Genomic DNA, 57,671 nt, shown 5'->3' with positions numbered 1-57,671 from the left:
CGAGCTCGTGGACGAGCGGGGCCGGGCGACCGGCTCGTGCCCGGTGGCGCAGGCGCATACCTCGCCCGGACAGCTGCACCGGGCGTTCTCGGTGCTGCTGTTCGACGCGGCGGGGCGCCTGCTGTTGCAGCAGCGAGCCGCGGTCAAGACCCGCTTCCCGCTGCTGTGGACGAACACCTGCTGCGGGCATCCCGCGCCCGGTGAGCCGGTCACCCGTGCCGCAGCGGTCCGGCTCGGCGAGGAACTCGGTATCGCGGCCGAGCTGACCGAGGTCGGGGTGTTCCACTATGAGGCGGACGATCCGGCAACCGGCCGGGTCGAGCACGAATGGGATCATGTCCTGGTGGGCCGCTTCGACGGCGCTCCCCCGGATCCCGACCCCGCGGAGATCGCCGATCACACCTGGTTGTACCCGGCCGATCTGCGCACCGCACTCGAGTCCGAACCCGCCCGCTTCACGCCGTGGTTGTCGGGGGTCCTCGCGATCACCCATCCCCCTGTCGGCAGTCTGCACGGCTGATACCGGGCGGGGCTTTCGGAGTAACGAACCACATCGGAATACGCGGGAGAGGCGGCTCCCGCGATTCCGTCATCGTTGGTCCGACGCCGGATATGTTGTCCGACAATATCTTCCGATCCGGTCTCGACAGCGGAAGCGAGTCATCGGGCACATCCGGACCCGCATCGCCACGACGCGGGTGAACCGGACGCATGCCCCCGGCCGGGTGGAAAGTCGTTCCGCAGCCGGCGGGGGCATCGTCTGGCAGCATGGCCGCCATGGACCGGATCGGGCTGGATAGGATCGAGGCGGCGGCGAAGCTGGTGGGACCTGCGGTGCGGCGGACGCCGTTGATCGCCTCGCGAGTGCTGGCAGAGCGTGCGGATGTCGAGGTGCGGCTCAAATGTGAGAACCTGCAGCGCACCGGATCATTCAAACCGCGGGGCGCGTACAACCGGATCGCCAATCTGTCCGAGATCGAGCGCGGCCGCGGAGTCGTCGCGGCCAGTGCGGGTAACCATGCTCAGGGCGTGGCCTGGGCGGCATCGACCCTGGGCATCGACTCGACGGTCTTCATGCCGATCGGCGCCTCGTTGCCGAAGCTGGCCGCCACCCGCGCCTACGGCGCGACCGTTCATCAGGCGGGTGAGACCGTCGACCAATCCCTGCTGGCGGCAAGGGAATTCGCCGAGCAGACCGGTGCGACGCTGATCCACCCCTTCGATCATCCCGACATCGTGGCCGGCCAGGCGACCGTCGGAATCGAACTGCTCGAGCAGATGCCCGAAGTGGAGACGGTGATCGTGCCCACCGGCGGTGGCGGTCTGCTCGCGGGCGTGGCCGTGGCACTCGAGCATATGGCTCCGCACGTGCGGGTGCTGGGCGTGCAAGCGGCGCGGGCCGCGGCCTGGCCCGCCTCGCTCGCGGCCGGGAAACCGGTGGCGTTGGACGGGATGTCGACCATGGCCGACGGCATCGCGGTCGGGCGTCCCGGTGACGTGCCCTTCGTCCATGTGGCCGAACGTGTTTCGCGAATCGTCACGGTGGACGAAGACGCGATCTCCCGGGCGATGCTGCTGTGTATGGAACGCGCCAAACTGATCGTCGAACCCGCCGGCGCGGCGGCGGTCGCGGCGCTGATGACCTATCCTCCAGCCGAACTCGACATCACGGGCCCGGTCTGCGCAATCCTGTCCGGCGGAAATGTCGATCCGTTGTTGCTGACCCGGTTGATCGGGCACGGCCTCGGTGCGGCGGGTCGCTATCTGGTTCTGCGCGTGACGATTTCGGATCGTCCGGGCAGTCTCGGACGACTGCTGGCCGCGATCGGCGGGACCGGCGCGAGCGTCTTCGAGATCACCCACTCGCGAGCCGGGGCCTGGCTGGCGGTGGACGAGGCGGAGGTTTCACTCACCCTGGAAACCCGTGGCCCCGCCCATCGCGACGAGGTGATAGATGCACTCACTGCCACCGGATATGCTGTGCGCGTGCAGGATTGAGATCCGTTCGGATCAGCACTTGCTCTTGTAGAAGTACTTCGAGTTCGCGTCCATATCGGCCTGGGTGATGGAGACCATGTCGGTCCGGATGTGCCGGGTGACCGGTTTGCCTTCGAGGGCAGCGGCGGCCTGGTCCACGCCGTCGACACCGATCGTGGCCGGGTCCTGGGCAATCAAGGCCTGGATCGTGCCGTTACGCAGGTCCTGCACCTGCTGTGGGCTGGCGTCGAAGCCGACTATCTTCACCTGCCCCAGTTTGCCCGCATTGCGCAGGCCGGTAGCCGCGCCCTCGGCCGAACTCAGGTTGGTGGCGAAGATGCCCGCCAGATCCGGATGCGCGGCCAAGGTGGCGGTGACGATCGAGGCGGCCTGGGCGGCGTCGTTGTTGTTGTACTGCACGCCCAGTGAGCTCATCCCGGGATGGTTCTTCAGCTCGTCGGCGAAACCCTGCGCGCGTTGATCGGTCGTGGAGGTGCCCGCCTTGGTGTTGATCACCAGCGTGGATCCCTTGTCCCCCACCAGTTTCGCGAGCGTCTGCGCGGCCAGCTGACCGCCCTTGACATTGTCCGAGGAGATCGAGGAGACCGCGACCGACGTGTCTTCCAGGGCGGTGTCCACCTCGACGATCTTGATTCCGGCGTTCTTCGCCTGCTCGATCGGAGCGGCCATCGCGGTGGCGTGGGTAGGGGCGATCAGGACCGCGCCGGGTTTGGTGGCGATGACGCCGGTGACGATCGGCGTCTGCAACGAGGCGTCGAATTGCGTGGGCGCCTGGGTGTTCAGCGAATATCCCAGCTTCTTCGCCTCGGCCTGCGCGCCGCACTGCATCGAGATGTAGAACGGCTCGTTGGCCACGCCCGGAATGAGCACGAGTTTCTTGGCATCGGCGCCGCCGGAGTCACCGACCTTGCCGCCGCATCCGGCCAGCACCGCCGCGGCCGTCACCATCACGCCTGCCAGTACGGCGGCCCGTCGCACGGTTCTCATCTCCGCCCTCACCTTCATTCATTCCGTGTTACTTGCGATCCCGCGCCTTCCGACGCAATTGGTCGAACCAGACGGCGGCCACCAGGACGATGCTCACGGCGATCGGCTGCCAGAACACCGGCACTCCCGCGATGACGAATCCCTTGCGCAGCACCGACGGAATGAAAACGCCGATCACGGTGCCGACTATCGTTCCGGTCCCGCCGAACAGGCTGGTGCCGCCGATGACGACACCGGCGATGGCGTCCAGATTGTCGGTGCCGTGACCGGCGATGGTGGTGGTGCCGAAGTAGGCGAGATTCATGAATCCGGCCAGCCCGGACAGCAACCCGGTCATCAGGTACACCAGGATCAGATGCCGGGTGACGCCGATGCCCGAACGCCGCGCGGCCTCGGCATTGGAGCCGATCGCGTAGGTGTAGCGGCCGAATCGGGTGGTGTGCAGCAACCACGCGCCGAACAGCGTGACCACGAGCGCGACCAGCACCAGATCCGGCACGCCGCCGAGCAGGGTGCCGAAACCCAGTGAGTCGCGCAGATTCTCGGGCACGGTGCGGGTGTCCACGCCGCCGGTGATGAGCTGGGCAGCACCGAGGGCCGCACCGAAAGAGCCGAGGGTGACGATGAGTGGCGGAATCTTGGCCCGCGCCACCAGTACCCCGTTGATCAGACCCCAGAGTGCGCCCCCGGCAAGGGAGGTCACGAATCCGGCCGCGATGATTTCCCATCCGGCATGGCTCGCGTCCTGGCCCGGACTGAGCCACTCCATCGTCTTCGATCCGATGACCCCGGAGAAGATCAGCACCATGCCGACCGAGAGGTCGATGCCCGCGGTGATGATCACGAAGGTCATCCCGATCGAGAGCACGAGCAGCACCGACGTCTCGATCAGCAGGGTCTGCAAGGTGAACCGGGTGGGGAAAGCATCGGGCCGCGCGATGCTGAATGCCAGGTACAGCACGATCAGCACCAGACCGATCCACACCGTGCTGATCCCCGAAATACGCTGCCACAGTGTGTGTTCGGGAGGCTCGAAGGTCTCCGGCACCGAACCGGCGGTGCCCGCCGGCCGCTCGCCGTGCTCGCTCATGCCGCGTCCTCGGTGGTCAACGCCCCGGTCATCGCACCGACCAATTGCCCGAGAGTGGCCTCGGAGTCGAAGCGCGCCACGCGGCGGCCGAGCCGCAACACCTCGATCCGGTCGGCAACCGAGAGCACCTCGGGCATGTTGTGACTGATCAGCACGACCGCGATGCCCTGGTCACGCACCCGGCCGATGACCTCGAGCACGCGCTCACGCTGCACAACGCCCAGCGCGGCGGTCGGCTCGTCCATGAACACGACCTTGCTGGCCCACATCACCGCCCGCGCCACCGCGACGGTCTGCCGCTGACCTCCCGACAGCGCACCGATCGGCACATCGTCTCGGGGAAGTGTCACGCCGAGACGCCGAAAGTGCTCGGCGGCCTGCGTTTTCATGGCCTTACGATCGAGCATCCCGATCCGCCCGCGAATTCCGCGACGGAACAGTTCGCGCCCCAGGAACAGATTCGCCGCCGGATCCAGATCGGGAGCGACGGCGAGATCCTGATAGACGGTCTCCACCCCCAACCTGCGCGCCTCGACCGGCGATCCCATCCGCACCGGCTCGCCGTCGAGCAGGATGCGCCCGCCGTCGGGCTGCTCCGCACCCGAAAGACATTTCACCAGAGTGGATTTCCCCGCCCCATTGTCGCCGATCAGTGCGACGACCTCCCCCGCACGCACCTGAAAGCTGGCCCCCCGCAACGCCTCCACGCTCCCGTAGCGTTTGACCACATCCTCGGCTTCGAGAACCACGGAAGGCATGGCGATCACCTCGTCGACATCGACCGACCGGCCACCCGGCCCGTCCGCCCGATGTTAACGCTCACCACCCCCACCCACGCCCGAATCACGAAAGATTGCGCCGCGCAAGCGACCGGAACCTACCCGGCCTCCCGCAACGGCCGAAACTCGACACTCAACCGCACCCCCAACGCCTCGGCAATCCGTTCCAGCACAGGAATTGTCGGCATCGTGTCTCCGGCCTCCAGTCGCGCCACCGCCGGTTGCTTCGAACCGGCACGATCGGCGAGCTCAACCTGAGTCAGCCCCGTCTTCTCACGCAGGCCGCGTACTGCGGCGCCGAGTTCGAACCTGATCCGCGCCGCCTCGTAGGCGGCACCGGCACCCGGTCGTGCCATGACCTCCGCACGCATCTCCGACCAGCTACTGCGTTCATCCATGGGACCTATTCCTCCTCCACGGCATGAGCCTCAGCGATGCAGCGCATCATCGCACGCACGATCTCGGCAGTCTCCCGCATCCGATGTTTGCGGAACACCGTCAGCAGGACGATGCGTCGCCCCGAAGCAATCCAAAGGGCAGCCGCTCACATCGCACACGCCGACTTGATCCGTGCTCGCTGAGTGTCTCCTGCGATCAGCCGCGCGGGGTCAGTTGGCGCGGCCCAGTTCCAGGGCCAGGACGCCGAGGATTACCAGGGCTATTCCGCCCAGCTGGATCAGACTCAGGGTTTCGCGGAGGAACATTGCGCCGATTGCGGCTACTGCCGCGACGCCGATGGCGGACCAGATGCCGTAGGCGACGGCGATGGACATGCCGCGTTTCAGGGCCTGGGAGAGGAAGAAGAAGGCGGCCAGGTATCCGATGACGACGACGATCGAGGGCACCAGGCGGGTGAAGCCCTCGGAGAGTTTGAGCGATACCGTCGCCGAGACCTCGGACACGATCGCGAGCGCGAGCAGCAGAAACGTCACTGGCGGAGGATATCGGGGATCATCGGCGAGTGAATTTCGACCGCTTCGGATCCGCGCCTCACGTGCCGGTTCCGGCCGCCGGGTCGGAGCGGGTCGGGCGGACGACCGGGCCGGTGTGCCGCGGGGCGGAGCGGTGGGTGGCCGAGGCTGCGCGCAGGGGGGACGAATACTGTTGCGGGGATTGCTGATCGGACACGGTAGCCGAGGCGCGGGGTGCGGCCGTCGGGCGGTTCCGGTCGCGGCACCGGTCGACCTCGATATCGCGTTCCAGGGTGACCACGAGGTTGCGTTCGGCGCGGTCCTCCGGCCAGTCGTGATCCTTGCTGTGGATCACCTGACGCTCGATATTGCCGTCGGTGATCCAATCATCGATGACGAGCCGAATATTCGACCGCCACGAGCCGTCGACCCAGTGCTGCAGCAGTAACTCCCAGTTCTCCTCATCGATCCCGCAGGACGCACCCGGCGTGCCCGGAAGAACGGCCGCGTAGGTGTGGCTCTGGCTGCCGATGCGAACCGCCACCCGTTGCGGCCACAGGGCCTCGACCGAGGTGACGGTGATCCGGCAGGGGCCGTGGTAATCAGGCATGAAGAACCCTCATTCGCGGGTGAATTCGGGCTGATGCAGATCGCGGACCCGAGTGTGCCGCCCCAGCAGGGCCACCTCGCGGAACTGGTAGAGGATCGCACCGGTGGGGGCGTGGATCCTCATCCGCTCGCGCAGGGGCATATTCAGCAGCCGCACCCCGGCCGGAGTCGTCGTCCAGCCCGGCAGATCATCGCCGACCAGACGTTCCAGGGTGACCTCGTGAACCGAATCGACCTCGTCGGGGTTGGGGTGCAACCGCGCGGGCGCAGCGGTCAGGGCGATGAACGGGGTCATCACGAATCCGGAGTCGGTGACGAAATCGTCCAGCACACCCAGTACATCGGATTCGGCGAGGTCCAGGCCGATCTCCTCTTGGACCTCCCGCAGCCCGGCCGCCACCGCGCGCTCGCCGGGCTCGATCTTGCCGCCGGGAAATGCCCACTGACCACTGTTCATCCCGCGGTACGCCCGCCGGATCAGCAGGACGTGCGGCTCGCCGGGATCGTCCACGACGCAGATCACCACGGCCGCGGCGCGACCACCCGTGGCGGCGATCCGGGTGAATCCGGCTATATTGCCGCGAATACGCTCGGCGACAGCAGAATTCGTCATATCCGGGCGCCCCGGCCGCCACACAGCTCGACAACCACAGCTGCTCCCTTCGTCGCAGCCACAGTACGACGACCACTGCCTGCCGCGACTTCCAGCCTCGCTGACCGAACCCTCGTCGAGGAAAGGTCCCGTCCCCGCGACGGCGCGATCCGACCAGTGGAATCTCGACTCGCGACAACCGCTGGCGGTGGTACGGCCCGTCTCCCGGCGACCGCGAACCAACTCGGTTTCGGCGAGACACGCCGAACTCCGGGCCGCTGAGACAAGCGATCCGGCTCGGCGGTGATCAGACCAGCCAGGCGCGACACTCGGCGGCGGACTCGCGGACCTCGTCGAGCTGCTCGGCGACCCGGACTCCGGCGGTGCCGCCGCGGGCGTTGCGGGAGGCGATCGAGCCCTCGACGGTGAGCACCTCGCGGACCCGCGGCGTCAGTGCCGGGTCCACGGCGGCGAATTCGGCGTCGGTGAGCTCGTCCAAGCCCACGACGCGAGACTCCGCGACCCGGACGCAGGCGCCGGCCGCCTCGTGCGCGACACGGAACGGAACACCCTGGCGGACAAGCCATTCGGCGATATCGGTGGCGAGGGTGTAACCGGCGGGGGCCAATTCGGCCATCCGGTCGGTGTGGAAGGTCGAGGTGGACACCAGGCCGGCGATGGCGGGCAGCAGCAGTTCGAGCTGGGCCACCGAATCGAACAGGGGTTCCTTGTCCTCCTGCAGATCTCGGTTGTACGCCAGCGGTTGAGCCTTGAGCGTGGCGAGCAGGCCGGTCAGATTGCCGATCAGCCGGCCCGCCTTACCCCTGGTCAGCTCGGAGACGTCCGGGTTCTTCTTCTGCGGCATGATCGACGATCCGGTGGACCAGGCGTCGGCCAGAGTGATGTAGCCGAATTCCGGTGTGCTCCACAGGATGATCTCCTCGGCCATCCGGGACAGATCCACCGCGGTCATGGCCAGCACGAAGGCTGCCTCGGCGGCGAAATCACGCGAGGAGGTGGCATCGATCGAATTCGCCGCGGCCGCACTGAAATCCAGGTCGGCGGCGATCGCCTCGGGATCCAGCCCCAGTGAGGAACCGGCCAGCGCGCCCGAACCGTACGGGGAGATCGCGGCACGCTTGTCGAAATCGCGCAGCCGATCGATATCGCGCAGCAGCGGATGGGCGTGCGCGAGCAGATGATGAGCCAGCAGTACCGGCTGCGCGGCCTGCAGATGAGTCTTACCGGGCATGACCGCCTCCGGATGCGCGGCGGCCTGCGCGACCAGCGCGTCGACCACGTCCAGCACCCCGGCCGCGACGCGACGGACCGCATCGCGCAACCACATCCGGAACAGCGTGGCCACCTGATCGTTGCGGGAGCGTCCCGCGCGCAGGCGACCGCCGAGTTCGGCGCCGACCCGTTCGATGAGCCCGCGTTCGAGCGCGCCGTGCACATCCTCATCGGCCTCGGCAGGGATGAACGCGCCCGAATCGACATCCGCGGCAAGGCGTTCCAGGCCGTTCAACATCGCAGCCAAATCGTCGGCGGACAGCAGACCAGCCTTGTGCAGCACGCGCGCATGCGCTTTCGACGCGCGGGTGTCGTAAGGGGCCAGCACCCAGTCGAAATGGGTCGACTTGCTCAGCGCCGCCATCGCCGCGGCGGGGCCGGACGCGAAACGTCCGCCCCACAGGGCCCCTTCGTTGGTGCTGCCGCCATCGGTCATCGGTCGTGCTCTCCTCACCCGCGTATCGCGGTCGTCGGTGCCGTGGCGCTCAGGGGCGCACAGCTGTCATCAGAATGTGGTTGCGCAATCCCTCGCGCACTGTGTCCGGTACCTCGCGCCCGTGTTCGGTCAGCACCGTGACCGGGTCGGCTGCGGTGACCTTCCAGCCGTGCTCGGCGAACCAGTCGCGGGGGTCGGTGCGGTCGTCCGTCGAGTACCAGAGGTTCTCCACGTCGATCCGGATCCCGGCCTGCGCCATCATCTTCTCCCGCTCGGCACGGATCTCGGAATTCCGCAGCGGCCGCCCCTGGCCCATGTTCAGGGCGATGGTGCTGCCCGGGACGCTGAGGTCGGCGATGTTGTCGAACAGCCGGTCCTGCGCCTCGCCCGGCAGGTAACGCAACAGTCCCTCGGCCAACCAGGCGGTGGGCAGCGTCGGATCGAAGCCGTTGTCGCGCAATGCCTTCGGCCAGTCCTGACGCAGATCTATCGCCACCTCGCGACGATCAGCAGTGGGCTCGTCCCCCGCGAGCGCGGTTGCCTTGAACTCCAACACCTTCGGCTGATCCAGCTCGAAAAGTACTGTGCCCGAAGGCCACTCGATCCGATATGCCCGCGCGTCCAGCCCTGCCGCCAGGATGACGACCTGCCGGATCCCGGCTGCACCCACCGCGTCGAAATATTCGTCGATGTACACCGTGCGAGCGGTCATCATGGCGTTCAGCGGACCGTACAACCGGCTGCGTTCGGGATCGGTACCCACCTGACCACGCAGGATCTTGTCCCACCCGGATCCCACGGCCTCGACCAGCTTGGCGGCATAGGGATCCTGGAACAGCGCGTCGGTACGCGAGGTCTCCCTGGCACGCATCGCCGCGACGCCCACGGCGGTCGCGCCCACGCTCTCGGTGATATCCCAGCTGTCGTCGTCGGTACGCATCGGATCCTCCTGTCGGCCAATCCCTTTCGCGCGATAACGCTGCGCGATCACGACACCCGGCAACGAGCACACGGCTGTGGCCGGTCACCGTCGCGACGCACGATTTCCGCTTCGCACGACCGCCGGGTGAGATCACCCGGCGGCTCGCAGGCTACTCCTGCTACCTGTGCGAGCAGCCGACGGTCGAGCCTCGCGGGTCCGCTGCGTCGCCACAGCGGACCCGCGTCCCGGCGCACGCCCGGCAACGACACCGCGTCACCGGGTCGAGTCGTTACTTCTTGAACAGATCCCGGCGCGCGGCGACCTTGGAGGACAGGCCGTGGATCTGCACGAAACCCTTGGCCAGCGACTGGTCGAAGGAATCGCCCTCGTCGTAGGTGGCCAGGTTGAAGTCGTACAGCGACTCCTCGCTGCGGCGACCGTTCACCACGACGTTGCCACCGTGCAGCACCATGCGGATATCGCCGGTGACGTGCTCCTGGGTGTCGCGCACGAACGCGTCCAGGGCGCGCTTGAGCGGGGAGTACCACAGGCCGTCGTAGGCCAGCTCGCCCCAGCGCTGCTCGACCTGTCGCTTGTACCGGCCCAGTTCACGCTCCAGGGTGACGTTCTCCAGCGCCTGATGCGCGGTGATCAGCGCGATCGCGCCCGGAGCCTCGTAGATCTCGCGACTCTTGATACCGACCAACCGGTCCTCGACCATGTCCAACCGGCCCACGCCCTGACGCCCCGCGCGCCGGTTCAGCTCCACGATCGCCTCGAGTACGGTGACCTGGCGGCCGTCGATGGCCACCGGCACACCCTTGTCGAAGCTGACGACCAACTCGTCGGGCGCCTCGAAGTTGATGGTCGGATCGACGGTGTAGTCGTAGACGTCCTTGGTCGGCGCGTTCCACAGATCCTCGAGGAAGCCGGTCTCGACCGCGCGACCCCAGACGTTCTGGTCGATGGAGAACGGCGACTTCTTGGTGACGTTGATCGGGAGCTTGTTCTCCTCGGCGAAGGCGATGGCCTTCTCCCGGGTCCAGGCGTAGTCGCGGACCGGGGCGATGACGTTCAGGTCGGGGGCCAGGGCGCCGATGCCGACCTCGAAGCGGACCTGGTCGTTGCCCTTACCGGTGCAGCCGTGCGCGACGGTGCTCGCACCGTGGAACTTCGCGGCCTCCACCAGGTGCTTGACGATCAGCGGACGGCTGATCGCCGAGACCAGCGGGTACTGGCCCTGATAGAGGGCGTTGGCCTGCACGGTCGGCAGGCAGTAGTCGTCGGCGAACTCGTCACGCGCGTCGACCACGACCGCCTCGACAGCGCCGCAGTCCAGCGCGCGCTGGCGCACGACGTTCATATCCTCGCCACCCTGGCCCAGGTCGATCGCGACCGCGACCACCTCGGCCCCGGTCTCCTTGCCGATCCAGCTGATGGCGACGGAGGTGTCCAGCCCGCCGGAGTAGGCGAGTACGACGCGATCGGCCATGTCTGTAACTCCTCGAGTAATTTCGTGCGTATCCAAGTCTGTGCGCCCGCCTCGCCGGGCCTGCGGCGCTGCCCACCCCGCTCCCCCGGCGGCCCGTACCACGCACAAATGATTATGCATGACGATGCAATCCCATTCATAACCGGGGGGCTGGATTTTCTGCCTCCGCTCTGCTCCGGCAGGGTTTTCTGAGCCTTTCGCTTCGCGGGTGATTCCCAGCGGAACAGAGACGATCCCCCGCTGGGCACGTCGGGCTTCGTCTCGCTTCGCTTCGGTGGGTAAGTGAGGCCAGCGCCGAAATCGCGTCGCATCGCGTCGGGGCGGCGAGTGGCCGACACAGGCGGCGACACTCGGGGCAATACGGACAATCGGCCCCAGATCTCCATGCGTCCCAACGAGATTGCCACGCTCGGGGCGATGCGTGTGCGAGCCTGGGTGGACCAGTGGTCCGGGCGGCAGAAGGGCGGTCGGAGATGTTTTCGGGAATCGGGAGTCTATTCGAGTTGATCGGTCAGGACGTGCTGTCCCTGGGACAGTCCGTCGTGCAGATCATCAGCGACCTGTTGAACGCGGGCACGGGCGGCGGTGGCGGCGGCGTTCCGCCGGGGCAGTACCCGCTCGCCTAGCGCTCGGTGTGGCCCGGCAGGAGCATTCTCGCCACCGGGCCGCCACAGATCCGATCAGGTCAGCGCTTTCGGGCCCGGTAGGCCGCGGAGATGATCGCCACGACTCCGACGATGATGAGGACCACGCCCAGGTACGTCCACTGGGAGTGGCCGGTCATCGGCGAGCCGTGCACATTACCCGTGCCCTGCCCGACCCACAGTGCCCCGACCAGGCACAAAACCACACCCACCACCACACTGATCACACGCCGCACTGTTGCCTCCTGCGTTTTCGGCGTCCGCTCCGCTACGGCGTGCTCGCGGCTCCCTGGAGGTCTCACCGCTCGACCCCGTGTCGGGCACTGGTTACTCGCACCCGCCATGCGTGCAACCGGCGAGACGGGCCGCGAACTCGAGGTCGGTGTCGCCCGAGATGCCGGAACGAGCTCGGCGAGTACCCGCTAATGCTCCCGGGCGAATGTCTCCGAAGGCAACTGCGAGGCGTAGATGGTCTGGTGGATCGGCGTGGCGACGCCCGCGGCCCGGCCGAACCGGACAACCGCGCCGCTCTGGTAGTGCAGTTCCGACGGGCGGCCCGCGGCCAGGTCACGCTGCATCGATGCGGTGGTCTCCGGACCGAAGCCCGCGTAGATCTTCATCATCTGGTCGACGTCGTGCTCGTCCAGCGCGATGCCCCGGGCGCGGGCCACCTCGAGCACCTCGACCATCGCCGCTCGAACCAGGGCGACCGTCTCGGGTTCGGTGGATACGATCCCGACCGGCCGACGGGCCAGCGCGCCGACCCCGCCGTAGGAGGAGATCAGCATCAGCTTGCGCCACAGGGTGGCTTCGATGTCGTTCGTGCGGGTCACCGTGATGCCGGCGGGAGTCAGCGCCTCCTCCACCGATTCGACCCGCTCGGCCGAATCCGGTGTCAGCGCGCCGATTTCCACCGCGGCGTGCGCGCCGAGGCAGCGCACGGACCAAGGCCCGACGCGTTCGGCGATCACCACGCAGGTACAGCCGAGTACCCGCTCGGCGCCCAGTACCGCGGCCAGATCACTCGCCGCCTCGACACCGTTCTGCAACGGCAGGATCGTGGTCTCCGGGCCTACGACCGGTTCCAGCGCCTCGGCGACATCGCGAACCTGCCACGCCTTCACCGCGACGATCACCAGATCGGCCGGGTCGCCACCGGGGCGCAGTTCGGTGACCACCTGCACGTCGGGTATCGAACTCTCTTCTCCCGCACGCGAAACCAGCAGCGGTCCGGCCGCCGCGGCCTCGACGGTCTCCTCCCGCCCGACCACCGTCACCTGGTGACCGGCACGCGCCAGCATCCCGGCGAAGTACAGTCCGATTCCACCCGCCCCGAATACCGTAATGCGCACGAGTCAGGGCCTCCACATCGTCGACAACCGCACGTGATCCATGCGTCCGCATACAGTATCGCCGACCGGCCGAGCATTCAATTGGTACCGCAGGTAACGGATTTCACGTTCACGAGACCGCCGAAGCGGGCACGCGACGAGTCCCGGGCGTAACGGCTCGTCCGGAGTCCTGCGGAAGCAGTACGCCTCCGGTTAGTGTGTGAGCGATCACATCACCGCGGCGGGCCGCGGTACGGCAGCACCTGGAAACGAGTTACACCGTGACGATCGACGACGATCCCGCACCGGCCACCTCCCGCAACGCCTCGGCACCCCCGTTGACCTCGGCGCAACGCCGCGCGTTCTGGGGTTCATTCGGCGGCTGGGCGATGGACGGTTTCAACTGGACCGTCTTCGGACTGGTGCTCGCGCCCACGATGACCGAACTCCTGCCGCGCGCCGGCATCGCCGCGACGTCCGCGAATATCGGCTGGTATGGCCAGATCAGCGCGGCGCTGTTCCTACTCGGCTGGGGTTGTTCGGCGATCTGGGGACCGGTGGCCGATCGCTTCGGCCGGATGCCCGCGATGACGGCCTCCATCGCGATGTACGGCGTGTTCACCGCGTTGGCCGGCCTGGCCACCGAACTGTGGGAGTGGAACGCCTTCCGATTCCTGGCGGCCGTTGGCGTCGGGGGCGAATGGGCCATGGCGGGAACACTTCTGGCCGAGGTACTACCCGAGCGGGTACGCGCCCGATTCGGCGGCCTCATGCATTCGGCCGCGTACATCGGCGTGCTGATCGTCTCGGCGCTGTACCTCGCGGCCGGGCCGCAGCTGGGCTGGCGGGGGATGTTCCTGATCGGCGGGATTCCCGCGTTGGCGGTCTTCATCATTCGCCGTACCACCCCCGAACCCGAACGCTGGCAACATGATTCAGCCGTGCAGGAGCGAAAATCCTTCTGGCAGCCGGTCATCGACGTGCTGGCCCCGCCCTATCGGGCCCGCACCCTCGGTAACCTCGCACTGCTGGTGGTCTGCGTGATCGGGCTGTGGGCCGGATCGACCTATGTGCCCACCGCCGTCACCGACCTGGCACACCACGCGGGATACGGCTCGTCCGCGACGGTACGGCTGGCCGGTATCTCCTCGATGACGGTGGCCGCGTTCACGATCGTCGGCTGTGTGGTGATTCCGCGCCTGGCGGACCGATTCGGGCGGCGCACGACTCTGGCCGGACTGTTCGTGCTGATGACCGTCGGCGCGGTCGGGGTCTACGGGATCGCGTATCCGGCGCACTCGATCGCGCTGACCTTCGTATTCCTGCCGGTGCTCGGCCTCGGCGGGGCCAATTTCGCGATCTTCACCATCTGGCTGCCCGAGCAGTACCCGACCCGGATGCGCGCCACCGCGTTCGCGTTCACCACCACGCTCTCGCGCTGGTTCGCGGCCGCGGGCACATTCCTCATCGGATACGGCATCCACGCGAGCGGGTCCCTGGCCATCCCGCTCAGCGCGACCGCGGTCGTATTCCTGATCGGCATCGGCATGGTCGGGCTCGCCCCGGAAACCCGCGGGCAGGCGCTGCCGGACTGATTGCGGCGAACAACCCACCGGCCCAACCGGTTCAGTGGTTCAGGCCCACTGCTCGATCTTCGCGGCCAGTTCCGCGCCGGTGAGCGGTTCGCGGGCGATCACCGCGATGGTGTCGTCCCCGGCGATGGTGCCGACGATCTCCGGCAGCGAGGCGCGATCGAGCGCACTCGCCAGGAAGTGCGCCGCGCCCGGTGGCGTGCGCAGAACCGCGATATTGCCGCTGTGATCGGTGGAAACCAGCAGGTCGCCGAGTAGTTTCGACAAGCGGTCGGTGCCGCCGGTGACCCCGCGCACCGGACTGCCGTCCTCGGGCACCACATAGACGCCCGCACCGCCGTCCGCGGCGCGCAGCTTCACCGCGCCGAGTTCGTCCAGATCCCGCGACAGCGTCGCCTGGGTGGTCTCGATACCGTCCTCGGCCAGCAGTGCGGCCAGTTCGGTCTGGCTGCGCACCGCATGCCCGGACAGGATCTCCACGATGCGCTGCTGCCGACCGGCACGCGTGCGAGCGGTCGCCGGGCCGGATCTGTTCGGCTCGACGCCCGCTCGGTCCGTGGTACTCACGAACGTCTTCCAATCACGCTCGTCGCTCCTGCTCGCTCTTGCCCAGCAACCACACCAGCAGCGCCTTCTGCGCGTGCAGCCGGTTCTCCGCCTCGTCCCAGACGACGCTGTGCGGGCCGTCGATCACCTCGTCGGTGATCTCCTCCCCGCGGTGCGCCGGAAGACAGTGCAGCACAACGGCGTCCGCGGCCGCATGAGACAGCAGCCCGGAGTTGACCTGGAAGGGACGGAACGGACCGACCCGATCCAGCCCGTCGTTCTCCTGACCCATGGAGGTCCAGGCGTCGGTCACCAGTGCGTCCGCGCCGGTGGCCGCGGCGATCGGGTCACCGGTGACCGCGACGCTCGCCCCGGTTTCCGCGGCGCGCTTGCGGGCGGCCTCGAGCACCCAGTCCGCGGGTTCGAAACCCGAAGGCGCGGCGATGACCACGTTCAGGCCCGCGGTCACGCCGCCCAGCAGCAGCGAATGCGCCATATTGTTCGCGCCGTCGCCGAAGTAGGCGAGGGTGCGACCGGTCAGATCGCCCTTGCGCTCGGTGAGGGTCAGCAGATCGGCCAGCACCTGACAGGGATGAAATTCGTTGGACAGCGCGTTCACCACGGGAACCGTTGCGGTGGAGGCCATCTCGTCCAGCCGGACTTGTTCGAAGGTCCGCCACACGATCGCGTCGACGTAGCGCGAGAGCACCCGGCCGGTGTCCGCGAGGGTCTCCTCGCGGCCGAGCTGAGTGGTCCGGCCGTCGACCACCACCGCGTGCCCGCCGATCTGGGCGATCCCCATCTCGAAGGAGAACCGGGTGCGGGTGGAGTTCTTCTCGAAGATCACCCCGACCCCGCGCGGACCCTCCAGCGGCCGCCGCGAAAACGGCGCGGCCTTCAGTTCCGCTGCCAGCGAGAGGATTTCGGCCTGTTCGGCCGGGCTGACGTCGTCGTCACGTAGGAAGTGGCGGATGCTCACTTGTCCCCCTTCTCCAGGGTGGTGTGCTGCTCCAGGGCGGTGTCCAGGATGCCGGGCAGATCCGACAGCAGGCTCCCGGCTTGAGTCTCGGTCAAGATCAGTGGCGGCGCCAGTCGGATGACGTCGGGTTTGGCCGGATTCACCAGATAGCCCTGCGCGCGGGCGGCCGATTCCACCTGCGCGGCGGCCGGCCGATTCAGCTGGATGCCGATCAGCAGGCCCGCGCCGCGCACATGATCGATCAGCGGGTGTCCGAGTTCGTCGATGCCGTCGATCAGTTTCTTGCCGACCGTCTCCACGTTGTGCAACAGATCGTCCCGATCGATGGTGCGCAGCACGGCCAACGCCGCCGCGGCGCAGACCGGGTTACCACCGAAGGTGGTCCCGTGCAGGCCCGGCGTGAGCAGTTCCGCCGCACGGCCCTGCGCGAGCACCGCGCCGATCGGCAGGCCGCCGCCCAGCCCCTTGGCCAGGGTGATCACGTCGGGCACCAGTCCCGCGGCCTGATGCGCGTAGAAATGGCCGGTGCGGCCGATGCCGGTCTGCACCTCGTCCAGGATGAGCAGTGCGCCGTGTTCGGCGGTGATCGCGCGGGCCGCGGCCAGATAGTCCGGTGGCGGCACCACGACCCCGCTCTCGCCCATCATCGGCTCCAGGAATACCGCGGCGGTATCCGAATCGACCACGGCGGCAAGGGCTTCCACGTCACCGTAGGGGATGTGCAGCACGCCCGGCGGCATCGGCTCGAACGGCGCGCGCTTGGACGGCTGGCCGGTCAGCGCGAGCGCGCCCATGGTGCGGCCGTGGAACGCCTCCTCACAGGCGACGATCTTGGGCCGACCGGTCAACCGCGCGATCTTGAACGCCGCCTCGTTCGCCTCGGTGCCCGAGTTGCAGAAGAACGCCCGCCCCGCGCCGTCACCGAAATGCGCCAGCAGCCGCTCGGCGAGTTCCAGCACCGGTTCGCTGGCGTAGAGATTCGAGACGTGCCCCAGCGTGTTCAGCTGCGTGGTCACCGCCTCGATGATCGCCGGATGGGCGTGCCCGAGGCTGTTCACCGCGATGCCGCCGAGGAAATCGAGGTAGCGCTTGCCCTCGGCGTCGTAGAGTTCCGCGCCCGAACCGCGCACCAGCGCGATCGCGGGCGTGCCGTAGTTGTTCATCAGCGACGCGGACCACCGCTGCCGAATGTCCTGAGTACTCATAGGCTTTCCGTGCCCTCCTGCGGCGCGGTGGCCGGCGGTGGGGTCGAGGGGGAGATCATCGTGCCGATCCCCTCCCCGGTGAACAGTTCCAACAAGACCGCGTGCGGCACCCGCCCGTCGATGACGTGCGCGGTCGGCACACCGCCGCACACCGCACGCAGGCAGGCCTCCATCTTGGGCACCATGCCCGAATCCAGCGAGGGCAGCAGCTTCGCCAGCGCGTCGGTATCGATATGCGTGGTCAGCGAGGACCGGTCGGGCCAATTCGTATACAGCCCTTCGACATCGGTCAGCACGACCAGCTTCTCCGCGCCCACCGCGGCGGCCAGCGCTCCCGCGGCGGTATCGGCGTTGACGTTGTGCACCACGCCGTCCACGTCGGGGGCCAGCGTCGAGACCACCGGGATCCGGCCCGCCCGGACGATGTCCTGCACCGCATCCGGATTCACCGCGGTGACATCGCCGACCAGGCCGATATCGGTTGCCTCGCCGTTGATTTCGAGAGTGCGGCGGGTCGCGGTGAACAGGCGCGCGTCCTCACCGGAGATGCCGACCCCGTACGGGCCGTGCGCGTTGATCAGGCCGACCAGTTCCCGGCCGACCTGACCGAACAACACCATGCGTGCGACGTCCAGCACCTCGGGTGTGGTCACCCGCAGGCCGCCGCGGAATTCGCCCTCCAGGCCGAGGCGCTTCAGCATGGCGCTGATCTGCGGGCCGCCGCCGTGTACCACGATCGGATGTACGCCCACGGTGCGCAGGAAGACCATATCGGCGGCGAAGGCGCGCTTGAGATCCTCGTCGATCATGGCGTTGCCGCCGTATTTCACCACCACGACGGTGTCCCGGAATTTCTGCAGCCAGGGCAGCGCGTCGGCGAGCACATGCGCCTTGTCCAGTGCGGACAGTCCGGCCAGGGCAGCGGGAATCGATTGCTTCACAGTGGCATTCGCCTCGATCTCGGTCATGAGCTGTACGCCGAATTCTCTTCCACATACCCGTGCGAGAGGTCCGTGGTACGGATGGTGGCCTCGCCCTCGCCCAGAGCCAGATCGATCACGACGTGGATGTCCGCGCCGGACAGATCGACCTCCCGCGCACCCGGCGCGCCCGTTCCGCCGACGCACACCGGACTCCCGTTGAACGACACCGAGATTCGATCGGGATCCAGATCGATCGGTGCGATGCCGATCGCGGCGAGCACCCGGCCCCAGTTCGGGTCCGATCCGAAAATCGCGGTCTTGACCAGTGAGTCGCGCGCGACCGCGCGGGCGCCGATCAGCGCCTGATCCTCGTCCACCGCACCGCGCACGGTGACCAGCACCCGCTTGGTGACGCCCTCCGCATCGGCCATCAGCTGCGCGGCCAGATCGTCGCAGACGGCCAGGACCGCCGCGTCCAGATCCTGCTGCGCGGGCGTGACCTCGCTCGCCCCGCTGGCCAGTAGCAGCACGGTGTCGTTGGTGGAGCACGAGCCGTCGACGTCGAGACGGTCGAAGGTGCGCGAGGTCGCCTTGCGCAGAGCCGAATCCAGCTGTTCGGGCGTCGCCACGGCGTCGGTGGTCAACACCACGAGCATGGTGGCCAGCGAGGGCGCCAGCATGCCCGCGCCCTTGGCCATCCCGCCGACGTTCCACTTGTCGTGATGGTGGTACGCCGCCTCCTTCGGCACCGTGTCGGTGGTCATGATGGCGTGTGCCGCATCGGTTCCGCCGGATATCCCACCGGCCATCTCGTGCACGATCTCGGTAACGCCCGGAATCACCTTGTCCATCGGCAGCCGGTCCCCGATCAAACCGGTCGAGCAGACCGCGATCTCGCCCGCGCCGGTCTCGGTTCCCCAGTTGCTCAACGCCTTCGCCAATTCCTCGGCCGTGGCGTGGGTGTCCTGGAAGCCGCCCGGGCCGGTGCAGGCGTTCGCGCCGCCGGAGTTCAGGATCACCGCGCGCAACCGGCCGCCGGTCAGCACCTGCTGCGACCACAGCACGGGCGCGGCCTTGACCTTGTTACGGGTGAAGACCCCGGCCGCCGCGCACTCCGGACCCTCGTTGACGACCAGGGCCAGATCCGGTTTGCCGCTCGCCTTGATTCCGGCGGCGATTCCGGCCGCGCGGAACCCCAGCGGTGCGGTCACCCCCTGGGTCCGGACCAATTTGTCGCTCGATGTCACGGTGCCACTCCTACGGTGGGAAGTCCGGCGGTCTCCTCGTAGCCGACCGCCAGATTCATCGATTGCACCGCGGCGCCCGCGGTGCCCTTGGTCAGGTTGTCGATCGCGCCGATCACGACCAGCAGGCCGGCGTCCTCGTCCACGGCGACCTGCAGGGTCACCGCGTTGGAGCCGAGCACCGAACCGGTCTGCGGCAGTTGTCCTTCGGGCAGCAGATGGACGAAAGGTTCATCGGCGTAGGCCTTCTCGTAGACCGCGCGGGCCTGCGCGAGGTCCACTCGCGTGGGCGCGGTGCAGGTTGCCAGGATGCCGCGCGGCATCGGCGCGAGCACCGGGGTGAACGAGACAGCGATATCGGCTCCGGCGCAATCGAATTCGCGCCCCTCGGCGGCACTCGCGGCCACCGCCTTCAGATTCTGCGCGATCTCCGGGGTGTGCCGGTGCGCACCGGCGATGCCGTAGGCACGCACGGAACCCATCACCTCCGAACCCAGCAGTGCCACATCGGGTTTGCGGCCCGCACCGGAGGATCCACTCACCGCGACGATATGCACGGTCGGCTCGACGATTCCGGCGGCGACCGCCGGCGCCAGCGCCAGGCTGGACACCGTGGGATAGCAGCCCGGCACCGCGATGCGGGTCGCGCCGCGCAACCGCTCACGCGCGCCCGGCAGTTCGGGCAGACCGTAAGGCCAACTGCCCGCGTACGGTGTCTTGTAGTACCGCTCCCATACTTCCGCGTCGGTGAGCCGGAAATCCGCGCCGCAGTCGATGATCACCGTGGACTCGGGCAGTGCGGTGGCGATCGCCGCCGACTGACCGTGCGGCAGGCCGAGGAAGACGATGTCGTGCCCGGCCAGGATCTCCGGGGTCGTCTCGCTCAGGACCCGGTCGGCCAGGGGCAGCAGATGCGGCTGCGTCTCCCCCAGCAGCGTGCCCGCGTTGGATCCGGCGGTCAGCGCCCCGATCTGGAGGCGCCCACTTCGGTACGCCGGATGCCCCAGCAGCAATCGCAGGACCTCACCGCCCGCGTATCCGCTCGCACCAGCCACCGCGACCCGCAGCACGGGCCCACTCGAGGTATCCGCCATGTGATGATTATGCACGATCATGCAATCCCATTCATAGCGGGGTGTCCGGAATAATATTTGTTTCACGCGAGCAAATAATTTACTCTTGTTTCATGCAAGCAAATAAAGCCCAGATCAGCGAACTGGTTCGGACCGTCTCCCAGTTCGCCGAGGCCAACCGGCAGGGACAGGCGCGCATGTTCGACGCGGTCCGATTGGGCGTCCTGCAGTTGGCCGTGGAGCACGGCCCGCTGCGCGCGGGCGAGGTCGCCGAGCGATTGGACGCCCTGCCCTCCTCCATCACCCGGCACATCCGAGCGTTGGCCGAGGCCGAACTGGTGACCACCGAGCCCGACCCGGCGGATCGCCGCGCGGTCCTGCTGCTGGCCACCGACGCCGGCCGGGCGGAATTGCGGCAGTTCCTCGACGTCGGCGAACAGGTCTTCGGCGCCGTGATCGCCGAGTGGTCCGCGCAGGACGTGGTCACCCTGACCCGGTTGCTCACCCGGCTGACCGAGGACTGGGCGCGGCACGGGGCCGAGCAGCAGCAGGCGGCCCGCAAGCGGCACCGGCCGTTCGGCTGGAGCCAGGGCTGAGCTGCTCCGAAAACCCTTCTCCCTATTGATAATCGAACAAGAATGGAAGTGGATATCATGTCCGCCAATACATCTGTGCAGGTGATCATCGCCGGAGGCGGGATCGGCGGTCTCGCCCTCGCGCACGGGCTCCGCAAGGCCGGTGTGGACGTCGCGGTATACGAACGCGATCGGCACCGCACCGACCGGCTGCAAGGCTTCCGCATCCACATCAGCCCACGCGGGAGCCGGGCCCTGTACGAACTGCTACCCGAGCATCTCTACCGCGCGTTCGTCGCCCATTCCAACGCGGTCGAGTCCGAGATCGGATTCGGTTTCGCCACCGAGCAGATGAGCACCCTGCTCGAACTCGATCGCGAGACCATCGAGGGCAACCCGGCCGATGACGTCGACCGCAACTTCGGGGTCAGCCGCATCACCCTGCGCCAGATCCTACTGTCCGACCTGGACGACGTGGTGCACTACGACAAGGCCGTCACCGGATACACGCAGCTGCCCGATGGCCGTGTCGAGGCCCGGTTCGCAGATGGCACAACGGCATTCGGCGACGTCCTGGTCGGCGCGGACGGCGGCACCTCGCGCGTGCGCGCCCAGCTGCTCCCGCACGCCCAGCGCATCGACACCGGAATCGTCGCCATCGGCGGCAAATACATGCTGACCGAGCAGAACCGGCGCCGCCTCGCACCCCGGCTGCAGCTCGCCCCGGTCAGCATCATTCCGCCCAGGAGCTGTGGCATGTTCGTCGCACCGCACGAATTCGGTTCCGCCGATGCGGATTCCGGAACGATCGGCGGCAACGACGGCGCCGCGAAACTGTATCCCGGCGCGCTGTTCGACAACACCCGGCCCTACGTGCTCTGGAGTTACGCCGCGAAACGCGGCGATTATCCGGCCGATCTGGAAACGTTGGGGCCCAGGGAACTTCAGGACCTCGCCGATCGGCTCACCGCAGACTGGTCGCCGCAACTGCGCGAGCTGATCACCGGCTGCGACACCGATACCGTCACCCTGCTGCCGATTCGCACCTCGGTTCCCGTCGAGCCCTGGGAGACGACCAACGTCACGCTGCTGGGCGATGCCATCCACAGTATGACCCCGTTCCGCGGTATCGGGGCCAATGTCGCGCTGCGCGACGCCCAGGTGCTGACCGGCGCACTCATCGCGGCGGCACGCGGTGACCGCCCATTGCTCGACGCCCTGCACGAGTACGAGGCGCAGATGATCGGCTACGGTTTCGCCGCCGTGCGCGCCTCGCTGCAGGCCGCCGAGCAGTCCGTCACGGGCAGCCGCGTCTCGCGCACCATGGCCCGCACGGTCTTCCGAGTGACCGGTGCGCTGCCTCCGCTGAAGCGAAAGATGTTCGGCGGCATCGGCAGCGAACCGGAACCGGAACCGGCGAAGGCGTAGTTCGGAGCGGTCAGCTCACCAGGGCGAACAATATCGCCGCCACCGCGAAACTCACCACCGACAACACGGTTTCGAGCACACTCCAGGTCTGCAGGGTCTGTTTCACCGACAGATTGAAGAATTTCGAGATCATCCAGAAGCCGCCGTCGTTGACGTGGCTCAGAATGATCGACCCCGCGGCGATCGCCATGGCGATCAGCGCCAGTGAGATCTGCGAATAGCCGTGCCCGGCGACCAGCGGGCCGACGATGCCGCCGGTGGTGACGATCGCAACGGTGGCCGAGCCCTGAGCGATGCGCAGACCGCAGCTGATGATGTAGGCGAGCACGATCACCGGCAGACCGGCCTCGGACATGGTGTGCGCGAGAACCTTTCCGATGCCGGTGGCCGAGATGACCGCGCCGAAGAAGGCGCCCGCGCCGATGACGAGCAGCAGCATGCCCACGGGCCGTAGCGATTCCGCGGTCAGTACGCTGAGCTGCTGCACCGTCGAGCCGCGGCGCAGGCCCAGGATGTAGAAGGCGACCAGCACCGCGATCAGCAGTGCGACCGCCGGATTGCCGAGAAATGTCAGCACCTCGAGCAGCGCGGACTTCGTCTTCAGCAACTGGCTGCCGAAGGTCGCGCCCAGAATCAGCACCAACGGAATCGTGATGATCGCACCGATCAGCGCCACCGACGGGGGCCGAATCCCTTCGACTTCGACCGATGTACTACCTTGTGCCACAGCGTTATTCGTGCCCCGCTTCGGCTCGGCGCCATTGCCCGCGGGTCGCACCAGGAATTCCGCCGGAACATGCACCGTGATCCGTTTGCCGATAAAACTGCCCCAGACCAGACCCGCCGCGATGAATCCCGGCAAGCCGCACACCAGACCCATGATGATCAGCCAGCCCAAGCTCACCCCCATCAGCCCGCCCAGCGCCACAGGGCCCGGATGCGGGGGAAGGAATGCGTGTGTCATGGACAGGCCCGCCACCATCGGCATCGCGTACAGCACCAGCGAACCGCCGCCTCGTTTGGCGGCCACGTAGATCAGCGGCGCGAGAACGAAGATGCCGATATCGAAGAACACCGGGACACCGAAGATGAGACCGACCAACCCCATGGCGACAGGAGCGCCTTTGGGCCCGAACAGATTCTGCAACTTCTCGGCCAATACATCGGCGCCGCCGGAACGTTCCAGGATCGCACCGAGCACCGTGCCCAGGCCGATGATCACCGAGATATGTCCCAGAATGCCGCCGAATCCGGTCTCCAGCAGTGAATCCGAGGATTTCAGTGGGGTGCCCACGATCTTGGCGACCGGTAGTCCGGCCACGAGCGCCAATATCAGACCGGTCAGTAGCAGCGCGATGAACGGCTCGAGTTTGAACCGGATGATCGCCACGAGCAGCACGACGATCGCCAGACCGCACAGTATCAGCAGTCCCGGTGTGGTGGTCCGCAGCCAGTCGACGGTGGCGGCCATACTTACCTCACTTCATGGATGAAACGAAAAATGCCGCCCGCGAGGCGATTTCGGACCATCGGCCCGCGGCGACATCGCCCGGTGCGACGACGTCGGTACCGGCCGTGACCGCCACCGCGCCATGCGCCAGGAATTCGGCGGCGTTGCCGGCGTTGACACCGCCGGACGGAATGAACGCCGCATCGGGGAGGGGCCCCCGCAGATCCTTCAGATAGCCGGGTCCGAGCGCGCGAGCGGGGAAGATCTTCACCGCCGCCGCACCCAGATCCAGCGCCACCATCACCTCGCTCGGAGTGAAGGCGCCCATCACGACCGGAATGCCTTGTCGTGCGGCCACTTCCGCGACGATCGGGCGCAGCCCCGGGGTCACCAGGAACCGGGCCCCGCTGTCGATGGCCCGCTCGGCCTGTTCGCCGGTGAGCACCGTGCCCGCGCCGACCACCGTGTCCGGCACGGCCGAAGCGGCGGCCAGTGCATCCAGCACGCCCGGTGTCGTGAAAGTCAATTCGACCGTGCGTATTCCGGCACCCGACAACGTCTCGGCCAAGGCGGCCGGATCGGGGATCGCCTGGGCGCGCACGACGACGAGCACGCGGTCGGCGCTGATCACTTGCATGGCCGTGCTCGATTGCGCCGCCTCCGGAACGACATTCATTTGTTCTGTTCGCCTTTCACATCGGTGCCGCCCGACGTCATGCGCAGCGCGCGCCCGGCGAGTGTTCCGGTGGGCATGCCGCCGTCGATCGCGAATTCACCGTTCACCAGCACGTGCGTGATCCCGCTGGCCTGCTGCTTGGGCTGCTCGAATGTCGCGGTGTCACACACTGTCTCGGGATCGAACAGCACCAGATCCGCGGCGTACCCGGGGCGGATCAGGCCACGTTCACGCAGTCGCAGCCGCCGTGCGGGGCGTCCGGTCAGATGGTGTACGCACTCCTCCAGCCCGAGCACGCCCAGTTCGCGCACGTAACGGCCGAGATATCGCGGGAACGCACCCCAGGCCCGTGGATGCGGCCGATCCCCGACGAGCAACGCGTCACTGCCGCCCATGTGCCGGGCATGGCGCATGATGGCGCGCACGTTCTCCTCGTGCCCGACATGTTGCAGGATCGTGGTGGCCAGTTCGTCCCGAAGCAGTAGATCGAAGAAGACATTCACCGGAGAAACAGCTTGTGCCGCAGCGATATCGGCGATCGTCCGACCGACGTACCGGCTCAGGTCCGGATCCGCGACACCGCTGATCTGGATGGTCTCCCAATCGACGGTGACCCCGTGACAGCCATCCGAACCGTGCACGGTGACATCGGCGGTGATCCGCGACCGATCCCCCGGATCGGTCAGGCGGGCCAGCGTCGCGTCCGGCCCGCCCGAGGAGGCCCAGCTCGGCAGCAGCGCCGACAGGGTGGTCGATCCGGGTAGGTACGGGTAGGTGTCGAGACTGATATCGCAACCTCGGTCCAGCGCGTCGTCGATCATGGCGAGCAATTCCGGTGCGCGCCCGCGGTTCACGCCGAAATTCATCGTGGCGTGCGTCAGATGGACCGCACAGCCGGTGACGCGGGCCAGATCGATCATCTCGGCATAGGCGTCGAGCGCTCCCGCGCCATAGGAGCGGGTGTGCGGGGCGTAGAAGCCGTCCGCCGCCGAGACGACCTCACACAGCGCCGTCAATTCCGCTGTGTCGGCGTACATTCCGGGGGTGTAGGTCAGACCGCTGGACATTCCGGCCGCCCCCTGCGCGAGCCCCTCGGCCAGGAGCGCGCACATCCGGTCGACCTCCCGCGCGGTCGCCCGACGTTGTTCGGGGCCGACGACGAGCAGCCGTAACGTACCCTGCGGCACCAGATAGACCGCATTGGGCGTGATCCCCGCATCGAGCCGATCCAGATAGTCCCCGACGGTGCGCCAGGAGAAGTCCAGATCGGCGGGATTGCCGTTCCACCCGGCGATCTGGCGACGAAGCACCACCAGGGCGGCCGCGTCGACCGGTGCGTAGGACAGCCCGTCCTGCCCGATCACCTCGGTGGTGATGCCCTGGCTGATCTTCGGGAAATGTCCCGGATCGGTGAGCAGATGCAGGTCCGAATGCGCGTGCATATCGATGAAACCCGGTGCCAGCGCCAGATTCTCACCGTCGACGGCGCGCTCGGCCCCGGCGAGCGCGCCGGGGCCCGCGAGTTCGGTGATACGTCCACCCGCCACCGCGATATCGCCGCGGAAACGGGGCGCGCCCGTCCCGTCGATGATGTCGACTCCGCGAATCAGCAAGCTGCCCAACATGTTCGCTGCCTCAGAAGAAGGTGTGCAGCAGGTCGACGACGCGCGGCCGAGCCGCGGCGGCGTCGTCGATCACCGGGATCAGCCGCCACTTGTCGAAGGCGGTGCACGGATGCGAGAGCCCGAGCCGCACGACGCTGCCGATCGGTACCGTCCCATCGGCGGGCAGGCGCAGGAAGGCGTGCTGATCGTTGAGCGCCGACACGTGCGCGCCACAGGGCAGATCCTCCTGCCCCAGCCCGCGCGAAACCCGCTGCGGTACCGGCAATCCCTCATCGAACGGCAGGTCCCGTTTACCGGCGTCCAGCAGGGCCAGCCCCGGCTCCGGCCGTGACACCGTGCGCGCCCAGCCGTGCATGGCCGAGCGCAGCGGGCGCTCGGCGCGCTCGGCGCCCAGCGGCGATATGCCGGAGTAGAAACCGTCGTCGTGGATGATGTACGCGCCCGACCGCAGCACGACGCTGGTCGCCGGGCCCCGCGCGCCGTGTTCGTCGGCCGATTCGGCGAGCCGATCGACCACCAGATCCTGGTAGGCGCTGCCCCCGGCAGTGAGGATCGCGGGACGCTCGTAGAGCTCCGCGAGCTCGCGGTGCAGACGGACCAGATTGTCGAGATAGCCACGCACCGCGGCGACGGCCCGGTTCTCGCGGTCGTGCGCGAACGCGCCCTCGTATCCGCCGACACCCGCCAGCTCGAGCCGCGCGGAGCGCCGCACCGCCGCCGCGACGGCCAGCGCCTCGCGCACATCGCGCGCACCGGTGCGTCCGCCCGGTCCACCCAATTCGACCAGCACGGCCACACGCAGGCCCTCGGGAGCATCGGCCAGATGCCGGTCCATCGTCTCGACCGTCGCCACACTGTCCACCCAGCTGCGGAATTCGAAATCCGGGTCGCGGCCGAGTTCGGCTGCGAGCCAGCGTAATCCGACGGGATCGACCAGTGCGTTGGCCAGCAGGATCCGGGCCACGCCGAACGAGCGCGCCACCTGTACCTGCCAGCCGGTAGCCAGGGTGATACCCCAGGCCCCGGCCGTGAGCTGTTCGCTCCACAGCTGCGGGGCCATGGTCGTCTTGCCGTGCGGGGCCAGCCGCATGCCCGCCGAGGCGGCCCAGTCGGCCATCAGTCGCGTGTTCGAATCCAATGCGGCGCGGTCCATGGTCAGCACCGGCGTCTGCAGGTCATCGAGATGTGGTGCGCTGGCGAGGAATTCGCGGGTGGTACGGCCCCATGCGGACGGCGGCAGCGATTTGTGTTCGGGACCCAGAACCCGCTCGTGCAGGGTCGCGATCCTCGCGGTGTCGATGGGCGGTGCGCCGACGTTCGCCACGACACTCCTCCGATCAGGTTCATAACTTTCAGCTATTGCACAATATGCAACGCTGATTGCATATTGTGTTAGCCCTGGTTATTCTGCACAGAATGTCCGATGTCCGCAAGCGCTCGAAGGAGATGAGTGTGATACGGCCTACGCCGACCCGAATACGGGCGACCACCGTGGGCGAGGGACTGGCCGTGCTCGTCGCGCGCCCCGGCCCGCTCGAGGACTCCCCCGACTTCGAGCGCACCGCGGGCGGGGCCGAGGTGAACGTCGCGACCGTCCTGGCGCAACTGGGGATCGGCACGGCATGGATATCCCGCGTCGGTCGAGATGGATTCGGCCGCTATCTGATTCGTCATCTGAGCGAGCGTGGGGTCGACACCTCCGCGGTCCACGTCGATCCCGCCCGGCCCACGGGCCTGTACGTCAAGGAGCGCGGCGGCGGTTCGGCGCTGCCCGCCGACCTGGCCGCGGGAGCGAGCCGGATGCTGTACTACCGCAACGGATCTGCCGCCAGCGCCCTGTCTCCCGGGGATCTCACTGCCGCCGCCGGAGTACTCGCGCACTGCGAACTGATCCATTTCACCGGCGTGACCACCGCACTGTCCCCGTCGGCGACCGAACTCACCGATGCGATTCTCGCGCTGCCCAGGCATGATCGGTTGATCAGCTTCGACCTGAATTACCGTCCGGGACTGTGGATCCGGCGAGGCGAGGAGCCAGCGGAAATCCTGGCCCGGCAGGTGCGCGCCGCCGATGTGGCGTTCCTCGGGGCCGACGAGGCACAGGAGGTCTTCGGCACCGGCGATCCCGCCCGGCTGCGCGAGATGTTCCCGCAGCCGAGACATCTGGTGGTGAAGAACAGCGAACATTCGGTTACCGGATTTCTCGGTGACGATCGGTGCGAAGCCCCGGCCCTGCACCTGCGGGTGACCGAGGCGATCGGCGCGGGCGACGCCTTCGCCGGCGGCTATCTGGCCGCGCTGCTGCAGGGCCGCCCGCACGAACAGCTGTTACGTTACGGCCACCTGTGCGCGGCCGCCGCCCTCACCGGCACGGGCGACGTCGCCGAGCTCCCACCTGCGGACGCCATCGAAACATGGGCTACCGCAACGGATTCCGCATGGGCCGCGCTGCGGTATGCCCCGAGCGTCGGCCTGGAAGTGTCATGAGTCGGAGTCTGCAACGCGCGCTGACCATCCTGGTCGAACTCGGCGAGGATCCCAAAACGCTGGACCAGTTGGCCGCCAGGCTGGAGGTGCACAAGTCGACAGTTCTGCGGCTGCTGCAGACCATGGAGGCGGACCGATTCGTCACGCACGACACCGGCCACCGCTACACGCTCGGCTCACGGCTGTTCGAACTGGCCAATCACGCACTCGAACGCCGTGACGTGCGCACCCTGGGCCGTCCTCACCTGGAAGCGCTCAACGCCGACACCGGTCAGACGGTGCATCTGGCGACCTACGAGTCCGGCGAGGCGATCTACATCGACAAACTCGACGCCACCCAGAGCGTGCGAATGTATTCGCGCGTCGGCCGCCCGGCGCCGCTGCACTGCACCGCCGTCGGCAAGGTGCTGGTCGCCGCCCACCCGCGGGCACAGTGGCGGGCCATCGCCGAAGGACTGGACTACCATCCGTTCACCGACCGCACCATCCGCACCCCCGAGCGATATCTCGCCGAGTTGGAACACGTTGCGGCCCAAGGATTCGCCGAGGATCACGAAGAACACGAGAGTTTCGTCAACTGCGTCGCGGCCCCGGTGCGCGATGGCACCGGCGCGGTCGTGGCCGCGCTCTCGGTCTCGGTACCCGATGTGCTGCTGGACCATGAGCAGGTGCTCGGCCTGCTGCCACGGGTCCGGGCCACGGCCGAGGCCATCTCCGCCGAACTCGGCTGGAACCCGCGAACCGATACCCGGCCGTCCGACCATTCGAAAGGCACACCGTGAGCGAGAAAACCGCCGTCCGAACCACCGAGGCTCCCGCACCGGCGCACACCTTCTCCCAGGGGGTGCGCACGGGCCCGTTCGTCCAGGTTTCCGGTCAGGGCCCGGTCGACCCGGCCACCGGCGAATATCTGCATCCGGGCGACGTGGCCGCCCAGACGACGCGCACCCTGCAGAACGTGCGGGCGATCGTGGAAGCGTCCGGAGCCACCTTCGACGATGTGGTGATGCTCCGGGTCTACCTCACCGAGCAGCAGAACTTCGCCGCCATGAACGAGGCATACGGCGAATTCGTCCGCGAACACACTCCCAGCGGCATTCTGCCCTGCCGCACAACGGTTTTCACCGGTCTGCCGCGGACGGAGATGCTGGTGGAGATCGACGCGTTCGCGATCGCCGGCGAGTAGCGCGAGACTCAGGCGGTGATCTCGCCGAGAATCCCCAGCACCGCGTCGGAGGTGTAGAACGGCGCGAGGCGTTCGCGGATAAGACCGGCCAGGACGCCGTTCTCCTTGGCGGCCTCGACCACCCCGGGGCCGTAGCGCAGGATCTCGGTGCGGATGTCCTCCTCGGACAGTCCCAGCTCCGGCAGCAGACCCGCCAGGGTGTGATCACCGTATTTGGTGAAGAACACCTCCACGCATTCGTCCAGAAGCAGGCCGAAGTAGTCCTTCTTCCGTGTGGTGAGTGCGATCCGGTGCACGATCAGCGCGAGTTCACGCACGTCCTGCTGGCTCAGATACTCGCGCAGGCCACTGACCGGTTCGCCCGCGTGCAGATCCCAGAACTCCATCGCCGCACTGTGTACCGGCGCATCGCGCAACATCTCGCGAATCGCGTTGTTGGTCCGCTTGAGCGCGAAAAGCGCTCCCTTACCGGCCATCTCACCGATGAAAGTGCCGTCCGCGGCCTTCTCGGCGGCCTTGCGGGCCGATTTGGCGGCCGAGGTGCCGAACGAAACCAGCGATCCCACCCCCGGAATCTTCGAGGCCATCTGCCGATTGGACTCCATGAAGTCATCGATCAGCCGGTCGACGAATTTGGACGCGACGGTGGCGACCAACGGGCTCTCGGTGAGTCGCTCGAGCAGACGCTCCTGTGCCTGATGCATGCCGAAGATCTTCTCCAGCAACGCTTCCACCGGTTCGCGATCGACCACGTCACCGAGGGTGTAGTCCGCGTTGCGGGCGATGTCGTCGTAGATCGCGTCGGCGAACACCCCCACCGAATCCCCGATCGCCGGACCGCCGCCGATCCGGTCCACGACCACCCGCAGCGTCCGCTTGGCATCCTCGACGGTGACCACGTCGCGGAAGACGATGGTGTCGGCCACCTCGAGCACCGTGGCCACATCCCGCACGACCACCTCGGTGAACCGATCGCCGGTCACCTCCGCGAGAATGAAGTCGACTTGCGCGTCGAGCAGTCGCTCGGCGATCTCTCGCGGCTGGGCCATCGATACCCCTAGTTCGTTCGCTGGCCCGCCCGATCAGCCGGGATCGTTGCGGTGCAACGACTTCCGGATCTCGTCCAGGCGCTCTCGCGCGGATTTCGACCGCGCCTGCCACTGTTCCTGCACGCTACGGCCCGCCGGGGTCTGCCGATCGAGTTCGCCCATGCCCTGCGCGTTGCCGAAGCGTCGCTCGACCTTATCGCGAACTGACTCGAAAGTAGGGACACCGGATTCGGAATATCCGCCGATATCGGGCGCCGACGTCGGCAGCACCGGTACGACGGGCGCCGAACCCTGCTGGTCGCATGCGGTCGGCGCGACGGGCACACTCGACGGCGCGACGGAATCAGTGGGCGAATTCACATCCGGATCCCAGGTCATATGACCGCTCTCGGCGGACAGTTCGGCCGCCGCCAGATGTAGCTGTTCGAGGCCGGGCCGCCCGGCGGTCGCGGCGAGCACCACGCTGAGCATGTCCTCGTCCGACAGTGCCGCGAGCAGCATCGCCAGATCATCCACCGGATCGGTCACGACTCCCACCTCACAGACGCTCGGCACGACATATCCCCAGGTTACGTACTTCCGACCGGCGCGGCACTCGCGAAAACGCTCAGACGGAGGGCGGATCGGCCACGACCGGCCGGGCAAAGACCGACCGCACCCAGTCCGCTATGGTCCGCGCCCAGCCGGGAATCACGATCAGATCGTTGTGCCCGGCTCCGGGATAGATGTGCAGCCGTTTGGGCTCCGGGGCGGCCGCGAAGAGTTCGTGGCCCATCCGCACGGGCAACAGTTCGTCCTGATCGCCGTGCATGATCAGCACCGGCGCGCGCAACGTGCGGATCCGCCGCAGACTCGGAAAGGCATCGGGGACAAGCGGTCTCGGGATGTACGGATAGACCGCACCGGCGGCGTCGCGCAGGCTGGTGAAGGTGGACATGAGGACCAGTGCGGCGGGTGGATACCGGGTCGCAAGTTCTGTCATCACCCCGCCGCCGAGCGATTTGCCCAGGTAAACAACATGATTCGGGTCCACCCCGGGCCGGGCGAACAGTGCGTCACGCGCGGCGCGAGCGTCCAGATACATCCCGCGCTCACCGGGATGCCCCGCGCTGCGGCCGAATCCGCGATAGTCGAACACCAGCACGTCGAATCCCGCGGCGGCCAGCAATGCCAGCACCGGCGACCGATCGCCGATGTTGCCCGCGTTGCCGTGGGCGAACAGGATGTGCCCCAGCGGATTCGCCGCCCGCACGAACCATCCGTTGATCAGCGTGCCGTCCGCGGCGGTGAAGTACAGATCCTCGTACTCGAGCCCGAACCGCTCGGGCGTCACCGTGATCTCCCGCACCGGCAGGAAGGTCAGGGCGTTGAGGAACGGCGTCGCCGGATGTCGCATACTTCCCTCCTGTCCGTATCGGTGACCGACAATTCAACGGTAGCCGATGGTGATGGCCGGACGGCGGCTCGGATCGAGCCATTTCAGCAGCGCAACCACCGCGTTGCGCGGCGTCTCCACACACCCCTGCGACGGGATTCCGGCGTCCACGTGGACGAAGAAGGCCGATCCCGCGCCCGGCCGCACCGGTGCGGTGTTGTAGCCGATCACGATCGCATAGTCGTAGCTCGTGCCGACCCGGCCCAGATTCTCCCCGGCCTTCTCGTCGAACGGGCAGGTGCCGGGCGCGCAGTGCTGGTAGGTGTTGTACTGCGGACTGTTCGGATCGCTGACCCACCAGTCGCTGTCGCCGATCTGCCGATAGGGCATTCGCGTCCCCGGATTCACCTGCCGCCCGAATGCCGAGGGCAGCCCGAACGTGCCGATCGGCGTGCGATTCATCCCCTCGTGCGTCTGCCCGATCCCCTGGGTGCCGACCCGAACCGTCACGGGCGCGAGGGCACTGGTCCACCCGCCGCCCGAGCGCTGCCAGGCCTGCAACGTCCCCGTCGTGCCACCGGGTCCCGCCACCGACACCGTCACCAGCTGATCGGTCCCGGCGGGCGGCGCGGGCACCCCCGCCGGAAGTCCGGCATTCCCGCCGTCGTAGTTCACCGGCTGCTCGGCGGCCCGGGTCGGCGACACCGCGCTGGGCACCGGAGCCACACTCGTGGCCGACGGAGCCGGACCCGCCGTCCGCGCCTGCTGTCCGCAACCGGCCGCTACCAGCACGAACGCGGCGGCCAGCACACCACGACGCACGAGATCCCGGGACACACTCATCGGCCGAGCTTAACCGCCGGCAATCCCAATCCTCATGTCACGACGGAATTGCCCGTGTTCACCGGAACGTCCGAGCGCGGCGAGCCCACCCGCCGCTTGCACGGCCCGGATCGCCCGCACCCGGCGCACGGATATCTGCCCGAGCGGGACAACTCGCAGTCGAATCACCCGGCACGGAGTCGGACGACACCGCTGCGCGAGCCTCGCACCCGGCCTCGAGTCAGGCGCGCAGGACAGCCCCGAGCGACGCCGCGGCCGCCTCGACCGCCGCATCGCGAGCCGCGCTGGCCTCGTCCTCGGTGAGAGTGCGGTCCGGGGCGCGGAAGCGCAGGGCGTAGGTGAGCGATTTGCGGCCCTCACCGGCCTGCGCGCCCTCGTAGACGTCGAACAGGGCGATGTCCTCGAGCAGATCGCCCGCACCGGAGCGCAGTGCCGATTCGAGGGCGTCGGCGGGGATCGAACGTTCGACGCTCACCGACACGTCCTGCAGCACCGCCGGGAACGGGGAAATCCGCGGGGCGGGACGGGTTTCGCGCAGCGGAAGGGCATCGAGGTCCAATTCCAGCGCGCAGGTTCGCGGCGGCAGGCTCGCGCGCTCGAGCACCGCGGGATGCAATTCGCCCGCATGGCCGACGATCTGGCCGTCCACGACCAACTCGGCGCAACGGCCCGGATGGAACGGCAGATGGGCCGCGGCCCGGCGCTCGATCCGCACTCCGGCGGCATCGGCGACCGCGTCGGCGAGCGCGAAGGCATCGGCCGCCTCCACGGCCCGGCCCGCACCCCACGGACCACGCGGTTCGCGACGTCCGGTGAGCACCGCGGCGACATGCACCGGCTGCGCGGGCAACGATTCGATCAACTCGGCGATCTGCTCGTCGGTGGGCCGCCGATCCACCGGAAGTTCGGCGACCGGGCGGGTCTTGGGTCCGGGCAGCACCACCTGTTCGATGCCGTAGATCGACAGATCGCGCTCGCCGCGGGAGATGTTGCGCGCGGCCACCTCCAGCAGTCCGGGCAGCAGGGTCGTGGCCAACTCGGCGCGTTCGACGTCCAGCGGATTGAGCACCCGCATGGTCGCGCGGCGAACGTCCTCGGCGTCCAGACCCCAGACGTCGAACGTCCCGGCCTGCAGGAAGATCGATACGGGTACCTCGACGCAGCCGGCGAAGGCCAGGGCGCGGCTGACCGCGCGGCGGCGGCGCTGCGCGGGCGTGAATCCCCGGCCCGCGGGCGCGGTCGGCAGCACCGAGGGGATCTGCTCCAGCCCCTCGAGCCGCAGCACCTCCTCGACCAGATCGGCGGGCTGTACCAGATCGGGACGCCAGCTCGGCGGGGTCACGACGAGCTGGCCGTGCCCGCTCTCGCTGACATCGACGTCGACCGCGCAACCGATCTGCGCCAGCCGGCGCGCGGCCGTTCCGGTCGGGTAGCTCACCCCCGCGGTGCGGTCGGGCAGGTCCAGATCCATCCGGATCGGCGTCACCTCCGGTACCGGCAGGCGCACGTCGGTCAACGCGGATTCGACTGTGCCACCTGCGATCTCGGCCAGTAGCGAGGCCGCGCGATCGAGTGCGGCGACATTCACCTCGGGGTCGACCACCCGCTCGTAGCGGCGGCCCGCCTCGGACACCACCTTGTGCCGCCGCGCGGTGCGGTAGACCGCGAGCGGGTTCCAGGTGGCGGCCTCGAGCAGAATGTCGGTCGAGGCCGAACTCACCTCGGTCGACGCGCCGCCCATGATCCCGGCCAGCGACACCACTCCCGAATCGTCGGCGATGACGGTGTCCGCACCGTCCAGCACCCGCTCGGTCTCATCGAGGGTGCGCAGCGTCTCCCCCTTGTTGGCGCGCCGGATCACCAGCGGCCCGGCGACTTTCGCGGCATCGAAGGCGTGCAGCGGCTGGCCGAGTTCGAGCATCACGTAGTTGGTGACGTCGACCGCGGGCGAGATGGGCCGCACGCCGGCCAGCAGCAGCCGCCGCTGCAACCACCACGGGCTCACCGCGGACGGATCGATGCCGGTGACCCGGCGCGCCGCGAAACGGGTACAGCCGGAATCGGGTTCGACCCGCACCGACCACGCCTCGGCCTCATCGTCGGGCAGGGTGCGCACCGCCGGATCGGCATAGTCCAGATCGAAGCCGCAGGCGAGTTCGCGGGCCAGGCCGCGCACCGAGAAGCAGTAGCCGCGGTCGGGGGTGATGTTGAGTTCGATCACCGTATCGTCCAGGCCCAGCAGCGCGTTCGCATCGGCGCCCGGCTCGGCGCTACCCGGCTCGAGTACCAGGATGCCCGAATGATCCTTGCCGATACCGAGTTCGGCGACCGAGCAGATCATGCCGTTGGACACGTGCCCGTAGGTCTTGCGCGAGCTGATCGCGAAGCCGCCGGGCAGCACACCGCCGGGCAGCACCACGACGACCAGATCGCCGACCGCGAAATTCCGTGCACCGCAGACGATCTCCTGCAGCTCCGGCTTGCCCACCTCGACCTTGCAGAACCGGATCGGCTTCTTGAACTCGGTCAGTTCGGTGATCTCGGCGACGCGGCCGACCACCAGCGGATGTTCCAGGTCACCGGTGACCGGCTCGAGCTCGTCGAGCTCCTCGACCTCCAGGCCGACCCGGACGAAGCCCGCATCGAGCTCCTCCGGCGTCACCGACCATTCCGGGGTGGTGCGCTGCAGGATTTCCGTCAGCCAGGACTGCGCTACTCGCACTGGACTTTTCGCTTTCTCGTGTGCCCGTCTCTCGCGGGTTCGTATGGTGTGCGGGGTGGTGCGGCCTTCGGACTCAGGACTGGATGCCGAAGGGCAGGGTGAACCGCACGTCGCCCTCGACGATGTCGCGCATATCGGGAATCCCGTTGCGGAACTGCAGGGTTCGCTCGAGGCCCATACCGAAGGCGAAGCCGCTGTACACCTCGGGGTCGATTCCGCTGGCGATCAGCACCTTCGGATTGACCATGCCGCAGCCGCCCCACTCGACCCAGCCGGCCCCGCCCTTCTTGTCCGGGAACCACACGTCGACCTCGGCGGAAGGTTCGGTGAACGGGAAGTAATTGGGCCGCATCCGAGTTCGCGTCTCGGGGCCGAACAGCGCCCGCGCGAACGCGTCCAGCGTGCCGCGCAGGTGGGCCATGGTCAGACCCTTGTCCACGGCCAGGCCCTCGACCTGGGAGAACACCGGAGTGTGCGTGGCGTCGAGCTCATCGGTGCGGAAGGTGCGACCCGGGCATACCACGTAGATCGGCAGCTCACGCGAGAGCAGCGAACGCACCTGCACCGGCGAGGTGTGCGTGCGCAGGACCTGGCGCGAACCCTCCGCGTCCGAGGCGTCGGGGCCGGAGGCGGTAGCGGAGGATGACCCCGCGGGCCCAGCCTCGGGCGCCCAGGTGAACCGCGCGACGTGGAACGTGTCCTGCATGGTGCGGGCGGGGTGATCGGGCAGGAAGTTCAGCGCGTCGAAGTTGAAGTGCTCGGTCTCCACCTCGGGCCCCTCGGCGATTTCCCAGCCCATACCGACGAAGACGTCGGCGACCTGCTCGGAGATGACCGTGATCGGGTGCCGGGCGCCGGCCGGGTCACGACGGGCCGGGAGCGTCACGTCGATGGCCTCGGCGACCAGGACCGCCGCATCGCGCTCGGCGAGCAGCTCGGCCCGGCGCGCCTCGAACGCCTCGCTCACCCGCGTGCGCGCGACGTTGACGCGCTTACCCGCGTCGGCCTTGTCCTGTTTGGGCAGGCTGCCCAGTGATCGCTGAGCCAGCGAGATCGGCGACTTACCGCTCATGTGCTCGGTCTTCGCGGCCGCGAGCGAGTCCAGATCCGCGGCCGCGGCGAATGCCTTCTCCGCCGCTTCTGCCGCGGCGCTCAGCGATTCCTCGCTCAGTCCCGCCTGCGGTGCCGGATCCTGGTCGGCTCGTGCCTGCGCCTCGCCGGCGCTCGGCTCCGGCACGACCGCGCGGCCCTGTGTCGATTGCTCGCTCGCTGCGCTCGCTCGGGCGTTGTCCTCGGCCACGATGGTTCGTCTCTCCCCTTGGTTCGGGTCTGTACTCACATGGGTCTGCACTGACATTGTTGCTGGTCGAATCGTAAGCGATGCGATCGGCCCGGTTCACGGCCTTTTCCCGGCCTCGCGGGGACCGTGGATCCGGCTCGTTGGCGTGCGATGTCCCCGGCCCGGCACACTGGTCGGCGATGGAATTGCCCGAACTTCCCGATCTGCCCGTCCGCGAGGCCCTCGGCCGCATCGTCGAGACGCTGGCGCAGCGCGAGACCGCCGTCCTGGTCGCCCCGCCGGGTACGGGAAAGACGACGCTGGTTCCGCTCGCTCTGGCCGCCGGAACGACCGGCCGGGTACTGGTGGCCGAGCCGCGGCGACTGGCCGCACGGGCCGCGGCCGCGCGGATGGCCGCACTGCTGGGCGAACCGATCGGCCGGACGGTCGGCTATTCGGTGCGCGGCGATCGCCGGGTCGGTGCGGACACCCGCATCGAGGTGGTCACCTCCGGGTTGCTGGTGCGGCGGTTGCAGAACGATCCCGAACTCGCCGGAGTGGACGTGGTCGTCCTGGACGAATGCCACGAACGTCATCTGGACGCGGATCTGCTGCTGGCCCTGCTGCTCGACGCGCGAGCGGGGCTGCTGCCGGATCTGCGGGTGCTGGCCACCTCGGCCACCGTGGCCGCGGACCGGCTCGCGGCGCTGCTCGGCGGCGCTGGACCCGCACCGGTTCTCGAGGTGCGGGCGCGGACCTATCCGGTGGATATCGCGTATCTCCCCGCTCTGCCGCGCGAGCGAACCGAAGCCCAGGTGGCCCGTGCCACTCGTGCCGCGCTCGACGGGACGTCCGGTGACGTACTGGTCTTCCTCCCCGGTGCGGCCGAGATCCGCCGGACCACCCAGCTGCTGTCCGATCTGCACGATGTCGACGTGCTCGCCCTGCACGGCAGACTCTCGGCCGCGGGACAGGACGCCGCGCTGCGTGCCGGGCCGCGGCGCCGCGTGGTGTTGTCCACGGCGGTGGCCGAATCCAGTCTGACGGTGCCGGGCGTGCGGGCGGTGGTGGACTCCGGACTCGCCCGAGTGCCGCGGATCGATCGCGGCCGCGGGCTGTCCGGTCTTGCGACGGTCCGCGTTTCGGCGGCGGTCGCCGAACAGCGTGCCGGGCGCGCCGGGCGGCAGGGGCCGGGCCGCGCGTGGCGATGCTGGCCCGAAAACGAGCACTCCACCCTGCCCGCCTATCCCGAACCGGAGATCCGCACGGCGGATCTGACTCGTCTGGCGCTCGAACTCGCCTGCTGGGGCACCCCGGACGGCCGCGGCCTCGCCTGGTGGGACGATCCGCCACCCGGCGGGCTGGCCGCAGGCCGAGAACTGTTGCGCACATTGGGTGCGGTGGACGAGAGCGGCACGGTGACCGGACGCGGGCGGCGGCTGGCCCGGGTAGGCCTGCATCCGCGGCTCGCTCGTGCGCTACTGGACGGCACGGCAGAGGTCGGCGCACGGACGGCCGCCGAAGTGGTCTCCCTGCTGGACGACGAAACATTAACGGCTGCAATAGATCTCGCCGCAGGACTGCGCGATGTGCGCCGGGAGCGGCCAGACCGCTGGCGGCGTGAGGTCGAGCGGCTGACGCGGCTCGCGACCGAGATCGAGATGCCCGCCGAACGCGGTTTGCCATCCCGAAGCACCGGGCCCGCCGTGCCGAACTCGCGGGTCCGGCCGGCGGGCGCCGTGCCGGATGACAGCGAAGGTGCGCAGCGCAGCGGGCAGCGCCGCAGTCGGGGTGCCGGCCGGGACGTCACGATCGGCAGCACCGGCGGCTCCCGTTCCAGCGAGACCGACCAGCGAAACCTGGCAGACGACGGGTCGCACCAGGGTGCGACCGGCCTGGGCGGGACCGATGCTCCGGCACTCGTCGTTGCGCTCGCCTACCCCGAACGTCTCGCCCGGCGGCGCGGCGCGGGTTCGTCCAGCTACCTGATGGCGAGCGGCACCGCGGTGACGTTGCCGCCCGGTTCCGGGCTCGGCGACGCGGAATGGCTCGCGGTCGCGGTGGCGACCCGGGATCCGGGCCGGGCCGAGGGGCGGATCCGCTCGGCCGCCGTCGCCGATGAGCAACTCGCCCGCGAGGCCGCGCCGAATCTGCGCACCGTCGAGGACGAGGTGGACTGGATCGACGGCGAGGTCGTCGCCCGCCGCGTCGAGCGGATCGGTGCGATCACGGTGTCGGAGCGACCACTTCGCGACCCCGATCCACGGATGCTCACCGCGGCAGTACGTGCCGGACTACGATCAGCCGGACTCTCTCTGCTGCACTGGAATTCGGAGTCGATCGGCCTGCGGAACCGTCTGGGCTTCCTGTATCGGACCCTCGGCGCTCCGTGGCCCGCTGTCGACGACGATGCGCTGCTCGCCGACGTCGACACGTGGCTCGGCCCAGAACTGGCCGCCGCCCGCCGCCGCGCCGATCTCGAACGCATCGATGCCGGGCAGGCCCTTCGCCGCCTCTTGCCCTGGCCCGAGGCGGCCAGGCTGGACGAACTCGCACCCGACCGCATCCGGGTGCCCTCCGGCAGCATGCCACGCCTGGACTACGCGGCAGATCCGCCGGTCCTGGCGGTGAAGGTGCAGGAGGTCTTCGGCTGGACCGACACGCCCCGCCTCGCCGACGGGCGGGTACCGATCCTGCTGCACCTGCTCTCACCGGCCCAGCGGCCGGTCGCGGTCACCGCCGACCTGGCGTCTTTCTGGCATACCGGCTGGCCGCAGGTCCGCTCCGACCTGCGCGGCCGCTATCCCAAGCATTCCTGGCCCGAGGACCCCGGCACCGTCACAGCGCATCGCGGTACCGCCCGCAATGCGGGGCGCGCCTGAACCGCGGACGACTCGATCGCGCTGCTCCGCCCCATCGTCAGCTCCTCGAATTATCCGGCAACACCGCCGATCTCCCCGAGCAACGCGGTCAACGCGGACACCAGGGCGGTCACGCCCGTATGCGGTTCGCCGCCCGGCTCGACCATGTAGATGTCACGTCGGATCTCCACCATCAGCGCGGACACCTCCGGGCTCCGGCCGTAATACCGCAGCGGAACATAGGTTCCCGAGAACGGCGAGTTCACCTCGATCTCGAAGTCGGCGAACGCATTCCGCGCGGCCGCGAGCAGCCGAGCCGGAGTGTGGAAGGGGTCCGTACCCAGGCAGACCTGCGGGCGCGGTCCCATACCGTGCAGCTCGTACGGCAGTGCCAGGCTCGGATAGGAATGCAGGTCCAGGATTATCGCCCGGCCGACGGCCGACACCCGGTTCTCGACGGCCCGGCTCATCGCCGCGGCGTAGGGCTCGTAATATCTTGCGAGCAAAGCCTTTTCGTGTCCCGTGTCATCCCACCGAAGTCGAGTTCCGTGGGACGTCCGGGCGTACACGGCCCCCATGCCGACCGAGCGCATCTCCTCCCGTTCATCCGGGAACCGTTCGGGATCCACCACCAGGCGGGACAGTTCGTTGACCAATATCCACGGCCGCAATTCGGCTCGCGCGGCCGACCGTTCCGCCAGCATCGCGGTATGCGCGTCGGTCATCCGGGACAGTTCGGCCGACAATTCGATGTCGTCCAGCGTGATGTGCGTGCGCACCTCCGCCGGAATCACCCGCGAACCGTGCGGAACATGAATCAGCACGGGCGAGTTCACCGCGCCGGGAGTCACTGTGTAATTCATCAGGGGAGTGTCGCTCGGACCACCGGATACACCCGCTTCCGAGCCGCCGCCACGGGGCGCGGAGTCGTTTCGATCATCTTCCTGCCGTTACCGTTTCGAGCACCTGCAATGCCTCGGTGACGAATTCGGCCAGCTCTCGGTCATTCGCCTGGATCCAGCGGGCGAAGGCGACCCGGAATGCCGCGAGCCCCGCTTCGGCGGCAAGGCTGGCGGCGGGCTCGGTGACGCCTCGATCGCGTAGCGCACGCGCGGCGGTTGCGGCGAGTGAGGTGAGTTTGATCAGCTCGCGCTCCTGGAGCGAGGCATTGGCGTCGATCACGATCTGACGCTGCCGGGCGAAGTCCCGGCGCTGCGCGAGCACTTCGGCGAACGCCGCCAGCGCCGCGCTCATCGCCGCCATCGGCGCAGCCGAATCAGGTTGTGTTGCGATGACTTCCGAGATGAGTTCGTGCAGGGCCTCCTGCCCGCCGAACAGCACCTCGCGCTTGTCGCCGTAGTGCCGGAAGAAGGTGCGCTCGGTGAGTCCGGCCCGTTCGGCGATCTCCGCCACCGTCGCCTGATCGAATCCACGCTCCAGATACAGCTCCAGCGCCGCCTGCGCCAGGCGGCCGCGCGCATCCGGTTCCCATCGAGCCATCCGCCCATGATAAGTGATGCCATCCACTGACATCATTTGATGACAGTAACTGACATTGCTGCTAGGCTGATGTCATCAACTGACATCAGTACCCGAAGGGCATAGGGTATGCCCGGACGGTCTCAACAGAGGTGGTCATCTCATGCGTCTCTTCGTGACCGGTGGATCCGGTTTCGTCGGATCCGCCGTGGTTCCCGAACTCATCAGCGCAGGTCACGAGATCATCGGACTGGCGCGTTCGGATGCCTCGGCCGCGGCGCTCACCGCCGCGGGCGTCCAGGTGCGGCGCGGCGACCTGCACGATCGGGACAGCCTGCGCGCGGGTGCGGCCGACGCCGACGGCGTCATCCATCTGGCATTCATCCACGATTTCTCGCGATTCGAGGAGAACCAGCGCATCGATCGCGGCGTGGTGGATCTGTTCGGTGACGTCCTCGAGGGCTCGGACCGGCCGCTGGTCATCGCATCGGGGCTGGTTCCGCTGGACACCGGCAAACCCGGTTCCACCAACGGCCCGATGATCCGCCACGCCACCGCCGCCGCGGCGATACAGCTGGCCGACCGGGGCGTGCGCTCCGTGGTGCTCGGGCTGCCGACGACCGTGCACGGCGAGGGCGACCACGGCTTCATCCGGCGTCTCGTCGAAACAGCCAGGGAGAAAGGCGTTTCCGGCTACATCGATGACGGCGCGCACACCTGGCCCGCGACCCATCGCCTGGACGCCGCGCACCTGGCCCGCCTCGCGGTCGAGAAGGCCCCCGCCGGAACCGTCGTACACGCACTCGCCGAACCAGGCATCGCGACCCGCGAGATCGCCGAGGCCATCGCCCGCAAACTCGACATCCCCGCGGTCTCGATCCCACGCGAGAACGCCGCCGACCACTTCGGCTGGCTGGCCGCCATGTGGGGCACGAGCATCACCGGCGACAGCGGCCCCACCCGCGAACTACTCGGCTGGGAGCCGACCCACCCCACCCTCCTCGAGGATCTCGCCCAGCCCTACTACTTCGAGAACTGACCCGCACCCCGCGTCGAGCCGTTCGGCCCGTGCGTGATCGCGCACGGGCCGAACGGATTTCGCGTTTTCCGGAATCCCCGCCGGCGCGAACCGGAGCGACACCCGCTTACGGAATATCGGTGTGCGCATCCGAATCGGTTGCCCCACAGTCGACCGACGATGACCGGTCAGCGGTGCTGGACCCGTGCGCCTGCGTAGAGGCAGATCGCTGCCGCGGCAGCGAGGTTCAGGCTTTCGGCGCGGCCGTGGATGGGGATGCGGATGCGGTGGTCCGCGCGGGCGGCTACGGCGGGGTCCAGACCGTGAGCCTCGTTGCCGAAGAGCCAGGCGACCGGGCCGGACAGGATCTCATCGGCATCATCCAGATCCACCTCGCCGCGGGCCGTCGTCGCCAGGACCCTGATTCCGGAGGCGGTGAGAGCGGTCAGAACCGAATCGATATCGCGCTCGCGGGCGATCGGGACGTGGAAAAGACTTCCCGCGCAGGCACGAACACATTTTCCGTTGTGCGGGTCGATCGAATCTCCCGCCAGGACAACACCATTCGCACCGACCGCATCGGCCACGCGGATCAGTGTGCCGGCGTTACCCGGATCGGAGATGCCCACCGGAATCGCGAGCATCAGCGGCTGCCTCGCGCCGGTGCGGCCGTCGGCGGCTCGCGGCGCACTCCCGCCTACTGCCTCCCGAGCGCCTGATGTTCCCTCGGCGCCGCCCGCCTCTCGCGATACTGCCTCGGCCCGGTTCGTCCCCCCGCCGGACGCTCCGTCCGGCGCAACCGGAACCGGCAACGAAAGCACCTGCGCCAGCGGCACATCCACCTGGCGGCAGACCGCGACCAGGCCGGGCGGGGTGACCGTCTCACCGAGCAGTTCGGCGGCGCGCTCACTCACCAATGTGGTGCGCACACCCGTGGCGGCGGCGCCGGCCACCAGCTCGTGTTCCCGCGTCGCGGCCCGGGACGAGAAGAACAATTCCTCGATCCGACCGGTATCCAACGCTGCCGCAACGGAATTCGCACCCTCGGCGAGGAAAAGCCCGGTCTTGCGGCGTGATGCGCCGCGATGCAGCTTGACAGCGGAAACGACCCGCGGATTGCGCTCGGAGAGCGCGTCCACGGGTCGTTCTCGATGCTGAGTGGTCAAGTGCCGGATGCCGAATCAGGCGGCCGGAGCGTTGACATCCTCGGGCAGCGCGGCCTTGGCCACCGCGACCAGGCCCGCGAAGGCCTCGGCGTCGGAGACGGCCAGCTCGGCCAGGATCTTGCGATCGACCTCGACACCGGCGGCCTTCAGGCCCTGGATGAAGCGGTTGTAGGTGATGTCGTTCAGCCGTGCCGCAGCGTTGATGCGCGCGATCCACAGCTTGCGGAAGTCACCCTTGCGCGCGCGGCGGTCGCGGTAGGCGTAGGTGAGCGAGTGCAGCTGCTGTTCCTTGGCCTTGCGGTACAGCCGCGAACGCTGCCCGCGATAACCCTTGGAAGCCTCGAGAACGGAACGGCGCTTCTTCTGAGCGTTGACGGCCCTTTTGACGCGTGCCACTGGTCAGTCCTTGTTAGATAGTGGGGCGCTCGCGGCGCCCGGAGGTGGTCGGTTGTTGGCGTCCGAAAAACGGATCGCGAGGCTGACTCAGATGCCGAGCAGCTTCTTGACGCGACGGACGTCGGCGGGCGCGACGGCCTCCGTGCCATCCAGACGACGAGTCCGGCGGCTGGACTTGTGCTCGAGCAGGTGGCGCCGGTTGGCCTGCTGGCGCAGCAGCTTGCCGCGACCGGACACCTTGAATCGCTTCGAGGCGCCGCTGTGGCTCTTCATCTTCGGCATGGATTCCTCAGTTCTGTCTCGTGCCGGTGGCAGCCTGCACTGGCGCTGCCACCGGAGCTGAATCGGTTCTACTGCGGGTTCGCCGCTTGCGCCTCGGGCGCGTTCGCCGCGGTCTCCGCTGCTGCCGCACGCTGCTGCTGAGCGTTCGACTGCTGGGAAACCGTCTGCTGCGCCTTGGCCCGCGTCTTCGCACCCTTGTGCGGCGCGAGGACCATCGTCATATTCCGGCCGTCCTGCTTGGCCGACGTCTCCACGAAGCCCAGATCGGCGACGTCGGCAGCCAGGCGCTGCAACAGCCGGAACCCGAGCTCGGGCCGCGACTGCTCGCGACCACGGAACATGATGGTGACCTTGACCTTCGACCCGGCTTCGAGGAAGCGCATCACGTGGCCGCGCTTGGTCGCGTAATCGTGGTCGTCGATCTTCGGTCGGAGCTTCTGCTCCTTGATCACGGTCTGGACCTGGTTCTTCCGGGACTCGCGCGCCTTCTGCGCGGTCTCGTACTTGAACTTGCCGTAGTCCATGATCTTGCACACCGGCGGACGCGCGTCCGGCGCGACCTCGACCAGGTCGAGGTCTGCCTCCATGGCGACGCGCAGTGCATCTTCAACACGCACGATCCCAACCTGTTCGCCACCGGGCCCGATGAGGCGGACCTCGGGTACGCGGATGCGATCGTTGATGCGGGTCTCAGTGCTGATGGGGCCTCCTAGGTCAAGCGGTGTCGTCCAACGACCGCGCTGTAATGGCAACCCCGTATCCAACACGAAAGCCCCGTCCCGGTATTTCACCGTTACGGGGCCCGATGTCGACCGGCCATCGATGGGCACACTGACCACATCGGCCGTGGACTGGGAGAAACCAGTACACGGAAACTCATCCATCACGATGAGTGACCGGACCGCTTCACCTGACGTGTCGGCCGGCAAGCGGTGGGAGTCGGGCTCCACTTACTGCCCCGTCGCAGTATGATCCAGCGATTCTGCCGAAAGCACACAGGTCGGGACGGTCGTTGCCGACAACCATAGCATCACCGGATGACGAACTCACAATCGACGTCCCCGTGACCTGCGACGCCGTGGAAAATGCGATGCTACCGGACATGAACGACGCCACCCCGATCGATCCGGATGTGCGCGACCTGGCCGACATCCCCGCCGTCGAGGTGATCAGCCGGGCCGCGGTCATGCTGATGAGCTCGGCCGCCGAGAAGCTCGGCCTGGCCGACCCGGATCCGGACACCAGCCCCCGCCGCGACCTGGATGAGGCACGCCGGGTGATCACCGCCCTGGCCGGACTGATCACCTCCTCGGTGGAATATCTGGGCCCGCACGCCGGGCCCCTGCGGGAAGGACTGCAATCGCTGCAGCGCGCATTCCGCGAATCCTCCGCACACCCCGACGAGCCGGGTATGGGCCCCGGCGAGAAGTACACCGGGCCGGTCTACTGACCTACACAGTGATCACTATCACGCCGGGCGAGATCATTTCCGGCGACGAAAGTGATTGGTACTCCTATGATTCGTGTGCGCGCACGTGGGGTAATCCCGGGCCCAACGCGTAAATCAGGAGAATGATGAGTGCCAGAACCGATCTCGCGACGGAATTGGACGGCCATGTCGCGGCATTAGATGTGTTGTCCGAGCAGGAGGCGGCGGACCTGCTGGGCCTGTTTCGCAACGCACGCCAGGCCGAGACGGCCGCACTGAACTCGGCCATCGACGACATGGTCGGCGTGCTGCCCAGGCCGTTCCGCGGTGTGACCAAACGAATCATGTTCGGAGACGTCACCGGACAATGACCAGCCTGGTAACCCGCGCTCAGATAGTTCTACTGGCACGCACCCTGCACGTGCCGCCGGAGCGACTCGCGCACCTGGAACGGCTCGGCCCCGACCGGCTGCACGAACTCCAGGAGCACATGTCCCGCGTCATCTTCGACGACCACTCCGAAACCTTCCGCCGCATCAGCCGCCTCGTACCGTTCATCCCACTGAGTGTCTCGATGCCGCTGATCCAACGCATCGTGCCGCCCGCCATGACCGGCCGCGCCGCAGGCGCCGTAGGCGCCGACCACCCGAAGAAGGCGGCTGAGACGGTCGCCCTGTTGGGCACGTCGTACGCCACGGACTGTGTGCCCTACATCGATCCGGTTACCGTCGGGCATCTCGCGGACGGGGTGCCGCCCGAGCCGCTGGTCCAGGTCATCAACGAGATTCTGAGCCGCGGCGACTACATCACGGTCGGGCCGTTCCTGGACTATGCGACTCCGACGTTGATCGAGGCGCTCGAACTCGGTGCGCGCGATGACGAGGGCCTGATCCAGGCGGCTGCTTACGCCTACTCCTCCGAAGCCGTCAACGCCATTGTGCGGCAATTGCTTTCCGGTCAGTCGCAACGGATTCCGCGCCTGGTCCGCACGGTTCTCGCCGGATCGCCCGAACTGCAGCGAGCGGGGCTGTCGATATTCGCGCGATGTGAGCCCGAGATCATTCGCGCCGTGGGCGAGGTGTTGTTCTCGATCGGATCGCCACCCGCCATCGGGAATCTCATAACCAATGCGATCCGGATCGGTTCGGTGCCGGACATGCTGACCTTCACCGGTAATCTGAGCCGGCAGGCGCTGGGCCGGATGGCCGGTAATCCGGTATTCGGCGATCAGGGCGTGATGGCCGCGATCGTCGCCTCGCTCAGCGGCCGCATCGACCCGAACTATTGGCGCGGCTTCTTCGCGCTCGCGGCACGAACCAGTACCGAGGTCCAGCAGCGGACGGTGCGACTCCTGGCCGAACTGCCGGAGGCGAACGTGGTGGATCTGCCGATGCGGGCCACCGAGTCCGACGGCTGGCCGATGCTGCTGCAACTCATCGCGATCGCCGATCCGGCCGTGCAGCAACGGTTCGGCGCGGCCTGGGCTGCCCTATCGGCCGAACGGCGCGCCGGACTCCAGTGGCACATCCACGAACACCACCTCGACGCCCGGCTCGCCGCGATCACGCAGGCCGCGCCGACCATGTCGGTGGAGGAAGTGTTCTTCAAGCGACGCCAGGCACGGCGGCATCTGGGCGCCGCCGGGACCGGGACCAGCGACACCTGGAATCCCTGGTAGGAATTCACGCTCGCGGCGGCCTGTATCAGGCCGCCGCCGCGGGGACTCGACCGCTCAGCGCAACGCGGCGGCCTTGCGCCGAGCCGCGGCCGCCTTCTTCGCATCCTTCTCCGCGGGCTTCTTCGCCGAGACCGACGACTTCTTGGCTGCGGCAGGCTTTTTCGACACCGCCTTGCGCGTCGGCGCCGCCGGGGGGATGGCGAGCGCCTCCTTCAGGAATTGGCCGGTGTAGCTCTCGGTGAAGGTCGCGACCTCTTCCGGGGTGCCCTGGGCGACGACGGTGCCGCCGCCCGAACCGCCCTCGGGGCCCATATCGATCACCCAGTCGGAGGTCTTGATGACATCCAGGTTGTGTTCGATGACGATGACGGTATTGCCCTTGTCGACCAGGCCGTTGATCACCTTCAACAGCTTGCGGATGTCCTCGAAGTGCAGACCCGTGGTCGGCTCGTCCAGGATGTAGACCGTGCGGCCGGTGGAACGCTTCTGCAATTCGGCGGACAGCTTTACGCGCTGTGCCTCACCACCGGACAGCGTCGGGGCGCTCTGGCCCAGACGGACGTAACCCAACCCGACATCGACCAGCGTCTTCAGATACCGGTGGATCGAGGTGACCGGCTCGAAGAATTCCGCGGCCTCCTCGATCGGCATATCGAGCACCTCGGCGATGGTCTTGCCCTTGTAGTGCACCTCGAGCGTCTCGCGGTTGTAGCGCGCGCCATGGCACACCTCGCACGGGACGTAGACATCGGGCAGGAAGTTCATCTCGATCTTCAGGGTGCCATCACCCGAACACGCCTCGCAGCGCCCGCCCTTGACGTTGAACGAGAACCGGCCCGGCTGATAGCCGCGCACCTTGGCCTCGGTGGTCGCGGCGAAAAGCGTGCGGATCTTGTCGAAGACGCCCGTATAGGTCGCCGGATTCGAGCGCGGTGTGCGACCGATCGGTGACTGGTCGACCTGGACCAGCTTGTCCAGATGATCCAGCCCGTTGACGCGGGTGTGCCTGCCCGGCACCTGGCGAGCGCCGTTGAGCTTGTTGGCCAGGACCGTCGCCAGGATGTCGTTCACCAGGGTGGATTTACCGGATCCGGAGACACCCGTGACCGAGGTCAGCACGCCCAGCGGAAAGTCCACATCGATGCCGCGCAGGTTGTGCTCGGTCGCGCCGACCACGGTGAGCTGCTTCTTCTTGTTCACCGGACGACGCACCAGCGGCACATCGATCTGCTCCCGGCCCGACAGATAAGCGCCGGTGAGGGAGTTCGAGTCGCTCAGCAGGCCGGAATAGGGGCCGCTGTACACCACCTGACCGCCGTGCTCACCGGCCAGCGGACCGATGTCGACCACCCAGTCCGAGGCGTGGATGGTGTCCTCGTCGTGTTCGACCACGATCAGCGTGTTGCCCAGATCCCGCAACCGGGTGAGGGTTTCGATCAGGCGGCGGTTGTCACGCTGATGCAGGCCGATCGAGGGCTCGTCCAGAACGTACAGCACGCCGACCAGTCCCGAGCCGATCTGGGTGGCCAGCCGGATGCGTTGCGCCTCACCTCCGGACAGCGTCGCCGCGGCACGCGAGAGCGTCAGATATTCCAGGCCGACGTCCAGCAGGAAGCCGAGCCGCGCCTGGATCTCCTTGAGCACCTGCCCGGCGATCGCGGCCTCGCGCTCTCCCAGCCGCAGGCCGTTGAGGAATTTCGCACAGTCCCGGATGGACAGATCGGAGACCTCTGCGATGGATCGACGCCCCTCGCCGGAATCCATTGTGACAGCGAGGATTTCGGGCCGCAGCCGGGCTCCGTTGCACACCGGGCAGGGCACGTCGCGCATATAGCCGTCGTAGTGTTCCTTCATCTGCTCGGACTCGGTGTTCCCGAGCCGGCGCTGCAGGAACGGCATCACGCCCTCGAAATCGGCGTAGTACGAACGCTTGCGGCCGTAGCGGTTGGTGTAGGAGACGTGGACCTGATCGGAACTGCCCTCCAGCACCGCCTTGCGCGCCCGCACCGGCAGCTGCCGCCACGGGATGTCCATGGAGAAGCCGATGGCCTCGGCCAGGCCGGACAGCAGGCGGGCGAAGTATTCGGCGGTCTGCCCGCGGGACCAGGGCGCGATCGCGCCGTCGTTCAGGCTGAGCTCCGGATCCGGCACGACCAGATCCGGATCGACCTCCTTGCGGATGCCCAGACCGGTGCAGTCCGGACAGGCGCCGTAGGGCGAGTTGAACGAGAACGAGCGCGGTTCGAGATCCTCGATGTCCAGCGGATGCGCGTTGGGGCAGGCGAGCTTCTCGGAGAAGCGGCGTTCGCGATCGTGCGCATGCTCCTCGCGATCGACGAAGTCGAGTACCACGATGCCGTCGGCCAGGCGCAGCGCCGTCTCGATCGAATCGGTAAGGCGCTGTTTGGAACTCGGCTTCACCGCCAGGCGGTCGATGACCACCTCGATATCGTGCTTCTCCTGCTTCTTCAGCTTGGGCGGCTCGGTGAGCGGATGCACCACCCCGTCCACGCGGACGCGTGAATAACCCTGGGAATTCAACTGGTCGAACAGGTCGACGAACTCGCCCTTGCGGGTGCGCACCACCGGGGCGAGCACCTGGAACCGGATGCCCTCCTCCATGGCCAGCACCTGATCCACGATCTGCTGCGGGGTCTGCTTGGCGATCAGCTCACCGCAGACCGGGCAGTGCGGGGTGCCCGCGCGCGCATAGAGCAACCGCAGATAGTCGTGTACCTCGGTGATGGTACCGACCGTGGAGCGCGGATTGCGGTTGGTCGACTTCTGGTCGATCGACACCGCGGGTGAGAGGCCCTCGATGAAGTCCACATCCGGCTTGTCCATCTGGCCGAGGAACTGGCGCGCGTACGCCGACAGCGACTCGACGTAGCGCCGCTGCCCCTCCGCGAAGATGGTGTCGAACGCGAGACTGGACTTGCCCGATCCGGACAATCCCGTGAAGACGATGAGACTGTCGCGCGGCAGGTCGATATCGACCCCTTTGAGATTGTGCTCCCGCGCTCCGCGCACCGTCAGGCGATCCGCCACAGGTCGTCCCTTCCCATTCGTATTCCGGCGTCCAGTGCCACCCCGGCCGCCATGCTAGGCACACCCACCGACAAGTTTCGTCGAGCAGCGCACTTCGCGCGCCCGGACCAGGGGATTCCGGTCATCCGCGGCGAACACCGCCACTCCCGAGACCGAACCAGACCAGCCTACTTGCCGCACGCGAAAGCCCACTGTGATCTCACACCCGGACGATCTCACACCCGGACGATCTCACACCCGGACGGCGTCACCCCTGACACGGAGTCCGACGAGCGACGGTTCGCGGCCGGCGCGCCGTTCAGCACTCGAAGCGCATGGGCGAAACCCGAGGCTCGGGTGCTGAACGGCGAGCCCTCGAGGCCGCGAACTCGCCGGAGCGAAGCGCAGGCAATCAAACACCGTCCAGGACGAGCACCGAGTTGTGCCCGCCCATTCCCAGTGAGGTCTTGACGGTGATCCCGCCGGTGAACTCGGTCGGCCCGTTCAGCAGGCGCGGATGCGCGGGAGCGACGATCGGCGGCGCCGGTACGATTCCGCGCTCGTAACCCAGCGCGGCCACGGCGACCTCGACCCCGGCCGCCGCGCCCTGGCAGTGACCGGTCAGCGGTTTGATCGAGTACAGCGCCGGACGGTCGTCGAAAATCCTTGCCAGAACGTCGGTTTCGGCCTCGTCGCACTGGCGGGTGCCGGGTCCGTGCGCGTTGTAGTAGCCAACCTGGTCGGGACGCACCCCGGACACGTCCAGCGCCCGGTCGACGCAGTCGAGGATCTGCTCGTGGGACGGCTCGACCGACACCACGTGATAGCCGTCGTTGGACATGGCCCCGCCCAGCACCCGGGCATACGGACGCGCGGCAGCGCGGGTGAGTACGAAGGCCGTGGACGCCTCCCCCATGCTGAAACCGCGGCTGCCCTGCTGGAACGGGCGGCAACCATCGAGTGGTTCGGCATCACCGACCGCCGCGCCCAGCCCGACCATGTGCTCGAGCAGCTCGGGGGTTGCCGACAGATCGGTGGTCACGCAGAGCACGTCGTCGGCCATGCCCTGGGTGAGCCACAACTGCGCGGTGATCAGGGCGACGTTCGCCGAGCTGCAGGCCGCCGAGACGTCCATCGACGGCCCGTGGAAACCGAACTCGCGCGCCAGCATCGCGATCGGCGTCGAGGGCAGCAGCGGCAGGAATCCGCGCGACCCCCGATGCCCGTCGTCGACGAGGTAGAAATCCCGCCAGTTGCGGACGTCGCCGAGCACGATCGAATGCAGCACACCGACCGTGCGTCCGGGCCGCCAGCCGCGGCCCCGGGCGTCCTCGATCGCCTCCCGGGCGGCGTCCTGGACGGCCCGCGCGTAGCGGCTCGGACCGATCTCGGCGTCACCGCCCTCGGGGATCAGGGCCACCCATGCGTGCTCGTCGCGCCCGGCCCCGTACCCTGGATACTGCCGAGCGGCGGACTTACCGCTGAGCAGACCACGCCACAAAACCTCGCGACCCCAGCCGTAACCGGAGACGACACCGATTCCGGCAATCGTCATATGATCTTGGTGCCTCGGGATACAGCCTGGCATCGCCTCGCTCCTTCACCGGTTCGAGCAGAATAGCGAATAGTCCGCCATCGCTCAGCAAATCTTTTCCGCAATGCCGTCCGATCAACGCTCGATCAAATGCTCGAACTGTGACCGATCCGACAACGTCGGCGCCGCGATCCTCAGGACGCCGACAGCAGGATGTTCCCATGCTGAAATTGACATAGATAGTCTTTGATCAGGGGGTACGCGTGGCCGACACGGGCGACGAGAGAGACGCCGACGCGGTAGACGCCGAGCAACTGGCGCAAAGGTACCGGTCACTGGTGGACCACAGCCCGGACGGCGTCGTCGTACATGAAGGCGGCAAACTCGTTTACGCGAATCCGGCAATTGTTCGGCTACTGGGCGCGAAGGCGGTCGGGGAGATTCTCGGCCGCCCGGTGACCCAATTCGTCGCACCCCGTGACATCGCGCCGATGCTCGTCCGGATCGCCCGCCTCAACGCCACCGGCGACGCCTCCGAACCCGCCGAGATGACCCTGATCCGGCTCGACGGGGGCAGGGTCGACGTGGAGACCGTCTCGGTCCTGACCGTTTGGCACGACCGTCGCGCACATCAGGTGGTCATCCACGATCTCACCGCGCTGCGCCGGGCCGAGGACGCCCAACGTCGCGCCGAACAGCACTTCACGACGGTGGTCTCCCAATTGGAGGAGGGGGTGGTGGTGATCGACCGGAACGGGTGCATCGAATCGATCAATCCGGCGGCGCTGCGCATCTTCGGTCACGAGGGCGGGGATCTGGTCGGCACCGCGATCGCGGCGCTGCCGCTGGCGCTGCTGGACCCCAACGGGCGGCCGCTCCCGGCCACCAGGCATCCGGTCGCCCGCACTCTCGCCACGGGCGAGACCATCGCCCGGTACGTCTTCGGCGTCGACCGTGCCGACGGGCAACGCCGCTGGCTGTCCGGTTCGTCCCGCCTGCTCAATCCCGGCGATCCGGAATCGCCTGCCGTCTCGTCCTTCAACGACATCACCGAATTCCGCGCCAGCAGAAGGCAATTGGAGTACCAGGCCACCCACGATCCGCTGACCGGCCTGGCCAATCGTTCCCTGGTGCTCTCCCGGCTCGCCGGTGCCCTCGGCACCAGTGAGGATCTGCCGGTCTCGACAGTGCTGTTCATCGATCTGGACGGATTCAAATCCATCAACGACACCCTCGGCCACGCCATCGGCGATACCGTGCTGCAGATCGTGGCCCAGCGCCTGCAGCGCAGCCTGCGCCAGGACGACGTGGTCGGCCGCATCGGCGGTGACGAATTCCTGGTGCTGCTGTCGGGAGGCACGTTGATGGAGGATCTGGACGGCCTGGTCGAGCGCCTTCGGCAGGCGATGGCCGAGCCGATCATCGCGCGCGGGCACCGGATCCACGTCGACGCGTCGATCGGGGTCACCCCACTGCATCCGGGCGATGCCCGCACTCCGGAGGCCGTGCTGCACGACGCCGACGTCGCGATGTACCAGGTCAAACCGGCCGCACATCGCGACGGCCCGGGCACGATGCGCCGCCCGAACAGTACCCACGCCTCGTGAGCTGCCGTTAACCTGCGGTTACGGCGAGTCACCCCAACGCCAACTAGACTCGACAACTCCGTTTTCCCTTCGCATGCGGCCTCGCCCGGCCGACCGTGGTGACAAGGAGTCCCGTCTTGCCCGACCGCCTCACCGAGGATCTCCCGGCGACCGGCCACGCCGCCGAACTGGCACGCGAACAGACCAATCTGACAACGCTGTACGAGCGTCTGGACGCGATGCGCGAATACGCGCAGCGACGCCTGCGCACGGTGCTGCTGGAGACCGGCGGCACCCCGCAGGCTCGCAGCGAACGCGAGTCCTTCACCCAGCTCTACAGCGAGGATCTGACCAAATACGACGCCGCCGAGCACGGCCTGTGTTTCGGCCGGATCGATCTGGCCGAGAACGACGTCGCCGAACAGCGCTATATCGGCAGGCTCGGCATCCTCGACGAGGACGACGATTACGCCACTCTCCTGTTGGATTGGCGCGCACCACTGGCCCGGCCGTTCTATCTCGCCACGACCGCCACTCCGGACGGGGTGACCCGGCGCCGGCACATTCGCTCCCGCAATCGCCGGATCACCACGGTCACCGACGAATATCTGGACCTGGATCTGGCGCGGGCGGAGGGCGCGATCGAGTCCGATTCCGGGGTGGGTAGCGAGAGCGCCCTGCTGACCGCGTTGAACGCGGCGCGCACCGGTCAGATGACCGACATCGTCGAGACCATCCAGAGCCAGCAGGACGCCATCATCCGGTCCGAGCACAAGAGTGTGCTCGTGGTGCAGGGCGGGCCGGGTACGGGTAAGACGGCCGTCGCGCTGCACCGCGCGGCATACCTGCTGTACACCTACCGCAAACAGCTGGACAAGGCCGGTGTGCTGATCATCGGCCCGAATTCGACATTCCTGGACTACATCGGTCAGGTGCTGCCCTCGCTGGGCGAAACCGGGGTGCTGCTGTCCACGATCGGCAATCTGTACCCGGGCGTGCAAGCCACCCTGGAGGATTCGCTGCGCGCCGGCGAGCTGAAAGGTTCGCTGGACATGATCGAGGTGCTGAAGAAGGGGGTGCGCGACTGGCAGCAGACACCGCCCGAGTCCATTCGGCTGACCTTCGACGGGTACGAGATCATCCTGGACCGCAAGATCGTCTCCAAGGCGCGCGGGCGGGCGCGCTCCTCGCGGCGGCCGCACAATCTGGCCCGGCCGGTCTTCGCCGCTTCGGTGGTGGACGCGCTCACCGATCAACTCGCCCAGACGATGGGCAAGGACCTCACCGGTGGACAGAATCTGCTGAGCCAGGCGGATCTGACCGAGATCCGCGACGAGATGCGGGCCGATACCGAGATCCAGCGAGCCATCGCCAGGCTGTGGCCGATCCTGACGCCGCAAGAGGTACTGGCCGGTCTGTGGGCCGATCCGGCGCGTCTGGCCCGTGCGGCCGGCGGTTTCCCACCGGAGGATCGCAAGGAACTGTTCCGCCCCGACGACGGCAACTTCAGCGCGGCCGACGCACCGCTGCTGGACGAACTCGCCGAACTTCTCGGCGTCGACGACGCGGAGGAACGCGAACGTTCCCGGCGTCGCTGGCGCGCGCAGCTGGCCGAGGCACAGGACGCACTGGACATCCTGACCGGTTCGGCCCCACAGGATCTGGAGGACGACCTCGATCCGGAGATCCTCATGGCCTACGACCTGATCGACGCCTCACAGCTGGCCGAGCGGCAGAACGTGCGCACCCACCAGACCACCGCCGAACGCGCCGCCGGTGATCGCACCTGGACCTATGGGCACGTCATCGTCGACGAGGCACAGGAGCTTTCGGAGATGGCGTGGCGAATGGTGATGCGGCGCATCCCGAATCGCTGGGTCACCATCGTGGGCGACGTCGCGCAGACGGGCGATCCGGCGGGTGCGTCGTCCTGGCAGCAGATGCTGGAACCCTATGTCGCCCAACGCTGGAAGCTCGCCGAGCTGACCGTCAACTACCGCACCCCCGCGGAGATCATGGCCGTGGCGGCGGACGTGCTCGCGGCGATCGATCCGGCGGCGACCGTGCCCCGCTCGGTCCGCGAATCCGGTTCGGCGCCGACAGCGACGCGCGTCTCGGCGAGTGAGATGATCGCCACGGTATCGGAGCTCGTCGCCGCGGAGGCGCGGCATCCCGGCATCACCGTGGTGCTGGCACCGCACGCGACACTGCACGACTACGCCGAGCTGGCGGACGAGCAGGTGCGCGTGCTGACCGTCAACGAGGTGAAGGGCCTGGAGTTCGACGCGGTGATCCTCGTCGAACCGCAGGACATCCTGGACGAGTCACCGCGCGGCCTCAACGATCTGTACGTCGCGCTCACCCGCGCCACCCAGCGGCTGGCGGTGGTACACACCGGGGAGCTGCCGACGGCGCTCGGAGCATTGGGCCGCTGAACATTGTGTGCCCGGCCGGACTCCCCGCGCCTGCACGCAACGCTCAACGTTGCACCAGCAGAGCGGTGTGATTGAGGATGAGCCACTCCTGGTTCTTCCAGCGGTTGGAGCCGTCGATGGCGTCGTAACCGCGCAGCGCAGCGTAGCGGCCGACGTCGGATATCGTCAGCTCCTTGTTCTGCAGCGCGATGTAGCGGGCCTCCTCCTCGTTGGTGCGGTTCGCGATGTAGCGCACGGCCCCCAGATCGCGTCGTAGTTGTGACATCGCACGAGTGTGTTCGGATTCGAGGTCGCGCAGTTTGATCGTCCTGGCCCCCGGGCGTAACGCCATCCGGAGCATCTGACTTTCCCGAGCGCCGTCCAATCTCCGAGCCGGATTGGTGTAGCGGAGCGCGACCTCTCTCAAGGGCGTGGCATACGTCCCGATTCCAGTGGTACCGCCGCCGGGCCGTGGCGGTTTGTTGAGAAAATCCTCGACGTGGCTCTCCTGCTCGAAGCCCCGGAACAGCTCCTTCTCCCCCGCCGCGACCGCCGCATCGATCACGTCCGGGGTAACGCGGGTCGGAAGGCCGTTGAATCCCTGCTCCGCCTGAATTCGCACCATGGTCGGATCGGCCCCCGCGACAGTCGATGTGTTCGACTGCCGCAGTGCGGTGTAGTCCGCCTCGTCGATCAGATCACGTCCGGGTCTATATGCGGAAGACTTTGTGATATCGGCAGTTTCGCCGGACAGCGACACAGCGGAGGATATGACCGACCTGTCGGCCGCATCGCCGTGCCCCAGAGTGGCAACGGCATCGTCGGCGACATGCGCGATCCGAGCCGGGCCGGCCGCGGACGCGGTGGCGGCATCCTTGGCGGCCTCGCCGAGCACATCGCGGACCGACCGCCACGCCGCATCCAAATCACCCACGACAGTTACGGTGCTCGAACCGCGGAGTCGTTCTCGCTGCCGGGAATCGACAGCACAACCAGACGGGCACATCGCCCGCGATCACCCGGCAACCCATCCCCCGAGCGTCTACATCCGCCGCAGACCCACCCGGCCAACGCCCACCCCGAAGGCTTTCAGCACGGCTCGCCGTCGCAACGCACACTTCCACCACCTCACGATGCACCCAACGGCAAAGCACCTCGACGCACCGAAACAGTCAGCCCAACAAACGCCTACGCCAAAAGCTTTCGGTCCGCCGCCACGCTACAGACTTACCACCTCGCGACGCGCCCAGCGGCGAAGCGTCTCTGTCCGCCGGAACCGCCATGCCAAAAACGCCAACCCCAGAGGTTTCGGCGCGGGCTAGTCGTTCAGCCCTCGAAGCGCATGGCCGAAGGCCGAGTCCCGAGGCACAACGAGCCTTCAGACACGGAAAACTCGCCGAAACGAAGCGAGGCGAAAGACCGATGCGCCCAGCGGCGAAGCGTCTCCGTCCCGCTGGAAA

Annotated in this window: 53 protein-coding genes (1 of these 53 running past the window's edge); 16 read left to right on the top strand and 37 right to left on the bottom strand. The window is 67.8% G+C overall.

Features of this window, described 5'->3' with window-relative positions:
* Together idi and ilvA are read left to right on the top strand one after the other, a co-directional pair.
* On the top strand, nt 1–520 hold the 3' portion of the coding sequence (gene idi, locus NV1_RS17695; RefSeq protein WP_245713778.1) for an isopentenyl-diphosphate Delta-isomerase. It extends 62 nt beyond the left edge of the window; 520 of the gene's 582 nt are visible here — the last part of the coding sequence; its start codon lies off the left edge, out of view; it ends in the stop codon at nt 518–520.
* Nucleotides 521–777: 257 nt separating this feature from the next.
* Complete coding sequence (gene ilvA / locus NV1_RS17690) at nt 778–1,998, top strand: threonine ammonia-lyase (RefSeq protein ID WP_373864622.1); 1,221 nt, start codon at nt 778–780, stop codon at nt 1,996–1,998.
* Nucleotides 1,999–2,010: 12 nt separating this feature from the next.
* Here ilvA and NV1_RS17685 read toward each other — a convergent pair whose 3' ends face one another.
* The 10 genes from NV1_RS17685 to NV1_RS17635 form a co-directional block, all read right to left on the bottom strand.
* Nucleotides 2,011–2,985, bottom strand: coding sequence for an ABC transporter substrate-binding protein (locus tag NV1_RS17685; RefSeq protein WP_067892587.1), 975 nt, complete (start codon nt 2,983–2,985; stop codon nt 2,011–2,013).
* Between the two features lie 28 nt (nt 2,986–3,013).
* Complete coding sequence (locus NV1_RS17680; RefSeq protein WP_084525484.1) at nt 3,014–4,075, bottom strand: ABC transporter permease; 1,062 nt, start codon at nt 4,073–4,075, stop codon at nt 3,014–3,016.
* Nucleotides 4,072–4,833 (bottom strand): ATP-binding cassette domain-containing protein, encoded by a 762-nt coding sequence (locus tag NV1_RS17675; protein WP_067892643.1) that lies wholly within the window; start codon nt 4,831–4,833, stop codon nt 4,072–4,074. The genes NV1_RS17680 and NV1_RS17675 overlap by 4 nt, the downstream gene beginning before the upstream one ends.
* 119 nt (nt 4,834–4,952) lie before the next feature.
* Complete coding sequence (locus NV1_RS17670) at nt 4,953–5,252, bottom strand: helix-turn-helix domain-containing protein (RefSeq protein WP_067892585.1); 300 nt, start codon at nt 5,250–5,252, stop codon at nt 4,953–4,955.
* Nucleotides 5,253–5,462: 210 nt separating this feature from the next.
* The gene (locus tag NV1_RS17660; RefSeq protein ID WP_067892583.1) at nt 5,463–5,786 is read right to left on the bottom strand and encodes a DMT family transporter; all 324 of its coding nucleotides are present in this window, start codon (nt 5,784–5,786) and stop codon (nt 5,463–5,465) included.
* Between the two features lie 58 nt (nt 5,787–5,844).
* Complete coding sequence (locus NV1_RS17655) at nt 5,845–6,375, bottom strand: hypothetical protein (protein WP_067892581.1); 531 nt, start codon at nt 6,373–6,375, stop codon at nt 5,845–5,847.
* A gap of 9 nt (nt 6,376–6,384) precedes the next feature.
* Complete coding sequence (locus NV1_RS17650; protein ID WP_067892579.1) at nt 6,385–6,987, bottom strand: NUDIX hydrolase; 603 nt, start codon at nt 6,985–6,987, stop codon at nt 6,385–6,387.
* Nucleotides 6,988–7,273: 286 nt separating this feature from the next.
* A complete protein-coding gene (argH, locus tag NV1_RS17645; protein ID WP_067892577.1) occupies nt 7,274–8,695 on the bottom strand; it encodes an argininosuccinate lyase in 1,422 nt (473 codons plus the stop codon).
* Nucleotides 8,696–8,744: 49 nt separating this feature from the next.
* Nucleotides 8,745–9,635 carry a class I SAM-dependent methyltransferase gene (locus NV1_RS17640; protein ID WP_067892641.1) on the bottom strand — a complete coding sequence of 297 codons (891 nt, stop codon included), beginning with the start codon at nt 9,633–9,635 and terminating at the stop codon, nt 8,745–8,747.
* Nucleotides 9,636–9,906: 271 nt separating this feature from the next.
* Complete coding sequence (locus NV1_RS17635; protein ID WP_040821614.1) at nt 9,907–11,109, bottom strand: argininosuccinate synthase; 1,203 nt, start codon at nt 11,107–11,109, stop codon at nt 9,907–9,909.
* Between the two features lie 503 nt (nt 11,110–11,612).
* Between NV1_RS17635 and NV1_RS46385 the strand changes: the two genes are divergently transcribed.
* A complete protein-coding gene (locus NV1_RS46385) occupies nt 11,613–11,735 on the top strand; it encodes a hypothetical protein (protein ID WP_281181847.1) in 123 nt (40 codons plus the stop codon).
* A 59-nt stretch (nt 11,736–11,794) separates the two neighbouring features.
* Here NV1_RS46385 and NV1_RS17630 read toward each other — a convergent pair whose 3' ends face one another.
* Together NV1_RS17630 and NV1_RS17625 are read right to left on the bottom strand one after the other, a co-directional pair.
* On the bottom strand, nt 11,795–11,989 hold the full coding sequence (locus tag NV1_RS17630; RefSeq protein ID WP_067892575.1) for a hypothetical protein: 195 nt from the start codon (nt 11,987–11,989) through the stop codon (nt 11,795–11,797).
* A 186-nt stretch (nt 11,990–12,175) separates the two neighbouring features.
* On the bottom strand, nt 12,176–13,105 hold the full coding sequence (locus NV1_RS17625) for a ketopantoate reductase family protein (RefSeq protein ID WP_245713777.1): 930 nt from the start codon (nt 13,103–13,105) through the stop codon (nt 12,176–12,178).
* Between the two features lie 260 nt (nt 13,106–13,365).
* Between NV1_RS17625 and NV1_RS17620 the strand changes: the two genes are divergently transcribed.
* Complete coding sequence (locus NV1_RS17620; protein WP_084525482.1) at nt 13,366–14,679, top strand: MFS transporter; 1,314 nt, start codon at nt 13,366–13,368, stop codon at nt 14,677–14,679.
* Between the two features lie 39 nt (nt 14,680–14,718).
* Here NV1_RS17620 and NV1_RS17615 read toward each other — a convergent pair whose 3' ends face one another.
* From NV1_RS17615 to argC, 6 genes are read right to left on the bottom strand one after another with little or no spacing between them, the layout of a single operon-like run.
* Nucleotides 14,719–15,243, bottom strand: coding sequence for an arginine repressor (locus NV1_RS17615; RefSeq protein WP_067892573.1), 525 nt, complete (start codon nt 15,241–15,243; stop codon nt 14,719–14,721).
* A gap of 13 nt (nt 15,244–15,256) precedes the next feature.
* Entirely contained in the window at nt 15,257–16,201 is a 945-nt protein-coding gene (gene argF / locus NV1_RS17610) for an ornithine carbamoyltransferase (RefSeq protein ID WP_067892571.1), read from the bottom strand.
* Complete coding sequence (locus NV1_RS17605) at nt 16,198–17,406, bottom strand: acetylornithine transaminase (protein WP_067892569.1); 1,209 nt, start codon at nt 17,404–17,406, stop codon at nt 16,198–16,200. Before NV1_RS17605 ends, argF begins: the two co-directional genes overlap by 4 nt.
* Complete coding sequence (argB, locus tag NV1_RS17600; protein WP_067892567.1) at nt 17,403–18,374, bottom strand: acetylglutamate kinase; 972 nt, start codon at nt 18,372–18,374, stop codon at nt 17,403–17,405. Before argB ends, NV1_RS17605 begins: the two co-directional genes overlap by 4 nt.
* Entirely contained in the window at nt 18,371–19,576 is a 1,206-nt protein-coding gene (gene argJ, locus NV1_RS17595; protein ID WP_067892565.1) for a bifunctional glutamate N-acetyltransferase/amino-acid acetyltransferase ArgJ, read from the bottom strand. The genes argB and argJ overlap by 4 nt, the downstream gene beginning before the upstream one ends.
* The gene (gene argC, locus NV1_RS17590) at nt 19,573–20,667 is read right to left on the bottom strand and encodes an N-acetyl-gamma-glutamyl-phosphate reductase (RefSeq protein ID WP_067892635.1); all 1,095 of its coding nucleotides are present in this window, start codon (nt 20,665–20,667) and stop codon (nt 19,573–19,575) included. Before argC ends, argJ begins: the two co-directional genes overlap by 4 nt.
* Nucleotides 20,668–20,759: 92 nt before the next feature.
* Here argC and NV1_RS17585 point away from each other — a divergent pair, with 92 nt between their 5' ends.
* Together NV1_RS17585 and NV1_RS17580 are read left to right on the top strand one after the other, a co-directional pair.
* Complete coding sequence (locus NV1_RS17585) at nt 20,760–21,242, top strand: MarR family winged helix-turn-helix transcriptional regulator (RefSeq protein ID WP_067892563.1); 483 nt, start codon at nt 20,760–20,762, stop codon at nt 21,240–21,242.
* Between the two features lie 57 nt (nt 21,243–21,299).
* A complete protein-coding gene (locus tag NV1_RS17580) occupies nt 21,300–22,649 on the top strand; it encodes an FAD-dependent oxidoreductase (protein WP_067892632.1) in 1,350 nt (449 codons plus the stop codon).
* Between the two features lie 10 nt (nt 22,650–22,659).
* On the opposite strand, the gene NV1_RS17575 is transcribed toward NV1_RS17580, so the two are convergent.
* Genes NV1_RS17575 through NV1_RS17560 form a run of 4 tightly spaced genes read right to left on the bottom strand, consistent with a single transcriptional unit; the run spans nt 22,660 to nt 27,724 of the window.
* Complete coding sequence (locus NV1_RS17575; RefSeq protein ID WP_067892561.1) at nt 22,660–24,120, bottom strand: GntP family permease; 1,461 nt, start codon at nt 24,118–24,120, stop codon at nt 22,660–22,662.
* A gap of 7 nt (nt 24,121–24,127) precedes the next feature.
* Nucleotides 24,128–24,775: a bifunctional 4-hydroxy-2-oxoglutarate aldolase/2-dehydro-3-deoxy-phosphogluconate aldolase gene (locus NV1_RS17570; RefSeq protein ID WP_067892559.1), complete on the bottom strand. Its 648-nt coding sequence runs from the start codon at nt 24,773–24,775 to the stop codon at nt 24,128–24,130.
* A complete protein-coding gene (locus tag NV1_RS17565) occupies nt 24,772–26,400 on the bottom strand; it encodes an N-acyl-D-amino-acid deacylase family protein (RefSeq protein WP_067892558.1) in 1,629 nt (542 codons plus the stop codon). Before NV1_RS17565 ends, NV1_RS17570 begins: the two co-directional genes overlap by 4 nt.
* A 10-nt stretch (nt 26,401–26,410) precedes the next feature.
* A complete protein-coding gene (locus NV1_RS17560; protein ID WP_245713776.1) occupies nt 26,411–27,724 on the bottom strand; it encodes a type III PLP-dependent enzyme domain-containing protein in 1,314 nt (437 codons plus the stop codon).
* 122 nt (nt 27,725–27,846) lie between these two features.
* Here NV1_RS17560 and NV1_RS17555 point away from each other — a divergent pair, with 122 nt between their 5' ends.
* From NV1_RS17555 to NV1_RS17545, 3 genes are read left to right on the top strand one after another with little or no spacing between them, the layout of a single operon-like run.
* Entirely contained in the window at nt 27,847–28,887 is a 1,041-nt protein-coding gene (locus NV1_RS17555; protein ID WP_067892557.1) for a sugar kinase, read from the top strand.
* Nucleotides 28,884–29,669: an IclR family transcriptional regulator gene (locus NV1_RS17550; protein ID WP_067892553.1), complete on the top strand. Its 786-nt coding sequence runs from the start codon at nt 28,884–28,886 to the stop codon at nt 29,667–29,669. The genes NV1_RS17555 and NV1_RS17550 overlap by 4 nt, the downstream gene beginning before the upstream one ends.
* On the top strand, nt 29,666–30,073 hold the full coding sequence (locus tag NV1_RS17545) for a RidA family protein (RefSeq protein ID WP_067892550.1): 408 nt from the start codon (nt 29,666–29,668) through the stop codon (nt 30,071–30,073). The genes NV1_RS17550 and NV1_RS17545 overlap by 4 nt, the downstream gene beginning before the upstream one ends.
* An 8-nt stretch (nt 30,074–30,081) precedes the next feature.
* Here the strand turns inward: NV1_RS17545 and NV1_RS17540 are convergent, their stop codons facing one another.
* From NV1_RS17540 to pheS, 6 genes are all read right to left on the bottom strand, one after another.
* Nucleotides 30,082–31,122 carry a hypothetical protein gene (locus tag NV1_RS17540; RefSeq protein ID WP_067892548.1) on the bottom strand — a complete coding sequence of 347 codons (1,041 nt, stop codon included), beginning with the start codon at nt 31,120–31,122 and terminating at the stop codon, nt 30,082–30,084.
* Between the two features lie 33 nt (nt 31,123–31,155).
* Nucleotides 31,156–31,650 (bottom strand): hypothetical protein, encoded by a 495-nt coding sequence (locus NV1_RS17535; protein ID WP_067892628.1) that lies wholly within the window; start codon nt 31,648–31,650, stop codon nt 31,156–31,158.
* Between the two features lie 79 nt (nt 31,651–31,729).
* Nucleotides 31,730–32,518 carry an alpha/beta hydrolase gene (locus NV1_RS17530; protein WP_067892546.1) on the bottom strand — a complete coding sequence of 263 codons (789 nt, stop codon included), beginning with the start codon at nt 32,516–32,518 and terminating at the stop codon, nt 31,730–31,732.
* A gap of 33 nt (nt 32,519–32,551) precedes the next feature.
* On the bottom strand, nt 32,552–33,340 hold the full coding sequence (locus NV1_RS17525) for a L,D-transpeptidase family protein (RefSeq protein WP_218027054.1): 789 nt from the start codon (nt 33,338–33,340) through the stop codon (nt 32,552–32,554).
* 220 nt (nt 33,341–33,560) lie between these two features.
* Nucleotides 33,561–36,062, bottom strand: coding sequence for a phenylalanine--tRNA ligase subunit beta (pheT, locus tag NV1_RS17520; protein WP_067892544.1), 2,502 nt, complete (start codon nt 36,060–36,062; stop codon nt 33,561–33,563).
* Nucleotides 36,063–36,135: 73 nt separating this feature from the next.
* On the bottom strand, nt 36,136–37,233 hold the full coding sequence (gene pheS / locus NV1_RS17515; RefSeq protein ID WP_157117082.1) for a phenylalanine--tRNA ligase subunit alpha: 1,098 nt from the start codon (nt 37,231–37,233) through the stop codon (nt 36,136–36,138).
* A 308-nt stretch (nt 37,234–37,541) separates the two neighbouring features.
* Here pheS and NV1_RS17510 point away from each other — a divergent pair, with 308 nt between their 5' ends.
* Nucleotides 37,542–40,223 (top strand): ATP-dependent RNA helicase, encoded by a 2,682-nt coding sequence (locus tag NV1_RS17510; RefSeq protein ID WP_067892542.1) that lies wholly within the window; start codon nt 37,542–37,544, stop codon nt 40,221–40,223.
* Between the two features lie 50 nt (nt 40,224–40,273).
* Here the strand turns inward: NV1_RS17510 and NV1_RS17505 are convergent, their stop codons facing one another.
* Together NV1_RS17505 and NV1_RS17500 are read right to left on the bottom strand one after the other, a co-directional pair.
* Complete coding sequence (locus NV1_RS17505; RefSeq protein WP_067892540.1) at nt 40,274–41,065, bottom strand: N-formylglutamate amidohydrolase; 792 nt, start codon at nt 41,063–41,065, stop codon at nt 40,274–40,276.
* A gap of 73 nt (nt 41,066–41,138) precedes the next feature.
* The gene (locus tag NV1_RS17500) at nt 41,139–41,702 is read right to left on the bottom strand and encodes a TetR family transcriptional regulator (protein WP_067892538.1); all 564 of its coding nucleotides are present in this window, start codon (nt 41,700–41,702) and stop codon (nt 41,139–41,141) included.
* 142 nt (nt 41,703–41,844) lie between these two features.
* On the opposite strand from NV1_RS17500, the gene NV1_RS17495 reads away from it, so the two are divergent.
* Nucleotides 41,845–42,720 (top strand): SDR family oxidoreductase, encoded by an 876-nt coding sequence (locus tag NV1_RS17495; RefSeq protein ID WP_067892536.1) that lies wholly within the window; start codon nt 41,845–41,847, stop codon nt 42,718–42,720.
* 167 nt (nt 42,721–42,887) lie between these two features.
* On the opposite strand, the gene NV1_RS45720 is transcribed toward NV1_RS17495, so the two are convergent.
* From NV1_RS45720 to infC, 4 genes are all read right to left on the bottom strand, one after another.
* Entirely contained in the window at nt 42,888–43,838 is a 951-nt protein-coding gene (locus NV1_RS45720) for a TrmH family RNA methyltransferase (RefSeq protein WP_245713775.1), read from the bottom strand.
* Nucleotides 43,839–43,880: 42 nt separating this feature from the next.
* Nucleotides 43,881–44,261, bottom strand: coding sequence for a 50S ribosomal protein L20 (rplT, locus tag NV1_RS17480; RefSeq protein ID WP_025348785.1), 381 nt, complete (start codon nt 44,259–44,261; stop codon nt 43,881–43,883).
* An 87-nt stretch (nt 44,262–44,348) separates the two neighbouring features.
* Entirely contained in the window at nt 44,349–44,543 is a 195-nt protein-coding gene (gene rpmI / locus NV1_RS17475; RefSeq protein ID WP_040821367.1) for a 50S ribosomal protein L35, read from the bottom strand.
* Between the two features lie 68 nt (nt 44,544–44,611).
* Nucleotides 44,612–45,427 carry a translation initiation factor IF-3 gene (gene infC / locus NV1_RS17470; protein ID WP_245713774.1) on the bottom strand — a complete coding sequence of 272 codons (816 nt, stop codon included), beginning with the start codon at nt 45,425–45,427 and terminating at the stop codon, nt 44,612–44,614.
* A gap of 218 nt (nt 45,428–45,645) precedes the next feature.
* Between infC and NV1_RS17465 the strand changes: the two genes are divergently transcribed.
* The 3 genes from NV1_RS17465 to NV1_RS17455 all read left to right on the top strand — a co-directional run bounded on the left by NV1_RS17465 (nt 45,646) and on the right by NV1_RS17455 (nt 47,650).
* Nucleotides 45,646–45,993 (top strand): DUF1844 domain-containing protein, encoded by a 348-nt coding sequence (locus NV1_RS17465; RefSeq protein WP_067892620.1) that lies wholly within the window; start codon nt 45,646–45,648, stop codon nt 45,991–45,993.
* Between the two features lie 125 nt (nt 45,994–46,118).
* Nucleotides 46,119–46,343, top strand: a complete 225-nt coding sequence (locus NV1_RS17460) for a hypothetical protein (RefSeq protein ID WP_157117076.1) — start codon at nt 46,119–46,121, stop codon at nt 46,341–46,343.
* Nucleotides 46,340–47,650 (top strand): hypothetical protein, encoded by a 1,311-nt coding sequence (locus NV1_RS17455; protein ID WP_067892532.1) that lies wholly within the window; start codon nt 46,340–46,342, stop codon nt 47,648–47,650. The genes NV1_RS17460 and NV1_RS17455 overlap by 4 nt, the downstream gene beginning before the upstream one ends.
* Nucleotides 47,651–47,704: 54 nt before the next feature.
* On the opposite strand, the gene uvrA is transcribed toward NV1_RS17455, so the two are convergent.
* A complete protein-coding gene (uvrA, locus tag NV1_RS17450; RefSeq protein WP_067892530.1) occupies nt 47,705–50,698 on the bottom strand; it encodes an excinuclease ABC subunit UvrA in 2,994 nt (997 codons plus the stop codon).
* 391 nt (nt 50,699–51,089) lie between these two features.
* Entirely contained in the window at nt 51,090–52,232 is a 1,143-nt protein-coding gene (locus NV1_RS17445) for a beta-ketoacyl synthase N-terminal-like domain-containing protein (protein ID WP_067892528.1), read from the bottom strand.
* 242 nt (nt 52,233–52,474) lie between these two features.
* Here NV1_RS17445 and NV1_RS17440 point away from each other — a divergent pair, with 242 nt between their 5' ends.
* Nucleotides 52,475–53,818 carry a diguanylate cyclase domain-containing protein gene (locus NV1_RS17440; protein WP_067892526.1) on the top strand — a complete coding sequence of 448 codons (1,344 nt, stop codon included), beginning with the start codon at nt 52,475–52,477 and terminating at the stop codon, nt 53,816–53,818.
* A gap of 116 nt (nt 53,819–53,934) precedes the next feature.
* A complete protein-coding gene (locus NV1_RS17435) occupies nt 53,935–56,232 on the top strand; it encodes a HelD family protein (RefSeq protein WP_067892524.1) in 2,298 nt (765 codons plus the stop codon).
* 43 nt (nt 56,233–56,275) lie between these two features.
* On the opposite strand, the gene NV1_RS17430 is transcribed toward NV1_RS17435, so the two are convergent.
* On the bottom strand, nt 56,276–57,145 hold the full coding sequence (locus NV1_RS17430; protein ID WP_067892522.1) for a hypothetical protein: 870 nt from the start codon (nt 57,143–57,145) through the stop codon (nt 56,276–56,278).
* Between the last annotated feature and the right edge of the window lie 526 nt (nt 57,146–57,671).

It is taken from the genome of Nocardia vaccinii NBRC 15922, from assembly GCF_001613305.1.
Classification (GTDB): Bacteria; Actinomycetota; Actinomycetes; order Mycobacteriales; family Mycobacteriaceae; genus Nocardia; species Nocardia vaccinii.
Note: the sequence above shows the minus strand (reverse complement) of the source record. Positions and strands in the feature narration are given on the sequence as shown.

Bases quoted from the DNA above. Each gene is read 5' to 3' on its own strand.
- ilvA (WP_373864622.1), top strand. From the start codon at position 778: ATGGACCGGATCGGGCTGGATAGGATCGAGGCGGCGGCGAAGCTGGTG.
- NV1_RS17685 (WP_067892587.1), bottom strand. From the start codon at position 2,985: ATGAGAACCGTGCGACGGGCCGCCGTACTGGCAGGCGTGATGGTGACG.
- NV1_RS17680 (WP_084525484.1), bottom strand. From the start codon at position 4,075: ATGAGCGAGCACGGCGAGCGGCCGGCGGGCACCGCCGGTTCGGTGCCG.
- NV1_RS17675 (WP_067892643.1), bottom strand. From the start codon at position 4,833: ATGCCTTCCGTGGTTCTCGAAGCCGAGGATGTGGTCAAACGCTACGGG.
- NV1_RS17670 (WP_067892585.1), bottom strand. From the start codon at position 5,252: ATGGATGAACGCAGTAGCTGGTCGGAGATGCGTGCGGAGGTCATGGCA.
- NV1_RS17655 (WP_067892581.1), bottom strand. From the start codon at position 6,375: ATGCCTGATTACCACGGCCCCTGCCGGATCACCGTCACCTCGGTCGAG.
- NV1_RS17650 (WP_067892579.1), bottom strand. From the start codon at position 6,987: ATGACGAATTCTGCTGTCGCCGAGCGTATTCGCGGCAATATAGCCGGA.
- argH (WP_067892577.1), bottom strand. From the start codon at position 8,695: ATGACCGATGGCGGCAGCACCAACGAAGGGGCCCTGTGGGGCGGACGT.
- NV1_RS17640 (WP_067892641.1), bottom strand. From the start codon at position 9,635: ATGCGTACCGACGACGACAGCTGGGATATCACCGAGAGCGTGGGCGCG.
- NV1_RS17635 (WP_040821614.1), bottom strand. From the start codon at position 11,109: ATGGCCGATCGCGTCGTACTCGCCTACTCCGGCGGGCTGGACACCTCC.
- NV1_RS17605 (WP_067892569.1), bottom strand. From the start codon at position 17,406: ATGAGTACTCAGGACATTCGGCAGCGGTGGTCCGCGTCGCTGATGAAC.
- argB (WP_067892567.1), bottom strand. From the start codon at position 18,374: ATGACCGAGATCGAGGCGAATGCCACTGTGAAGCAATCGATTCCCGCT.
- argC (WP_067892635.1), bottom strand. From the start codon at position 20,667: ATGGCGGATACCTCGAGTGGGCCCGTGCTGCGGGTCGCGGTGGCTGGT.
- NV1_RS17585 (WP_067892563.1), top strand. From the start codon at position 20,760: ATGCAAGCAAATAAAGCCCAGATCAGCGAACTGGTTCGGACCGTCTCC.
- NV1_RS17580 (WP_067892632.1), top strand. From the start codon at position 21,300: ATGTCCGCCAATACATCTGTGCAGGTGATCATCGCCGGAGGCGGGATC.
- NV1_RS17575 (WP_067892561.1), bottom strand. From the start codon at position 24,120: ATGGCCGCCACCGTCGACTGGCTGCGGACCACCACACCGGGACTGCTG.
- NV1_RS17570 (WP_067892559.1), bottom strand. From the start codon at position 24,775: ATGAATGTCGTTCCGGAGGCGGCGCAATCGAGCACGGCCATGCAAGTG.
- NV1_RS17565 (WP_067892558.1), bottom strand. From the start codon at position 26,400: ATGTTGGGCAGCTTGCTGATTCGCGGAGTCGACATCATCGACGGGACG.
- NV1_RS17555 (WP_067892557.1), top strand. From the start codon at position 27,847: ATGAGTGTGATACGGCCTACGCCGACCCGAATACGGGCGACCACCGTG.
- NV1_RS17550 (WP_067892553.1), top strand. From the start codon at position 28,884: ATGAGTCGGAGTCTGCAACGCGCGCTGACCATCCTGGTCGAACTCGGC.
- NV1_RS17540 (WP_067892548.1), bottom strand. From the start codon at position 31,122: ATGGCCCAGCCGCGAGAGATCGCCGAGCGACTGCTCGACGCGCAAGTC.
- NV1_RS17530 (WP_067892546.1), bottom strand. From the start codon at position 32,518: ATGCGACATCCGGCGACGCCGTTCCTCAACGCCCTGACCTTCCTGCCG.
- NV1_RS17525 (WP_218027054.1), bottom strand. From the start codon at position 33,340: ATGAGTGTGTCCCGGGATCTCGTGCGTCGTGGTGTGCTGGCCGCCGCG.
- NV1_RS17510 (WP_067892542.1), top strand. From the start codon at position 37,542: ATGGAATTGCCCGAACTTCCCGATCTGCCCGTCCGCGAGGCCCTCGGC.
- NV1_RS17505 (WP_067892540.1), bottom strand. From the start codon at position 41,065: ATGAATTACACAGTGACTCCCGGCGCGGTGAACTCGCCCGTGCTGATT.
- NV1_RS17500 (WP_067892538.1), bottom strand. From the start codon at position 41,702: ATGGCTCGATGGGAACCGGATGCGCGCGGCCGCCTGGCGCAGGCGGCG.
- NV1_RS17495 (WP_067892536.1), top strand. From the start codon at position 41,845: ATGCGTCTCTTCGTGACCGGTGGATCCGGTTTCGTCGGATCCGCCGTG.
- rpmI (WP_040821367.1), bottom strand. From the start codon at position 44,543: ATGCCGAAGATGAAGAGCCACAGCGGCGCCTCGAAGCGATTCAAGGTG.
- infC (WP_245713774.1), bottom strand. From the start codon at position 45,427: ATGGATGAGTTTCCGTGTACTGGTTTCTCCCAGTCCACGGCCGATGTG.
- NV1_RS17465 (WP_067892620.1), top strand. From the start codon at position 45,646: ATGAACGACGCCACCCCGATCGATCCGGATGTGCGCGACCTGGCCGAC.
- NV1_RS17460 (WP_157117076.1), top strand. From the start codon at position 46,119: ATGAGTGCCAGAACCGATCTCGCGACGGAATTGGACGGCCATGTCGCG.
- NV1_RS17455 (WP_067892532.1), top strand. From the start codon at position 46,340: ATGACCAGCCTGGTAACCCGCGCTCAGATAGTTCTACTGGCACGCACC.
- NV1_RS17445 (WP_067892528.1), bottom strand. From the start codon at position 52,232: ATGACGATTGCCGGAATCGGTGTCGTCTCCGGTTACGGCTGGGGTCGC.